General features: G+C 39.9%; 56 protein-coding genes and 1 pseudogene (1 of these 57 running past the window's edge). 16 read left to right on the top strand and 41 right to left on the bottom strand.

Annotated features, from left to right (window positions below):
• Positions 1-797, top strand: partial view of a D-erythronate dehydrogenase gene (gene denD / locus AAC155_RS05405; RefSeq protein ID WP_113041320.1) — the 3' portion only. It extends 169 nt beyond the left edge of the window; 797 of the gene's 966 nt are visible here — the last part of the coding sequence; the start codon falls outside the window, past its left edge; the stop codon is at positions 795-797.
• 2 nt (positions 798-799) lie between these two features.
• Positions 800-2,185: a GntP family permease gene (locus AAC155_RS05400; RefSeq protein ID WP_113041319.1), complete on the top strand. Its 1,386-nt coding sequence runs from the start codon at positions 800-802 to the stop codon at positions 2,183-2,185.
• Between the two features lie 136 nt (positions 2,186-2,321).
• Here the strand turns inward: AAC155_RS05400 and AAC155_RS05395 are convergent, their stop codons facing one another.
• From AAC155_RS05395 to AAC155_RS05295, 21 genes are all read right to left on the bottom strand, one after another.
• The gene (locus AAC155_RS05395; RefSeq protein WP_113041318.1) at positions 2,322-3,257 is read right to left on the bottom strand and encodes a YwqJ-related putative deaminase; all 936 of its coding nucleotides are present in this window, start codon (positions 3,255-3,257) and stop codon (positions 2,322-2,324) included.
• 82 nt (positions 3,258-3,339) lie between these two features.
• Entirely contained in the window at positions 3,340-4,311 is a 972-nt protein-coding gene (locus AAC155_RS05390) for a hypothetical protein (protein WP_113041317.1), read from the bottom strand.
• Positions 4,312-4,396: 85 nt separating this feature from the next.
• A complete protein-coding gene (locus AAC155_RS05385) occupies positions 4,397-4,678 on the bottom strand; it encodes a hypothetical protein (protein ID WP_229015656.1) in 282 nt (93 codons plus the stop codon).
• Positions 4,660-5,259, bottom strand: a complete 600-nt coding sequence (locus AAC155_RS05380) for a cycle-inhibiting factor (RefSeq protein ID WP_229015655.1) — start codon at positions 5,257-5,259, stop codon at positions 4,660-4,662. Before AAC155_RS05380 ends, AAC155_RS05385 begins: the two co-directional genes overlap by 19 nt.
• A gap of 156 nt (positions 5,260-5,415) precedes the next feature.
• Positions 5,416-6,333, bottom strand: a complete 918-nt coding sequence (locus AAC155_RS05375; RefSeq protein ID WP_113041315.1) for a DUF4255 domain-containing protein — start codon at positions 6,331-6,333, stop codon at positions 5,416-5,418.
• Positions 6,334-6,357: 24 nt separating this feature from the next.
• Positions 6,358-8,412: an ATP-binding protein gene (locus AAC155_RS05370; RefSeq protein ID WP_113041314.1), complete on the bottom strand. Its 2,055-nt coding sequence runs from the start codon at positions 8,410-8,412 to the stop codon at positions 6,358-6,360.
• A gap of 61 nt (positions 8,413-8,473) precedes the next feature.
• Positions 8,474-10,357, bottom strand: a complete 1,884-nt coding sequence (locus AAC155_RS05365; protein ID WP_113041313.1) for a contractile injection system tape measure protein — start codon at positions 10,355-10,357, stop codon at positions 8,474-8,476.
• 65 nt (positions 10,358-10,422) lie between these two features.
• The gene (locus AAC155_RS05360) at positions 10,423-11,649 is read right to left on the bottom strand and encodes a tail fiber protein (protein ID WP_113041312.1); all 1,227 of its coding nucleotides are present in this window, start codon (positions 11,647-11,649) and stop codon (positions 10,423-10,425) included.
• A 10-nt stretch (positions 11,650-11,659) separates the two neighbouring features.
• Positions 11,660-11,887: a hypothetical protein gene (locus AAC155_RS05355; protein WP_158536498.1), complete on the bottom strand. Its 228-nt coding sequence runs from the start codon at positions 11,885-11,887 to the stop codon at positions 11,660-11,662.
• A complete protein-coding gene (locus AAC155_RS05350) occupies positions 11,868-14,780 on the bottom strand; it encodes a hypothetical protein (RefSeq protein WP_113041311.1) in 2,913 nt (970 codons plus the stop codon). Before AAC155_RS05350 ends, AAC155_RS05355 begins: the two co-directional genes overlap by 20 nt.
• Positions 14,746-17,475 (bottom strand): hypothetical protein, encoded by a 2,730-nt coding sequence (locus tag AAC155_RS05345; protein ID WP_113041310.1) that lies wholly within the window; start codon positions 17,473-17,475, stop codon positions 14,746-14,748. The genes AAC155_RS05350 and AAC155_RS05345 overlap by 35 nt, the downstream gene beginning before the upstream one ends.
• A gap of 82 nt (positions 17,476-17,557) precedes the next feature.
• On the bottom strand, positions 17,558-17,974 hold the full coding sequence (locus AAC155_RS05340) for a hypothetical protein (protein WP_113041309.1): 417 nt from the start codon (positions 17,972-17,974) through the stop codon (positions 17,558-17,560).
• Positions 17,971-18,393, bottom strand: coding sequence for a GPW/gp25 family protein (locus AAC155_RS05335; RefSeq protein ID WP_113041308.1), 423 nt, complete (start codon positions 18,391-18,393; stop codon positions 17,971-17,973). Before AAC155_RS05335 ends, AAC155_RS05340 begins: the two co-directional genes overlap by 4 nt.
• 12 nt (positions 18,394-18,405) lie before the next feature.
• Positions 18,406-20,007: a phage baseplate assembly protein V gene (locus tag AAC155_RS05330; RefSeq protein WP_113041307.1), complete on the bottom strand. Its 1,602-nt coding sequence runs from the start codon at positions 20,005-20,007 to the stop codon at positions 18,406-18,408.
• Complete coding sequence (locus tag AAC155_RS05325) at positions 20,004-20,687, bottom strand: CIS tube protein (RefSeq protein ID WP_113041306.1); 684 nt, start codon at positions 20,685-20,687, stop codon at positions 20,004-20,006. Before AAC155_RS05325 ends, AAC155_RS05330 begins: the two co-directional genes overlap by 4 nt.
• On the bottom strand, positions 20,674-20,853 hold the full coding sequence (locus AAC155_RS05320) for a DUF5908 family protein (protein WP_113041305.1): 180 nt from the start codon (positions 20,851-20,853) through the stop codon (positions 20,674-20,676). Before AAC155_RS05320 ends, AAC155_RS05325 begins: the two co-directional genes overlap by 14 nt.
• Positions 20,850-21,308, bottom strand: a complete 459-nt coding sequence (locus tag AAC155_RS05315) for a phage tail protein (protein WP_113041304.1) — start codon at positions 21,306-21,308, stop codon at positions 20,850-20,852. Before AAC155_RS05315 ends, AAC155_RS05320 begins: the two co-directional genes overlap by 4 nt.
• Before the next feature lie 13 nt (positions 21,309-21,321).
• On the bottom strand, positions 21,322-22,497 hold the full coding sequence (locus AAC155_RS05310; RefSeq protein ID WP_113041303.1) for a phage tail sheath family protein: 1,176 nt from the start codon (positions 22,495-22,497) through the stop codon (positions 21,322-21,324).
• Positions 22,498-22,545: 48 nt separating this feature from the next.
• Complete coding sequence (locus tag AAC155_RS05305; protein WP_113041302.1) at positions 22,546-23,922, bottom strand: phage tail sheath family protein; 1,377 nt, start codon at positions 23,920-23,922, stop codon at positions 22,546-22,548.
• Between the two features lie 11 nt (positions 23,923-23,933).
• Positions 23,934-25,031 carry a phage tail sheath family protein gene (locus tag AAC155_RS05300; protein ID WP_191214764.1) on the bottom strand — a complete coding sequence of 366 codons (1,098 nt, stop codon included), beginning with the start codon at positions 25,029-25,031 and terminating at the stop codon, positions 23,934-23,936.
• A gap of 68 nt (positions 25,032-25,099) precedes the next feature.
• The gene (locus AAC155_RS05295; RefSeq protein WP_112875832.1) at positions 25,100-25,549 is read right to left on the bottom strand and encodes a phage tail protein; all 450 of its coding nucleotides are present in this window, start codon (positions 25,547-25,549) and stop codon (positions 25,100-25,102) included.
• A gap of 682 nt (positions 25,550-26,231) precedes the next feature.
• Between AAC155_RS05295 and AAC155_RS05290 the strand changes: the two genes are divergently transcribed.
• Complete coding sequence (locus AAC155_RS05290) at positions 26,232-26,714, top strand: winged helix-turn-helix domain-containing protein (protein WP_229015676.1); 483 nt, start codon at positions 26,232-26,234, stop codon at positions 26,712-26,714.
• A 566-nt stretch (positions 26,715-27,280) separates the two neighbouring features.
• Positions 27,281-27,589 (top strand): hypothetical protein, encoded by a 309-nt coding sequence (locus AAC155_RS05285; protein WP_109791599.1) that lies wholly within the window; start codon positions 27,281-27,283, stop codon positions 27,587-27,589.
• A 223-nt stretch (positions 27,590-27,812) separates the two neighbouring features.
• Here the strand turns inward: AAC155_RS05285 and AAC155_RS05280 are convergent, their stop codons facing one another.
• The 7 genes and pseudogenes from AAC155_RS05280 to AAC155_RS05250 form a co-directional block, all read right to left on the bottom strand.
• Positions 27,813-27,986 carry a hypothetical protein gene (locus AAC155_RS05280; RefSeq protein ID WP_158536497.1) on the bottom strand — a complete coding sequence of 58 codons (174 nt, stop codon included), beginning with the start codon at positions 27,984-27,986 and terminating at the stop codon, positions 27,813-27,815.
• Positions 27,952-28,722, bottom strand: a complete 771-nt coding sequence (locus AAC155_RS05275) for a Thoeris anti-defense Tad2 family protein (RefSeq protein ID WP_113041300.1) — start codon at positions 28,720-28,722, stop codon at positions 27,952-27,954. Before AAC155_RS05275 ends, AAC155_RS05280 begins: the two co-directional genes overlap by 35 nt.
• A 275-nt stretch (positions 28,723-28,997) precedes the next feature.
• The gene (locus AAC155_RS05270; protein ID WP_113041299.1) at positions 28,998-29,417 is read right to left on the bottom strand and encodes a type II toxin-antitoxin system YafO family toxin; all 420 of its coding nucleotides are present in this window, start codon (positions 29,415-29,417) and stop codon (positions 28,998-29,000) included.
• Positions 29,418-29,421: 4 nt separating this feature from the next.
• On the bottom strand, positions 29,422-30,006 hold the full coding sequence (locus tag AAC155_RS05265; protein WP_113041298.1) for a hypothetical protein: 585 nt from the start codon (positions 30,004-30,006) through the stop codon (positions 29,422-29,424).
• A gap of 691 nt (positions 30,007-30,697) precedes the next feature.
• On the bottom strand, positions 30,698-30,868 hold the full coding sequence (locus AAC155_RS05260; protein WP_113041297.1) for a type II toxin-antitoxin system HicA family toxin: 171 nt from the start codon (positions 30,866-30,868) through the stop codon (positions 30,698-30,700).
• Between the two features lie 153 nt (positions 30,869-31,021).
• Entirely contained in the window at positions 31,022-31,282 is a 261-nt protein-coding gene (locus AAC155_RS05255) for a DUF1902 domain-containing protein (RefSeq protein WP_113041296.1), read from the bottom strand.
• A gap of 93 nt (positions 31,283-31,375) precedes the next feature.
• Positions 31,376-31,687: pseudogene (locus AAC155_RS05250) on the bottom strand (phage tail tape measure protein); the annotation flags it as partial.
• A gap of 1,384 nt (positions 31,688-33,071) precedes the next feature.
• Here AAC155_RS05250 and AAC155_RS05245 point away from each other — a divergent pair.
• Entirely contained in the window at positions 33,072-33,518 is a 447-nt protein-coding gene (locus AAC155_RS05245; protein ID WP_315902000.1) for a hypothetical protein, read from the top strand.
• Here AAC155_RS05245 and AAC155_RS05240 read toward each other — a convergent pair.
• The gene (locus AAC155_RS05240) at positions 33,478-33,741 is read right to left on the bottom strand and encodes a hypothetical protein (protein ID WP_205068528.1); all 264 of its coding nucleotides are present in this window, start codon (positions 33,739-33,741) and stop codon (positions 33,478-33,480) included. The two genes, AAC155_RS05245 and AAC155_RS05240, sit on opposite strands and share 41 nt — an antisense overlap.
• 177 nt (positions 33,742-33,918) lie before the next feature.
• Positions 33,919-34,782, bottom strand: coding sequence for a helix-turn-helix domain-containing protein (locus tag AAC155_RS05235; protein WP_112875830.1), 864 nt, complete (start codon positions 34,780-34,782; stop codon positions 33,919-33,921).
• 502 nt (positions 34,783-35,284) lie between these two features.
• Here AAC155_RS05235 and xthA point away from each other — a divergent pair.
• Positions 35,285-36,091, top strand: coding sequence for an exodeoxyribonuclease III (gene xthA, locus AAC155_RS05230; RefSeq protein ID WP_113041295.1), 807 nt, complete (start codon positions 35,285-35,287; stop codon positions 36,089-36,091).
• A gap of 59 nt (positions 36,092-36,150) precedes the next feature.
• On the opposite strand, the gene AAC155_RS05225 is transcribed toward xthA, so the two are convergent.
• The 3 genes from AAC155_RS05225 to AAC155_RS05215 are packed head-to-tail and all read right to left on the bottom strand — an operon-like array spanning position 36,151 to position 39,692.
• Positions 36,151-38,079: a DNA topoisomerase III gene (locus tag AAC155_RS05225; RefSeq protein WP_113041294.1), complete on the bottom strand. Its 1,929-nt coding sequence runs from the start codon at positions 38,077-38,079 to the stop codon at positions 36,151-36,153.
• Positions 38,080-38,084: 5 nt separating this feature from the next.
• Entirely contained in the window at positions 38,085-39,128 is a 1,044-nt protein-coding gene (selD, locus tag AAC155_RS05220; protein ID WP_113041293.1) for a selenide, water dikinase SelD, read from the bottom strand.
• 12 nt (positions 39,129-39,140) lie between these two features.
• A complete protein-coding gene (locus tag AAC155_RS05215) occupies positions 39,141-39,692 on the bottom strand; it encodes an NAD(P)H nitroreductase (RefSeq protein ID WP_113041292.1) in 552 nt (183 codons plus the stop codon).
• A gap of 170 nt (positions 39,693-39,862) precedes the next feature.
• Between AAC155_RS05215 and sppA the strand changes: the two genes are divergently transcribed.
• The 3 genes from sppA to pncA all read left to right on the top strand — a co-directional run bounded on the left by sppA (position 39,863) and on the right by pncA (position 43,649).
• The gene (gene sppA / locus AAC155_RS05210; RefSeq protein WP_113041291.1) at positions 39,863-41,728 is read left to right on the top strand and encodes a signal peptide peptidase SppA; all 1,866 of its coding nucleotides are present in this window, start codon (positions 39,863-39,865) and stop codon (positions 41,726-41,728) included.
• A 250-nt stretch (positions 41,729-41,978) separates the two neighbouring features.
• Entirely contained in the window at positions 41,979-42,998 is a 1,020-nt protein-coding gene (gene ansA / locus AAC155_RS05205; protein ID WP_113041290.1) for an asparaginase, read from the top strand.
• 12 nt (positions 42,999-43,010) lie between these two features.
• A complete protein-coding gene (gene pncA / locus AAC155_RS05200) occupies positions 43,011-43,649 on the top strand; it encodes a bifunctional nicotinamidase/pyrazinamidase (protein ID WP_113041289.1) in 639 nt (212 codons plus the stop codon).
• A 63-nt stretch (positions 43,650-43,712) separates the two neighbouring features.
• On the opposite strand, the gene AAC155_RS05195 is transcribed toward pncA, so the two are convergent.
• Together AAC155_RS05195 and msrB are read right to left on the bottom strand one after the other, a co-directional pair.
• Positions 43,713-43,982 carry a YeaC family protein gene (locus AAC155_RS05195; RefSeq protein WP_112893898.1) on the bottom strand — a complete coding sequence of 90 codons (270 nt, stop codon included), beginning with the start codon at positions 43,980-43,982 and terminating at the stop codon, positions 43,713-43,715.
• Between the two features lie 82 nt (positions 43,983-44,064).
• The gene (msrB, locus tag AAC155_RS05190) at positions 44,065-44,475 is read right to left on the bottom strand and encodes a peptide-methionine (R)-S-oxide reductase MsrB (RefSeq protein WP_112875821.1); all 411 of its coding nucleotides are present in this window, start codon (positions 44,473-44,475) and stop codon (positions 44,065-44,067) included.
• A gap of 410 nt (positions 44,476-44,885) precedes the next feature.
• Between msrB and gapA the strand changes: the two genes are divergently transcribed.
• Positions 44,886-45,881, top strand: coding sequence for a glyceraldehyde-3-phosphate dehydrogenase (gene gapA / locus AAC155_RS05185; RefSeq protein WP_113041288.1), 996 nt, complete (start codon positions 44,886-44,888; stop codon positions 45,879-45,881).
• A gap of 85 nt (positions 45,882-45,966) precedes the next feature.
• On the opposite strand, the gene AAC155_RS05180 is transcribed toward gapA, so the two are convergent.
• The 4 genes from AAC155_RS05180 to fadR all read right to left on the bottom strand — a co-directional run bounded on the left by AAC155_RS05180 (position 45,967) and on the right by fadR (position 50,608).
• On the bottom strand, positions 45,967-46,719 hold the full coding sequence (locus AAC155_RS05180) for a MipA/OmpV family protein (protein ID WP_113041287.1): 753 nt from the start codon (positions 46,717-46,719) through the stop codon (positions 45,967-45,969).
• Between the two features lie 257 nt (positions 46,720-46,976).
• Positions 46,977-48,047, bottom strand: a complete 1,071-nt coding sequence (gene dadX / locus AAC155_RS05175) for a catabolic alanine racemase DadX (RefSeq protein WP_113041286.1) — start codon at positions 48,045-48,047, stop codon at positions 46,977-46,979.
• Between the two features lie 7 nt (positions 48,048-48,054).
• On the bottom strand, positions 48,055-49,365 hold the full coding sequence (locus AAC155_RS05170; RefSeq protein WP_113041285.1) for a D-amino acid dehydrogenase: 1,311 nt from the start codon (positions 49,363-49,365) through the stop codon (positions 48,055-48,057).
• 523 nt (positions 49,366-49,888) lie between these two features.
• Positions 49,889-50,608, bottom strand: a complete 720-nt coding sequence (gene fadR, locus AAC155_RS05165) for a fatty acid metabolism transcriptional regulator FadR (protein ID WP_113041284.1) — start codon at positions 50,606-50,608, stop codon at positions 49,889-49,891.
• Positions 50,609-50,956: 348 nt separating this feature from the next.
• Between fadR and nhaB the strand changes: the two genes are divergently transcribed.
• The 3 genes from nhaB (at position 50,957) to AAC155_RS05150 (ending at position 53,413) form a co-directional block, all read left to right on the top strand.
• Positions 50,957-52,504, top strand: coding sequence for a sodium/proton antiporter NhaB (gene nhaB / locus AAC155_RS05160; protein WP_113041283.1), 1,548 nt, complete (start codon positions 50,957-50,959; stop codon positions 52,502-52,504).
• A 153-nt stretch (positions 52,505-52,657) separates the two neighbouring features.
• A complete protein-coding gene (dsbB, locus tag AAC155_RS05155; RefSeq protein WP_113041282.1) occupies positions 52,658-53,167 on the top strand; it encodes a disulfide bond formation protein DsbB in 510 nt (169 codons plus the stop codon).
• Positions 53,168-53,281: 114 nt separating this feature from the next.
• Positions 53,282-53,413 carry a hypothetical protein gene (locus tag AAC155_RS05150; RefSeq protein ID WP_262405116.1) on the top strand — a complete coding sequence of 44 codons (132 nt, stop codon included), beginning with the start codon at positions 53,282-53,284 and terminating at the stop codon, positions 53,411-53,413.
• A gap of 8 nt (positions 53,414-53,421) precedes the next feature.
• Here the strand turns inward: AAC155_RS05150 and AAC155_RS05145 are convergent, their stop codons facing one another.
• The gene (locus AAC155_RS05145) at positions 53,422-53,739 is read right to left on the bottom strand and encodes a putative hemolysin (protein ID WP_113041281.1); all 318 of its coding nucleotides are present in this window, start codon (positions 53,737-53,739) and stop codon (positions 53,422-53,424) included.
• A 53-nt stretch (positions 53,740-53,792) separates the two neighbouring features.
• Complete coding sequence (locus AAC155_RS05140) at positions 53,793-54,125, bottom strand: DMT family transporter (RefSeq protein WP_049581354.1); 333 nt, start codon at positions 54,123-54,125, stop codon at positions 53,793-53,795.
• Positions 54,126-54,978: 853 nt separating this feature from the next.
• Here AAC155_RS05140 and AAC155_RS05135 point away from each other — a divergent pair.
• From AAC155_RS05135 to AAC155_RS05125, 3 genes are read left to right on the top strand one after another with little or no spacing between them, the layout of a single operon-like run.
• Positions 54,979-55,980: a hypothetical protein gene (locus tag AAC155_RS05135; RefSeq protein WP_113041280.1), complete on the top strand. Its 1,002-nt coding sequence runs from the start codon at positions 54,979-54,981 to the stop codon at positions 55,978-55,980.
• A 1-nt stretch (position 55,981) separates the two neighbouring features.
• On the top strand, positions 55,982-56,389 hold the full coding sequence (locus AAC155_RS05130; protein ID WP_113041279.1) for a hypothetical protein: 408 nt from the start codon (positions 55,982-55,984) through the stop codon (positions 56,387-56,389).
• 29 nt (positions 56,390-56,418) lie between these two features.
• Entirely contained in the window at positions 56,419-56,835 is a 417-nt protein-coding gene (locus tag AAC155_RS05125) for a hypothetical protein (RefSeq protein WP_113041278.1), read from the top strand.
• The last annotated feature ends 836 nt before the right edge of the window (positions 56,836-57,671 follow it).

Raw genomic sequence — 57,671 nt, 5'->3', positions numbered from 1 at the left:
CTCAATCAGAAGCCGCGGAAAAGCTGATCGATGAAAACAGTGCGGTATTATTCCATCTCGCCGCCATTGTCAGTAGTCACGCTGAAAGCGATTTTGATCTCGGTTTGCAAGTTAACTTTGATGTTACTCGCAACTTATTAAACGTTGCACGGGCTAAAAATCCAAAATTGAAATTTATTTTCACCAGTTCCCTGGCCGTATTTGGCGGAGAATTACCATCAACCATTACGGATCAGTGTGCGGTTAATCCTCAATCATCCTATGGCGCACAGAAAGCCATGTGTGAATTGATAATTAACGACTATTCCCGCAAAGGATATGTTGATGGCCGAGTACTTCGTCTACCGACAATCAGTATCCGCCCAGGTAAACCAAACAAAGCAGCATCCTCTTTTGCCAGTGGCATTATCCGTGAGCCTCTGCACGGAGAAAGCAGTATCTGTCCAGTTTCCCGCGATCTTACTTTATGGCTTTCCAGCCCTGAAACCGTGATCCGCAACTTTATACATGCAGCTCAAATTCCGGCGGAAAAATTTGGTCTTTCCCGCACAGTTAATTTACCGGGTATTAGCGTCACAGTTCAGGACATGATTGACGCACTGGCCGAGATTGCCGGGCAGAAAGCGGTGGATCTCATCCGCTTTGAACCAGACGAAAACATTAACCGTATTGTTGCCAGTTGGCCGGGTCACTTCGATATCAACCGTGGCTTATCACTGGGTTTTCATGTTGATAATACTTTCAGTGATGCAATCCGTGCTTTTATCTCCAATAACCTATCCCAAGCTGGAGGCTAATTATGGAACACTACATTCCGGTCATTGGTCTGGGTGTTGCCGTATTTACGTTGATCTTTCTGGTACTACGTACCCGTGTTCATGCTTTATTAGCAATGCTAATTGCCGCAGCGATTGCCGGGATTACTGGCGGCTTAACCGCAGCAAATACCATTGATGTTATGACTAAAGGTTTTGGCTCCACACTGGGCAGTATTGGGATTGTTATCGGTCTAGGGGTCATGATGGGACGGGTGCTAGAAGTTTCCGGTGCCGCGGAACAGATAGCCTACAGTTTTATCAAATGGTTAGGTAAAAAACGCGAAGAGTGGGCATTAGCGATTACCGGTTATATCGTCAGCATTCCGATTTTTGTCGATTCTGCTTTCGTTATCCTCTATCCACTGGCAAAGGCTCTCGCAAAAAAGGGAAAACGTCATCTGCTAACGCTTGGCGTGGCACTGGCCGGCGGATTGGTTGTTACCCACCACACTGTTCCGCCAACACCGGGGCCACTGGGAGTTGCTGGTATTTTCGGTGTAGATGTCGGCGCCATGATGTTAACCGGTATGGTTCTGGCGGTGCCTTGCGTTATTGGCATTGTATTTTATGCCAAATGGTTAGCAGTAAAATATCCTGAATTTCAACCCATTGATGAAGCCGAAGAAGCTCAAGATCTACAAGCAATCCACCAACGCTACATGGAAGAGAAGGCGAACAAACCACTACCGAGCCTATTTCTTTCCCTGTTGCCGATTATTATCCCTATTGTTTTGATCTTCATTAAAGCCATTAATGGCCTGTTATTAAACACTGAAACTTTTACTGGACAAGAAAACAACTTCTACTTTCAGACATTCGATTTCCTTGGCGCACCCATTATTGCCTTAGCCATTAGTGTATTATTGGCGGTTTATACCTTGATGCCAAAAGCCAATAAACATGAAGTCATTGACCGTCTGGAAGAAGGTTTACAGGCTGCCGGTATTATTTTATTAGTGACAGGAGCAGGCGGTGCGTTAGGCGCGGTATTGCGTGAAAGTGGTACCGGCACCATTCTGGCGCAATATATAGCCAATCTACCACTAACACCGGTGCTGATTCCATTTATCATCGCAACACTGGTTCGCTTAATTCAAGGTTCCGGCACTGTGGCAATGATCACTGCTGCTTCTATTTCTGCACCAATTATTAGTCAAATTCCGGGGATCAACATGTTGGTTGCCGCACAAGCAGCAACGATGGGTTCGTTATTCTTCGGTTATTTTAATGACAGCCTATTCTGGGTCGTTAACCGCATGATGGGAATTAAAGATGCCAAACAACAGATGATCGTTTGGTCAATACCAACCACTATTGCATGGGCGATTGGCTTGTGTGGTGTCATCATCTTGGATCTGGTGTTATAAATACCAAATCATTAGCAAAACTATCATTTAGCCTCTTTATAAATGGGAGCGAATCCCCGGGAGCATAGATAACTATGTGACCGGGGTGAGTGAGTGCAGCCAACAAAGAGACAACTTGAAAGATAACGGGTATATTTTATATTGGAGATTCTTGCGGTGTTTTATATCGAGATAATGTTGATGAAAAATCACTTCCCGCACTTGTTACCTTACCAGTAACGACATTGACGGGTGATGACAATATCCCCGAACAATTATGGCAAGCAGCAAAATTATCTCCAGCTTGTTTAGTTGTTAATCGCTGAGTGAAAATAGATGATTTCAGCATATCCCGTATATATTCGCTTATTTTCCGACTTCCAATAGCTTTCCCTGCCTTTTTATCTTCTGAAATCAATAAATTATTCAGTGCCTGTACCTCTGCATGCAAACCAGCAATACCCGCCATCGTCGGTAATATACGGTCGTTGTTGATAATATGATTTCTGATCAAAGATTCTATTACTGGATGCAAAGGTGTATTTACCCTACCATACATATCTCTTATCCCTGAAATAAAGGATTCAATGTCAATAATCTTATAAGCTTCGGCCTCATCACTTTGTTGTATTTCCCATTCTCCTTTACCTTTCACTATCGATAATTTTGGACGTTTAATCAGGTTAATACCCGGGAATAACTTTCCATCGGCTAAATTTCTATTATTATCCTTAAAGTTGACAAATTCATCGTCATAATGACCATTATACTCGTATCCAGCATGAGCAGCGAAATTCTCCAAGGATTTCTTTGCATAAAGAAATTTTCCATCAGAAACACCATTCGATTTTAAACCCGGTTTTGAGAAATTACGCTGCTTCGCTGGTTTCAATTTTCCAAATTCACTTGAAGAGCTAAGGATTAATTGCGTTTTTTTACTAAAACCATCAAATTCAGGAATCTGTTTTTGATAAGCCGACATAACTGCTTTTTCATCAGGAAGTTCCAAATGTAATGCATCCAATAACCTTTCATCCGCAGTTTTACCTTTGCCAAGTTTAACTGTTTTTTCACGTATATCATTTTTGAACATTTTTAAACTCTCTATAATAATTGAAATTGGATACCTGAAATTATCATTATGACAACTGGGTATTTAAATTATCAGGATTCAACTAAAAAATACGCTTAATAACTGGTGAAAACATTCGTCTCGGTAATGCTATTAATCTAGACATTGCTCCTCCATTTCTCTGAGTAGCTATATTTCGATTACTACCCTGAGGAATATAATTCTGCCATAACGTTGGATTTTCGTCCCACGGCGCAATAACTTCCTTACCATCCCGATAAAAATGAATTCTTCCCGCCAATCTCTCTCTATTGCGATAAGCATAACGCAATTCAGACGCGGTAACTGACTCGCCTGGCCCTGCCTCCAGAGGAGTAGAACCTTTTGTTTTATTAACAACCTGTTCGATATTCAGGCCATCAAGAACAAAGTGTATTTTTGTTCTCCCATTACGGGCTGCCATTTCTATACCAAGCTTGCTTCCTCTTTTCCAAAGTAATCTAGGTTCAAAGGTAAGCCATGTTTTGTTATAACAAACATGATAATAGTCAGAATTATACTTGCTAGTTATTTCTTTAAATATTTTATACATGTTAAATTTCTTATTTTCACCTCCTATTTTAAAATAATCATTCCATAAAGGATATCTCCCTTTTTGCTCTTTAATAATATTTTTCTGTAAGCTGTCTTTAACCTTAATATTTCTTGCATATTTTTTAGGATTTTTCACCAAATCTTCTGATTTTTTAGGTAATATCTTAGTGTCTTTAAAAATAACTCTAGATACTTCGTTATTATAAAAATCTATAATCATTGGCGTACTATCAGGATTATTTGAATCAAAATTAGGATTAACATCTCTTATATACTTTCCCCTTTTAGCGGCAAGGCCATAAAACAGATCGCCATTTTCTTCACTGTAATTATCTTTCGCTACCCTAGGAGTATTATTCATCATCTGATTTAGATCCAATCCTGATCCTAACGGATTATTATCTATTTCATGCTGATCAATAGAATTCCCCAACGGTATTGAAGTTTTTTTCTTTTCTTTTTCACTATATTCACGTCTCATATTATCACCTTATAAATGATTATTAAAACAATTTTATTACAATTATTAAAATAATAGATCTCATTCTGGCTTACCAAATGCGATATTATAAATCATCAAATTTAGATTTTAACTTTTCAATGTTTTCATAAAAGTCATTAATATTATACTCTGTTAAATAGATATCAATCCGTTTATCTTTCTTAATTTTATCTAATCCAACATTAGATATCTCTTTATGTATATCAAAAATTTCGGCAATAAGTTCCTGTTGTTCATTTGCAGATAATAGATTAAATTCATGACTTAATAATTTCTTTAATTTATTAAGAGTAACGGGATCTTTTCCTCTAGCACTTAACCAATCTGCTATTTTAAGAGGCGGCAATGCCCCCTCTCCCAAATCTGACTGATATACCCGTCATCTTTCAAGTTGCCTCTTTGTTGGCTGCACTCACTCACCCCGGTCACATAGTTATCTATGCTCCCGGGGATTCGCTCCCTTGCCGCCGCGATGCATCTTGAAATCCATAGGGTATAGATATATCCCACTGTTTCCTGATCATTGGATGGAATATCAATTAAAAACATATGCCCAAATCGATGATCATTAACCAATGCAACATAATTTTTTGCACTACTGAGTTGATCAACTCTTTCAGAAAATTCATTGCCATCTATTTTTCCTGCCTGAGCCACTTTTACTGGATCAATAGCATATTCCCCTTCAATCATTAATTTAAATATATTTTGGGCAGATAAACCACAAACTGGCTCAGTAGGATCATAAGGATTTACCCCAACGATTTCTTGATAGATTTCAATGCCACCTAACTCAGAAACAGTTTCATCAATCGCCTTAAATATAGCGACTAAATCTCTATCAACGATTTTATTTTGCCAATTATCATTCCAGAGTAATTTATTTCCTTTTAGATCATTATGTAATACAATAATATCATCTATCAATTCTACGGAACTCAGATTATGCTTTTTTAGTTTTAATATATCCTTGGACTCCGACAAGCAGATTGAAGGTGCTATTTCCAGATGATCATCCGTTGTTATATTTTCAGGTGTTTTATCTTTTTTGGCGCGAGTTTCTTGTCATTTTATTATGAGTAATTAATTAGATGATGGTTTTTTCACTCCAATTAATGCATCAGAATTTTCTTTAGCAACAATAATACCTATACCATTTACCTTAACGACCGCTTTATGACTTTTTACCCATGTTGAAAGAATCTCTTTTATCTTAGATAAATAAGTTAAACAAGTAATACCCGAAACCTCAAGAATAATTTTTTCATTTTCTTGATTATCATTATTGCCTGTGACAGATATGTCCAGTTTAATCGTTAACTTCACTTTAGCCAACGCAAAACGCACATCTTCTGTTCCCCCCAAATCAGTACATAATTTTTCTAATAACGCCTGACTTATTTGTGAGCTAACCGGATTCAATTTTTGATCCACAGAATGAGAAATTTCCATAACTGTCTCTATTGTATTAGTAATATCTTGAAGTTTTACCGGTGCGGTAATGGAATATAATAAGGAAAGACGTGGGCGATTGCCAAGCGCCTGCCAAAAATTACCTAAGCTATTTAAATTTTCCTGTGGTGGAATGACTTTGGTGTAAGCACCAGGAATTTTAGGTAATTGACGATGATTAATCAATGCATTCAAAACAGATGTCATTATTTTTGCCGCCTGATTATCAGGTTGGCTATCAGGACTGCTACCATCAACTGATGGTTTGTTCGAATGCCAGTAAGTAATTAAATAATTATAATTAATATTTACCCATCCCGGTAACAATAAATTAGTCACAGGATTATAACGCTTTGGTTCAGCAGAGCGTAATTGCAAATCTTCATGTACATCATAAAGAAATACACTGATTGTCGGTTTAGATGGAATTGAATCTATATCTGGCAAATCAAAACGAATATCAACATTATTTAAATATCGAGATAAAACATCTTTTAATGCGTTATTAACTTCGACAATAGCATTATTAGGCTCAATAATATCTTTCATATCGACTCCAAATTTGATCAGTATTTAAAAAATCAGTCTACCCGTCTTATTTAATTCGAGGGTAACGGCTCGTTCTATATGTTGATTATCAATTTTTTCACTATTATTGTCCGCGGCTAATATTGATGCCAATAAGGCAATATTTCTGATATTAGCCCCCGTCAAATCAGACCGTTTAGCCAAATGTGCAAAATCAATTTCGTCGGATAATTTCAGTTGTTCAGGCCAAATAGTTTGCCACATTCTTTTACGTAATAGTTCGTCAGGATAAGTAAAATGGGTAATAAAGGTAAAACGACGATTAAAAGCGCTATCCAAATGACTACGATTATTGGTGGCTAAAATTACCAATCCCGGATAATCCTCTAATCGTTGTAATAGATAAGAAACTTCAATATTGGCATGTCTATCTTGAGCATCTTTGGTTTCACTGCGCTTGCCAAATAGTGCGTCGGCTTCATCAAAAAACAGCACCCCAGAATCCGTCTCAGCCAAATCGAAAATGCGGGCGATATTTTTTTCCGTTTCACCAATGTATTTATTCACAACGGTAGAAAGATCAACTTTAATCAAATCAACACCAAGATGCCCGGCAATCACTTCTGCGGCCATTGTTTTGCCCGTACCCGATTCACCGTGAAATAGTGCACTAATACCAGTACCATAGCCTATTTTCTCCTGAAAACCAGCACTCAAAATCTGGTCACGATAATTAATTGCCGCGATAATTTCTTTTAATTGTTGAGCTAATTCATCAGAAATCACTAAATCATCAAAATTACGTGTTGGTGTTATTCGTTTAGCCAGCTTGCCTAAGTTCTGTTGAGCGCGAAAACTTAACGCCTTACGTAAATCTATTTCTTCTAACTGCTCCTCTGGTTGTCGGAGTATTTGGTATTGATAAGCTTCTTTAAGAATTAACGGCAATGTTTCTGCGGTAAATGAGAAACGCTGACACAATTGAATAATATTAATTCTTTGAGCGGTATTATCCGGTAAACATTCTTTTAACATAGATTCTTTATCCACCAGCGTAGCTACCGGCATCTCTATTTGCACCATTGGCAGATGTTTAATCCATACTAATGCGTCTCCCGGCTCTACTAAACAAACCACCCGTAATCTTGGTTGATTTAATAAAACGAATAATACGTTATTCAATATTTTCTTTTCCTCTGCGAGCAAAGAAAAATTGCGAATTAATAAACAAGCATTATGTAAACGTGTTTCTCTCACTGCATCTGCTAGCAAACTAGCTATTACAGTTGAGTTTTCTTCCTCTGGTAATCGAGCTAAATCCAAGGTTAAAGTGTTAATTCTGTGAAACGCCATAATATTGCCGACCGCTAATTCTCTGGCACTATGCTGTTTTCCTCTAAGTATCACCAGCGGGCGAATCTCATCAGTTTCATTCAATAATATCTTTTCAAGTGAATGACAAAGGGTTGGTGGATACCAAAGGTGCGAAACAGGAGAATGCCAATAAGCACAAGTTATTAGGGACGGCAAAATTACCCGTTGGCCTGATAAAAAATGCCAGACAGCGCTGTGAGTTAAAAATTGCGTTTGAAGCCAAATAGGCTCCTCGTAATTATTGAGTCGCAATAATTGATTACTAATTAACGGTGTTTGTGGCAAAAAACTGTTTCGCAGTAATTGCCTATCACTTTGGCATTGGCTAAATAATTCAATTACTAAAGCAAAACTAGGCCATTGCTTTTTACTGTTACCGTGCAGAGCAGCAAATAATGCATGATAACGGCTGTCAAAATGTGGCAATAAACCTAATAATAAGGCATCACGCTCAAATTCCGTCAGTTCAAAACGTTCAACCAATAAAGACAATTCATCAATGGATGGGTTTTCTTCAATTTCAGGCAGGTTAATAATATCATCCTGTTTAATTATCCAATGCGGAATACCTAATGGTGTTGCTAAATGTTGTCTTATTTCATCCTCAGTCAGTAAAAAACTCTCCGGTAAGGAGTCATATTTATCTCTATTCTGATAATAGTAATGTTGTAATTGCAGATCGATACGTTCCAGATGGGGATAAATCCAACGTAATTCAGCCATCATATATACCCTATTGATTTCAAGATGGATCGCGACGGCAAGGGAAAGAGTTCATATAAACCTTTTAAATGTTTTGCCAGTCAATTCGTAAAGGAAGATTTAGCCAGGGAAGTTTGGCGATATTTAACGGCCACGGCCAGTCGGCTAATAGCACATCAAATGGCTGATACTGTACCGTGATTTTAATTTCCAGTTCATTTATCAACAATTCACCCGGCCGCTGTAAAAATAGTTGACGGATATCATTACGACTCAGTTTTTTCCAGCCCGGAAGTTGAGTAATAATCACATCTAACCATTGTTCTATTATCAACTGTTTTTCTGGTTCAACAGGGATTGATTGTGTCTCTTCATCAATCATTAACCCACACAGAACGTTATTCAATATTTTTCTCTCTACTTGCATCTCTTCACTCCCCCAAATAAGATAATCCAGAGAATCAATCGCCCTAAATTGAGCTTGATGATGGATAAAATTTTTCTCTTCAAGTAGACCCAGATGATTAAATAATGCGGGTAACATCGGCCATAGAATCAATATTCCAGCATTACTGACTTGATATAGCGGTAATAAACCCGGCTCAGAACATGGTCTATTAATTACTCGACGTTGATTGTCTTTAACGCACACGTTATCTGGTGTTAATAATATTGGCTGATCTTGCAAAATTAATTTTTGATTTGCATTATTTGGAATAAAGCGTTGTGACAGATCGCGATATTCCTCAACAGGAAGATGTTTTTTACACATTTGCCAAACAGGAGCTAATTGCCACAGCGGTGCTAACCAAGCCAAACCTACATTGTTATATAACGCTGGATGTTGCAATAGCTGGAGAATATTTTCTGTTTTAATTTCCCCCTTCTGAATTGCTGCCGCTATTAATGAAAGCTGATGATGATTTAATGGCGGTAAAATTTTCTGAGTCTCCGTCGCTAATCTCTGTAATAACTCAGTCAACAAAGAATTAACTGCGACTGTTTGTTGTAAAGTGTGTTCTCTAATAATCTGATCTTCACAGCTAAAGCGATTAACTAAATCTTCATATTCCTGAATCGAGAGGTGTTTTTTGCACAGTTTTGGAATCCATTCTATTTGCCAAAGCAGCTTCAACCATGCATTTAATAAGGCACTTTCAGCGACTATATTTTGGCGAAATAATGTAATAATAGACACAATATCAAGCATACTGTTATCACGTTCAGCCATGATATATGACATCACTTTCATATCTGGTTTAGGTATTTCCTGCGTATTATGTCGCTGTATATATCCCAAGGCATTCAATACCAATTGCCAAGAAGAAATTATCTTTCCTTGATGCTGAGATTTATCTATATCCTCCAACAATTTGTGATTAATCGCAGTTAATAAAGCAGGTTGACTGATAGCTAAAAGTCGCTGTAAACCATGCTCAGATAAGCAACTTTTTGCCAAAAATAATGTTAATTTGCTCTCCATTCGCATTAATTGGTTAATTAAAACTTTAATATTAACGTCAATGTTTCTGTTATCTGCTATTACTTTTTCAGGATTTAATTTAACCTCTTTTTGATATAAATACTGGATAAATTCCTCAATATCAGATAAATCATTACTATGTAATAAAGAGGATTTACCGGTATTCTGGGGTATTATTGAATTTTCCGAAGTGGTTTTTTCCTTATTATTTTCCCGATATTGACCCAATGCTTTATTTAGCTCAGTATTAAGTCGAATAGGAAACAGAGAATTAAAATTATTTGAATTAATTTCACAAAGATTCAGCGTTAATTTATCTAAATAGATATCCTGATTAATAGAACGTTTATTAAGGTATAAATTAAGTAATTTATGCATACTGACTTGATTAAGCAGAGAACCATGTAATAATTTTTTAGCTACCTGTTGATTATTAGCTTCAATAGTAATAGTAATTCGATTTAATAAATTTTGTTCCGAAGTCATAAATAGCATTCTCTTTACGATTAATGGATAATTTAAATTTTTAATTTTTAATTTTTTCATAAATATTAAAGTTTCATAATAAAAGCAAGAATATAATAAGGAACTGTTATTTTATTACTATGGGAATGTCTACCTGTGTTTTTCACATCAATGTCATGATTATGTGTTTCTGGACTGTTTCCGTTTACAACACCTTTAGATGTGGTCATCCCTGTTGAATAATAGAGATATCTATTTCTAGTATTATTTGAAGAAGCTACCGCTCTCTTGTCTGAAGATATCTCATAAGCTCCATATTGAGCCATTATATTTGTATCAATAATTATTCCACTAAGATGATCGTGGTTAGGTATTTGACCAATAGATAACGATTTCTCATTTGTTTTGCCATTGATATTTAATGTAGCCTCATCAGAATTAAAACTAAATGATTTACCATCTTTAGGTCCTGAAACTTTAGTATTACTTTGCCCTTTAACACCAGAAAAATCCCCGCCTAAAATAAATCGATCGATCAAATTTGGTGTACCATTATTACCATCGCATAATGCCCATCCCTCAGGAGCATTACTGCCAGAAAACATCACAATCATTCCTCTGGGGAGTATTTTGTTAGGATCAATACTGACACCTTTATCATCAACCTTAATACCATTGCCAGCTTTAACTGAAACACCATTTTTATCAACATTAATACCATTACTAGCTTGGACATCTAATCCCTCATCTCCTATTCTTACTCCCCAACCAATTCCTACAGATATCCCAATAGATTCGACTTTGATGGTTGTATTTTTTGTCTTTACAGAGACACCATCAGCATCAACATTGATGCCATTATTAGATTTAACTGAAATACCTTTGCCATCAACAGTAATACCATTAGCAGCCTTGACAGCGACATCATCTGTATTTACAACAATACCATTACCTTGACCAACAGATATTCCATTCTCTTTATTAATCAAACCACTACCAAGGTCTACAGATAAAATATCTTTTTCTAGTATTAATGGAGAAAAGTCTTTACTGGAGATAGGACCCATCTTTAAATTAAGCGTACCATTATCATCCAGTTTCAATCCTGTTCCTGGCCCAGTTTGTTTCGGTACTTTCCCGACTGCTTTGCGACCAATATCAGCAATATCAATTAAATGTTCATAATCAGTTTGCAATGGAATGCTACCTGCTTTAAAACGTTTTTTTAAATCATCTGCTGAAAGATCTTCTACTTTATTATTAGTATTTTCTTGATTACTCTCTGAATTGGGAAAATCGTTCTTCTTTTCCATTTTTATCACCTTATATATTCGTCTCTAATAACATATACCCGTCATCTTTCAAGTTGCCTCTTTGTTGGCTGCACTCACTCACCCCGGTCACATCGTTATCTATGCGCCCGGGGATTCGCTCCCTTGCCGCCGCGATCCATCTTGAAATCCATAGGGTATAGTAATAATTAAAGATAATGAATTTAATAATACAACAAACATCTCTCTTTACGTATAAATCAACCTTTGTCTTTGTCACGATAAATATTATCTTTAACTTTAGGTACATACAGCAACTGATTACTCTCAATAAATTTAGCATTCCATTCTGTTTCAGACTCACCAATGACCTCAGTTCTCTGTTGTTCAGTGGCAATTCTCATATTCCCTATACCTGTTAATTCAGAAGGCAGACGACCTAATGTTAACATTTCTAAAATATGGTATGCTTCATCCCCTAAAGCAGAACCATTATTTTGCCAACGCTTATAGGTGCTGGCAAAATTCCTGAAATGGTCCGGTGATAACCAATGAATAATCATGGAAACATGAGCAGGAAATTCAGCTAAAATCTCAGTTTTTACCCACGATTCCAGTCCATGATGATCAACGTTGTTATTCTCAATTAACTGGCGATTAATGACTACGCTGACGACAAATGAAAAACGATCAGTATGCGCGTATTCTGCACTAGAGAAATACCAGCGGTAACGCCATGCATTTTCCTTTTCTGGAAAAGGTTTGGTATTTTTATCTCGTTTAATTAATATCTTACCCTTAATATGATCGAATTTTTTTACCCACGCTTTAAGCATATAGTCAGATGGAGAATTCATATCAGCGGATATTTTTTTGGCTGGTTCATAAGGGGTAATTTTATATTTTAGTGTGATTTCATCCCCTTCTTTGATCATAGCAGGAAAAGGGCTTTGGGGACTAGATGTGATCCAGAGTTCATCGTCTTCTTTATTTTTTTGATGTATTTCATCGGCATAAACCAGTTGATAATCCATATCTTCCAACCACACCAGGCTATTTTGCCAGACTAGTTTTTTGTCAGTAAATGCCTGTTGCACTCTGTTCAAATTGTGTTCCAAAGCAACACTGTTATGGGTGTCAAGATAAAATGATTTTTCTGTAATCTCAGTGATCACCTGGCCCCGTAATGTGAATCCGTTCTCGCCTTTAATAATCAAGTCAATCATTTGACCATGTAATAACTGCCCTGCTGTACTTTGCTGAATAATAATTAAATGATGGCTTTTAGAATCAGGATGATTTTTAATTTCCAGATTATCAGGTATTTGTTCACTGTTGAATGCCTCATCAGGTTTCACGGGTAACAGCCGGCGATGCTCAATTAAATAGAAAGGAAGATCAGCTAAATCAGGCGGTTCACTAAAACATTTTCTTCCCAAGCCTAACCGAGCTGCAATTCGTTTTTGCAGCGCCGATACTTTATCAATGCGAATATTATTACGATGGTAGGCCAACTCTGGTTGTTGAGCCAAGTAACCGCGCTGAGTGGATAAAAAATCCTGTCGATTGAGAATAAGTGGTCTGGCGGCTCGCTGTGTACCAAAATAGCCTAACAGATATTCAAGAATAGCCAGCTCTTTTGCATAGTTTCGCTCATGGATGCCATCATCATTACCAATTTGTACATCATTATTCAGTTTCTTAATTAAGTCGGGCATTATCTCCTGATGAACGTTCTGACTGACGGTATTAACCTTGAAAGGCCATTGTGCACCGTATACCGTATTTCCTCGTTGTTTAAACGCCAATAGTTTTGGCAATAAGGCAAGTTCTGCGCAACCGTTAGCTAATATTTGTTCAAAAGGCAGAATAAATTGATGTAACTGTCGTTGTTGTAAGGTATGTTTATTAGTCTGCAATCCATAACAAGCCGGTAATTTATTACTTACCGGATAATAATCCAACACTTTACGGTGCTTACCCCAGTTTAATAATTCTGGTTGTGTATTAATCAGTGGTTCTGTAATGATCTTCTTCTTTATCTCTTCGCTAGAAACTACAACTTTCACACCACCTTTGGCAATAAGAGTCAATGGGCTGTCTGATGAGGTAATCAATCCCAAGGGATCATCACCCCATAATCTGGGATAATATCCTTTCGCAATTTGCCAAGACCAATTATCTTGCAGTAGCGGAGAAATAATTTTCTTATTATCTTTATTTTCATCTAATTCCAGCCTAATAATACTTTGAACTCCCTTGATAGCCAATAATCGGTTAACCAAATGGCTTAGATTTAATATCGTCGCACCACTGTAATCTTTGATCGGGGGTAATTCAGGTATCCAACCGTGATGTAAATAAGGCCCGTCAAAAATTTCTTCATTATTGTAACCCATTTCTTTCATTATCTGGGTGGTATAACGTAGCGGCTTTTCCTGCACCGTTTGTTCCGCTGTCATATAAATTTGAGCAAATACGTCAGCGATATCTTTAACATCATTATCAAGCTGAATATCCATCTTCAATGGCAAATCAATAGGTTCTAACCAGATAACCCGACTCACCCATTCTCCTAAATTACGATTATCTTTCAGGAAAACGTTAAGTTTCTCCTGTGCCAACTTATTATCGATCTGAGTTTCCCGGCCTGGGAGCAAATAAAGCCAATAATTTCCTCTTAATGTTAACTGTTCACTATCTGAATCTGCGATTTGAATAAATCTGTATTCACGTTTCTTTTTGCTATACCAGTATGTATAGCGTTGATCGTTAGGTTCACATACCAGTAGTACATCATTAAATAAAAAGTAACCATCAACCGTGTTGTCACTATGCAAGTCCAGCAACGCCCGGCGATAATCCGCCAACGTAATTGGACCACAAGTCAGCATCTGTTGCGGGCCAAACTCTTGGGGGAAAATACCGTCGCCGGGTGTCTGTTCCTCCTTTCTGGGCGTCAGAAGATCTAAAAGCGGCAGCGAATGACGGTAAGCTAAATCTGATGCACCATAACAACAGGCTTCTAATAAGGTGATACCGGGATCACTTTCACTGATATCACGCCAAAATTGACCAGACTGTTGTTCAATAACAGCCTTAGCCTGAGCAAGTAAGGTATCAAAGGCAATATCGTCTTTAACAACGGGAAACAGAGCATCCTGATGACTCATTGATTAACTCCTTATTTGAGGAATGTTTATCTGACCAGACTAAAATCAACACTTCATTATCATTAGCTTCGATATTTGTACCCACGGCACCCGTAACTCGATTAACTATTGTTATGCTTAAATTGGTGACGCGTTCTACCAAAGGGGATTGTTGGATGGTGGCTAATAACTGGTAGTAGTCAATGTGATTACCCATCGTCACACCGATAGCAGGATTCTCTCCCCACGGCATATACGTTCTGCTTAATTGCTGTTGTAGCTGGTGATAGCCGTAGTCAGAATTAATGCCTGAGATAAAGGTCACTTGGTAATCCACATTAACGTCAACATAAGTAGGATTGTTGATTTCAATGGTTACCCAAGGGCTACTTAATCGATTTAACCATTCGACCATCTCGGCCAATCGCGCCGGGTTCAGTGCTGGGCGTAATGCATCGTCGTTATCCTTGTAACGGCTGTCTGGGATGACTATCAATTGTTGCTTTTCCGGCGCCGGGAGGGTGGTTAATTTACTGCCTGAATGGTGTCTGACATCAAGTAGGCTAACAAAATGATCTTTTAGTAAGGTGACCATGTTCCCCCAACTCAACACTCGGTTACGATGGGACAGCCGGACAGGAATTCGCTTTAAGAAGGCTTGCTCAGTTTCTTGCGGGCGACCGTTCCAGGAAGCCCAAGGTTGCGTAACACCGCTGATTGCCGGAATAGTGTTTGCCGGCTGTTTTATGCTGCCAACGGCCAATCCATTAATAAAATGTTCCTGCTCAACAGCTTCTGCGTTAGCTAAGGTGACAGTGGTAGCGTTATACAGCAAACCTTTAATACGTGGGTAATCTTGGGGATCAGTCTTATCCGTTATCTCGGCTTTCAGCCAGTACCGCCCTGACGGCATCAGAGCGGCCTGATTTGAGGCATCTTGTGGCAATAAAGTGCGCCAGATACCCCGGTCGAACAGGTTATCAGTTTGATCGTCAACGAATTTATCCAATTTACTCCAGGTATTGCACTTGTCGAGATAAAACCAAGATAAAGCCTGTTTTTTTACCCCTTCTAATTGCCAATAAAGAGATAAAGTTTGACCCGGTAGTACTCCGGTAAAGCCCAAATAGAATGCATCATGAGTAAATGTCAGTGTTTCTGCTGCTTCACCCCGGCCAAAAGGCGTCAGAGGGTAAACAGTAAATTGCTTAGATTTAACTTCAACGTTGAATTGAATCTGCAACGCACTGATTTGTGGGATATAGGGTAAATTTTTATCTTTGGGATCTTTCCAGTATTGGGTATGCATAAAATCCTGCTCGGCGAGTTCTATACGCACGGATGCAGGCCAATCATTGGGATTCGAGCTGTCTGTAAGGGGAAAATTCATTGCTGGCAAGGTAAATTTTAAGCTTTGTCCTTGTGGTTTCTCCTTTCCATTGAATAATGATTGCGCTTCATTAAGCTTTTCTCTCTTTTGAGGCGTGACTAAGTAACCCTGTACTTTAAATGCACTATTATCGAGCTGGGTCTCATATCCTCCATACCATGTTGAAAAGTTTTGTTGAGGCAATCCTACCCATTGAGGGGTAATCGTCAAGGTCGCGTTTTCGAAGTTATACCATTCAGGAGCAACCAGATTAAAACCAGAGCCTAATAACGGTGATTGACCAAAAGGAAAACTAGTCGCATTCGTTTGTTCAATACCGCTATCAGACGCATAGTACACACTACGGTTGCCGTTAATGTTGATGTTGATCTCGATGTCTTTGATCTTCGGCAACCTCGGTCCCTGTTTGGTGCTCAGTTTTAGTACCGGTACATCAAACGTCATATTATCTAAAGCATCAGGTGGGCTAATGGGGTCATCGTTAGCTGATAAGCTGAGTTTGAGGTTAGCCTTTTCTTTTTCTACTAATAATGAAAGCCAGTGATCTCCCGAGCTAATCTGAGCGGTGACTTGATTAGAATCCCCCGCCCACTCGCTGTCTAATGTCACTTTAATCGTGCGCTCTCCCGCTGACATCGTCAATAAAGGCGAAGTAATTAAGTAGCCAGACAGAACCGGAACATCATTAGGCGTTGGGCTAAAAAGTCGAATACCGTTTTCAGGCAATGCAATGTTATCTGCAAGATTTAGTGGTATTGCCGATTTCCAGCCATCCCCCTCTTTTCGATACCAACGCAGGTCGGTTAATTCTCCTTGATTTGCTAATATATTCGATTCAGACACATACTGTAATGGATTGCCAGCGCTATCATGTCCAGCATCAAAGCGGGTGCCTTTCGGAATAAGATATTCAACGCTACTCGAATTCAGCGTGATACCAATTGCAACCTGATCTGCTTGAGCATTTCTCGGTTTTAAGCCTAACAATTGTCGGTAATAAAGATCACGATGACGTGCCGGAAAGGTATTGAATAATATTTTAGTGGTTTCTAATAGTTTTAAAAAAGCCAGTAAAAAAGCCTGATGCGCTGGTAAAAGGCCATTGGCTTTATTCGCATCTTGGTAAATATCCGCTAATTGCTGAGGGTTGTTTTCCTGAATAAAGTAGAAGCTACTCCAAAGTTTTTCTTTCTCTTGTTCAAAAGGGATTTTTTCCGTATATTCCTGAAGCCAATTTAATATATCCAGCGTACTTCTTTCATCAAGTTTAAAAGTAGTATCCGATACCATAGCAGTAAGTTTATTTTCTAATTCTGTCTGCCCCATATTTATTCCACCTGTTATTTGAATATAACTTTAAGATATTTTCAGGAGATGATCATTATTTAAAAATAAATTAAAAGGTTATTTATCCGGCACTGACAGCATATTGACTGGCAATAAATCGGCCTTTACCCATACTGGGTGCTGTTATATCCGGGCCACTCTGTGGATTATTTGCCGGCTGTGATGGAGTAAAACGAGCAATAAATTGTTGCCCAACAACAATCACCGTGGCAAGGCTACGGCAAAAGTTTATTGTCTGGCTAGCATCCAATTGAGCAATGGTGACCATCCCCATGCCAGGTACCGGGTGGATAGGAGTAATATATTGCGCTTGAAGCTGTATCTTTTTTTCATCACCCACGATGACAATCTTTTTGCCTTGGATTTTGGCGTGCCCGCTGCCCCTGATAATTGCTGGCCCCACAAGAGTGACCTGTCGGTTACCGAACAAGGGTTCGAATAGCAAGGTGTCGCCATCAACCACCAGTTGTTTGCTCATAAGATCACCTCTATCAGCCCTTCACCCATCTCAAGAATACCTTCAATTTGCTGGCTAATTTCGCTGCCTCTCAAGGCATAATTCACCTGAACTTGTAAGGTATTCGATAAATCGGTTTTCTGACTCACTTTAATTTCAGTCATTTCTGCACGGGGTTCATAGCGCAATACTCGCTCTTCAATACGCGTTTGAATGCTAGCTATCAATTCATCACTAATATTTTCAAACAGATAATCATTGAGACCACAACCGTAATCTTCACGCATAATCCGTTCACCGGGTTCAGTCAGAAAAAGAATTTTCATACTCTGGCGAACATGTTCTGCCCCTTCCGCCATGATGATTCCAGTCTGAGAAGAAAATTGAGGCGGAAATGCCCAACCCCGACCATAAATATCGGCTAATATTTTGTCTGCCATTTCACTACCCTATTATTGTGTTAAATTAATTTTCGCACCTTTAATATCGACGCCAGATTTTCCAGCGGCTGACAGGGATTTTTCAGCCCGGATATTAATTTCCTGTGCATTCGCTATTATATTTTTAGCAGAATTAAACGTGATATCTTTATCCTGTTGCAGAGATAAAATATTTTTTCCACTATTAAATGCGAGCGTCTGCTCTTTATTATCGAAGATTAACGCCTGCTGATTTTCCCCCTGTTTAATCACTAATGTTTTTATTTGATTTTTTTCACTCGGTTCTAACGGGGATTTGTTTTTGGGATTATGCATAGCGCCTAATATCACCGGAAAACGGGGATCACATTCAAAGAAACCGATTATCACCTCATCCCCCGCTTCTGGGTAAAAACAGAATCCGCTTTCATGACTGGCATAAGGTTTACCTAAGCGGGCAAAAAGTGTGCCGCCGGTTAAGCTTAAGGCGGGTACTTTGACTGGAATACGATCCAGCGACTGGCTGTCTGGTTGGCATTTTTCCACGATACCAACATGTAACTCTTTAACCGGCGGTACAGCCTGTTCTACATCTGATTGCACGCCTAACGTTAACCGGGTACGCCAACCTTGTCGCTGGTTGATGGTCTGGCTAACACCGGTGATAATCGCCTGTCCATCCATCCCTTGCCCGAAGCCAGTCAACGCCAAAACATCACCCGGACAATAACGATTATCCCCTTCGACTTCAAAACTGCCGGATACATTATGGCTTCGCCGATTACCCATGATGCTTTGAGTAAATTGTTTGGTTTGTTCATTATCCAATGGATAGCTGAAAATCCATTGCCACTCTTGATCGGTCAGCGATTTCAAACTGTCCGTAGCAAGTTGACCGCGACCAAAGCCACTATTTTTTGCCTGAATCGCCTGAGACAATTTTTGTTGGCTAATGTCCCAAGACTGCACACTTACTGTTTTAGGGCTGCGCTGATTATCCCATTGCAGATTGGCTTCAAACAGCACAACACTCTGGTGGTCACCGCGCTGGCGAATGGTGTGTACGGTTGACTGATTAAGTGATTCCGGTGTTACCAACGTAACGGTATCATGGCCGGGGAGCAGCCAAGTATTCGTAGCAGTAAGTCGGCTTTTTAAGAATGTCCAATCATTGCAACGAAACTGCACCATTTGCTCATGTACCGTTTTAAGTTGAGGCGCCTGTTTTATCGTGACAGGCACACCGGCCTGGCTGAATAGCTTCTTGATAATCGCCTCATCACTCTGTTTACTGAATAGCTGCGAGCGGAAACTATGGGTTAATTTTTGCAATGGATGTTTTGCCGTCAGAATCACTAGACTGTCCTGACCTTTAAGCTTCAGTGTCTGCCGGACGATGATCCCTTTAAACAACACATTTTTTTGTATCTGCACAATAAGTTCATGATTCGGGCGGCAACCTGCCAACTCAGCTTGCACCTTAGCATCAAAAATATGGTTGGTATCACCGATGATAGCCAAAGTGACGTTAGCCGAAGGAATGCCATTGATAGGGTAATTTACTGACAGGCCGATAACCGTAAACTGATTGAGTGTTTTACCGCCTACTTTAACCGCAATCGGAGGTATTTTCATGCTTCCCTCCGTGCTTGTAGCGTCTGTCCCGGAGTAAAATCATCAAGATTATCCAGACCGTTTTGCCAAGCCAAAGAGAGATAATCGATACCACCCGCTAAAGCAGCACCAGCGCCCAGCGCGATTAATGGCAGGGAGAGCATATCAGTTACACTAACCGCAGTGGCTGGCGGCGATTTTAACTGTTGTTCAGTGGTCTGAATAACAAAGCTCTCATCCGCCACCAGCGATAAAGTGGCAATTGCCCGCAACGGCGTGGCATCCCGATCAAATAAGGTGTAATGAATACTAAGACCACTGGCCCGGCAGGCAAAATAGCCTTTGTTTTCCCAACGCATTTTGCCCCATTTGATTTTAAGAAAGTGTGGAACTTTGGTACCGGCATCAACGGCACAGAGGGTTTTCAAGGTCGTCAGCTGGGTTTCTATCGGAATATTATTGCCGGGCATGGAGGCATCAAATAACAGATCTAATGACAGGCCAGCGGGCTGAGACGACATATAGTGGTTGCTTTGGTGGATATGGGTAATGCTTTCATCGTTTTTATAATTGGCTTGATAATTGAACTGGATTGCATCGGGGTTATATATAACCGGTAAACTACCCACCAATATTTTACTTTCCCGATCTTTAAAAGCCGTCAGCGTGAGTTTGGATAGGCTACGTTCAATTAAGCTCATAATGGCCTCCTGTTTCACATAATGCCTCTAGCACCTCCCGTTTCACCTTCTCAATCAGGCGAGCCTCATCCAACGCTTCTTGGGCTAATGTTCGCGGAGATGATAAATCATCCGCAGAATCGGTAACTTTAGCCTGAATAATCAGTTCTTTAATTTCTACAGTCATGCTTTCACTCCTAACCAGCGCATATCCTGGTAACGTAACTCCAGAGAATTGACCAAAACGGCATTGCTATTGGCATCAAAATCACCGGTAGACCAACGAACCGGTAACGCGTTACTTACGGTCCAACTTGCCACAGGTAAAAAATTTTCATTCAGCAACATAATGACCACATCAGCATAAACCGCTTTTTCTCCACGCAAGACACGATCAAATATCAGAGTCAGCGGTGTAATCGTCATAACACCACGTTCCAGTACCAAACTGCCGTGCTGGATCTTCTCGGCCAGCCAAACATTTCTGGCATTTTCCCCGCCCTGGCTGTGTTGGGTGGTTTGCAGTTCACGGCTGAGCCCCGATATGCGCTGAAAAGCAATATCAAGTGGACTGGGAATATTGTTAAACAGAAAACTGGCGATAAAACGGTGTGATACTGATGGGGTATATAGATTGTACATATTTTGCCCCTGTTTAATTTAGTCCTGTTGTCCCGGTACGCGTATCAAACGTCAGACTGAGTTCAATAAATTCCGCCGGAACTAGCAGAGCCAGTTTGATTTTCATAATCATTTTCCCGGCCCGCAAATCCGCTTCACTCATTGATTCGTCAACACCAAGTAATATGTCAAATGCCTGTTCTTCCTCAGTACCCCGTAGCCCACCTCTCAACCACAACTGATGCAGCCAGTTGTAAGTTTGGCCTTTAAGTTTCATCCAAGTGATAGCGTTATTAGGTTCAAACACAAAGGCTCGGCCTAATCGGGTGATATGCGCTTCAATATAGGAGACCAGACGACGGATTTGGATATAGCGCCAAGGGGAGTCGAAAATGTTATCCAGAGTTCGGCATCCCCAAACTTTAATTCCTTTGCCGGGGAAGCTGCGAACCAGATTCAACGAAGCGCCATGCTGATTAAAGAGCGCATCAGATTCAATAAAAGAGCGTACCGGGCTGACTACCTTAGCTAGCACTACGTTGGCTGGCGCGGTCCAGATATCTTGCTGATTATCATTACGCTGGATAACAGCCGCCACCGCAGCAGTAGGCGAAAGGATGATATGTTTACCACTTTCTTGGTATGTGGTTTTCAGTCCCGGCCAATATACCGCGCCCCATTGCCGATCACTTGAGGAAAACTGCGCCAAACATTTAGCGGCCAGTACCGGATCATCCGGGGCATCCAGCAATCCCATGATGCCGCGCCGACTCTTGCAAAGGTTGAGTACTGATTGCCAAAACTGTAGCCAAAGATCTCTGTTGGCACCGGATTCACTCATCTGACTAAAGCGGATAACATCAGGGACGACAATCAGCGTGATAGCACTCTCTGCGGCAATCGCCTGTTTAAGCCAATCCTGTTGCAGTGCGGTGATCAATGATTGAAAATCGTTCAGTGGCGAGTCTAGCGACAATACATAGGTTTGTTGGCCGCCATTTTCAAAAAAGTGACGTACAGAGTAGTACATTAATCCTGACTCTCGAAATGTTAGGGTAAAATCGGTCAGGCTGTTCAATTTAACCGCGGTTTTATTGCCCGCACTTCTTGGAATGTAACCAATAAAAACCGGCATACCAACAAATGCATCATCTGGCTTCTGGGATATTAGGTTCTCCGTTACTGTGACGCCAGGCTGTTTTATTTCCATTATCGTTTCCTCTACAGGACAGGCGCGGCAAACCGCGCCCCAGTATGGTTACTGTGCTACTTTTTGCGAAAATTGCAGGATAATAAATTCAGCCGGACGGACCGCCGCCATCCCAACCTTGACGATCATTCTTCCTTGCCTAATATCGCTCTCGGACATGGTGATACCTTGGCCAATTTGCACAAAATAGGCTTCCTGTGGGCTATTGCCAACCAGCGCCCCTTGTTGCCAGAGTTGATGGAGATAGTTGTCAATGGCTGACCTTACTCGTTCCCAAGTCGGTTGACTATTGGGTTCAAAGACGGCAAATCGCATGGCCTGTTTGATATCCCGTTCCGCCGCATTAAAGAGACGCCGTACCGGAATATAGCGCCAGTTGTCATCATCTTTCAGGGTACGTGAGCCCCACACGACAAACCCTCGATTATTGAAATAGCGGATAGCATTGATACCTTTTTGATTCATGGTACCTTGCTCATCTTCGGTGAGCCGTTCTTCTACATCACTAATGCCACTCAGAACAATATTAGCCGGTGCTTTCCAGACACCACGACTGGCATCAGTAGCACAATAGACGCCGGCCATCACTGCACTGGCGGGAATAGTTTTGTTTACATTCTTTATTGCAGTAATAGCCTCCTTATAGACATTCGGGTTTTTCTCTTTGAGTTCCGTCAAATTGGTAACATTGTTTGCTTTTGCATCCTTATAACCTAAAACATCTATAAGACTCTCTTCCGTTTGCATAAGTTGTGAGACTTTCACCGCGGGATAATACGTTGCGGTTTGTGAGGATACGTTAGTGCTGATAGCGAATGCTTTATCCTGATTATCAGCAATAAGGAAATAGCCCTCATTTAATAATGAAGATGTCAGGCTGTTATATATCTGACTCTGATAACCAGAATCCTGTTCAGAACAGACGATTAAGGTAATTTCTAAAGCCTGCTTAATTAATTCTGGGATTAATGCCAGAGTCGTATTATTGGTATCAGCTATTGGTAGGATATAACAAGGCCCACCGCCATTTTGAAAATAAAGCTTTAAAGCATCACTGCTTGTCGTGTGGTTAACTGTCACCTCGTAAGTGTAATCAGATTTTTTTTCTTCTTCTGGATCATTATTAACCTCTCCATTTTCGTTTTCGGTTGATATATCACCTTCAACTTTTTCAACTTTCTTAGATTTTTTAGCGGCAGGTGGAGGTGTTGATTTAATCGTTATTGACGTAACACAACCCACATGAAACTGATTAGTGAAATCCAGCCAGCTACTAATACGTGTTATTTTTGGCGTCGTACTGGTTTCTTTCGGTAAAAAACGCCCAATAAAAACAGGGATTGCGGTGCTTCCTTGACTAACAGAGAGCGCCGGTGAGGCATCTTCTTCAATATAGACGCCAGGATAAGTTGGTGCTATTGGCATACTGCCTCCAATTATTGTCCGATGTTCTGCGTAAACTGCAAAATAATAAATTCGGCTGGACGAACAGCGGCCATACCAATTTTAACGATCATTTTGCCTTGTTTAATATCGACATCAGTCATGGTGATGCCTTTACCAATTTGAACAAAATAAGCTTGTTCAGCTTTATTGCCCACCAATCCGCCTTGTTGCCAGAGAGAATAGAGATAATTATCAATCGCTCGGCGTACAACTTCCCAAGTTGGTTGGCTATTAGGTTCAAAGACCGCAAAGCTCATGGCATTTTTAATATCTCGTTCCGCGCTGTTAAACAGACGGCGAACAGGGATGTAACGCCAATTATCACTGTCCTCAAGTGTTCTGGCTCCCCAAACCAATGGGCTACTTTTAGGAAAAGTACGGATCATATTCAACGCTTTATCTTTGTTATATTGTCCTTGCAGATCATCAGTCACCGGATATTTAGGTTGTAATCCTCCTTGAATAGCAACGTTAGCGGGTGCTTGCCAGACACCTCGATTGTTATCGACACTGGCATAAATACCGGCCATCACTGCACTGGGTGGAATATCAACGCTAGCTCTTTTCCCTTCTTCATTTTTTTCTCCCCACTCAGCGGTCAGCCAAGGATAATAAACTGCGCCATAGGCGGTAGCGGTATAAATCTTAAGTACTTCATCGGGTTTTTGGTTCAAATCTATTTGAGTGACTGGGCCATCAAAAATGGCAAATAAGCCTTTGCCCGGTAGGCAAAGTGTACCTACAGCAGTAGTAATATCCTCTCCGGCAGCAACCAGCAATGTGACATCATCCAACTTTGGAACTTGGTTTACTAAATATTTAGTTTTAACGAGATAACAATATCCACCGCCGTTAATAAAATAGGCACGCAGTGAAATATCAAGCTTATCACTAGGATTAAATTGTCTACCTCTTAGAGCCAGATATTCTAGCCAACTATTAACACGATGATAGTCATCTCCTGACCTAAAAAGATTTTCATCTCCGACAGCAAAAACAGGGACCGCCGTTGCACTTGTACGAACAGAAAGCGCCAATGAAGCATCTTCTTCAATATAGACACCCGGATAGGTTGTACTCATTGTCATAATATTCGCCTTTAAACAGTACTGCATTGAATTGATATGTCAGACTATTCCTGACACCAAACAGTATATTAATGGAATTCAACAGTCACCCGATCGGCTTTCAAACTCATTTCCTGCACCGCAACTTCATTACTGGTCGCATCAAAACTGGGTGCCGTCAGTTTTTCTGGGAAAGCATTAGCAATATTCCAAGTAATTAGCAAATTTGAACCTGTTTCATCGGTGAGACTAATAGAAATATCTTTCTTCTCTATCTGATTAAGCGAAATAGAATTAATCCAATCGTACAATTTAGATTGCCCTTTAAAAATACCGCGCTTCAAGGTAATTGTTGGCCTCTGACGCTGACCGGGCATTTGTAACCAATTACCAATTCCATCACGATATTCAATGGTGTCATAGCTAATATCCAATCCCGATACACTTTGGAAAGACATTTGCTCATCACCAACGGTCACGACAAAACGGTGAGTTGGAATGGGGTATTGAACAGCAATTTGATCGGCAGTTGTAGACATTGTTATTTCCTTAAGAGTTAAATTCATAACCGGGTTAGAATACACATCATTTTAGGTACGCTACCGCCCTTAGGTATCATGCCTAATGCCTTACTTGTGTATTCACCGTGCTTTAATATCCAACCCCTCATTCAAGAATGAGGCGATCTGACTACTGGTTAACGTAAGTTAATACGTGATAAACATCACACTGTTGGAGCTTTAAACTATTCATCGAAACAGTAATACCCCCATACCGCCAAATAAAAGTTAAAAATAAAAAATAATTATTTTTATCTCTATTTTTACTTACAATTCAATATGATAAAATAATATCATTCAACTCATAGGGTTATTATTTGTAGACATCTATATTATCAATTTTCACAAAACGAGTTTATAAACCACAAATAATACCTAAAAATATTTTATCTATATTTCTAAATCTTCCTTACTTCATGGACAATAGAGTTAGAATCACTGCAAGTATAAATAAAACTAACAATTAATTATCATTAGTTTTATTTCTTAATAAAAAACAGAAAAATAACCCATATGAAAAAATAAAATAAAAATTTTTAAATTATTTATTTTCTTGCATTACTCATGCAGAAGCTATATAAATTCTAACAGGCATAAGCCTAATTGAGCCCTCCTGGCTATAGAGAATAGACAAACACTAAACAGAGGCAGAGAATGCGTTATGTTGAAAATAACTAGAGATGTTTATTTAGACTGTGACTCAAACAAAATAATTCATGGTAAAAATATATTTATCATTACAGAAAAAGAGAAACGCCTGCTACTCGCACTGTGGGAACATGCCTCACAAGGGAATACATTAAACCGGGAACAACTTATCCCTCTGGTTTGGCCTGAACGCAAAAATGGAGTAGCAGAAACCAATTTATTGCAATTAATCTGTAAGTTACGCCGCACATTACGCTATTGTGATCTAGGTGAAGCCATACACACGGTGTACCGACAAGGTTATCGTTTTATCCTGCCACTTCAAGATGACGAACAAGATAATCGTCAGCTCCAAAATACTCAATTACCTATTCCCATCGCTACACCGCCAAAGCCATTTTATTGGCGTTTCACCAGGATGATTGTTATGTTTATCACCGCAATCATTTGGATATCAACTATCCTATATACAGCTCCTTTTCTGGCTAAGAGATAATGATGATTTTTATTTAAAAAATGATTAAATCCCCATCAATGGATGGTCCATTAAATTAAACAGCATACAAGCGGGTTTCATCCACTTCTTTACGGCTCATTTCAGCAAGTTATGGGCCGCTTTAATAAGAAAAGATCATGATTCATGATATTAAGTTATCTATTTTTTATCGGTGTAACTCCTTCGTCATTAATTACGACTACCGCTATCGGCAATAAATCCGTCAGGAATACATGTCCCCGCCACTGTCGGGATTTTCGTATCTCTTTGACTGATAACAGCCATAATCATAGCTACATCCAGATGTCAATCGGCTTGTCCATGAATTTCATATTTCCACCCCAACCAGAAATTAAGATCCCGTTAAACGTGTGTGAAAAAAGAAAAGGCCACGCAATGCGTAGCATGGAATGTGTATTAACCGCTTTTACGTTTACCTTATTCCTTTTACGTCACTGATAAATTTCAATATTTAACTGCTCATAGAAAGTGTTAAGTTAAATGTCACAGGTGAAATCACCTGATTATATATGCCAACAAATAACAGCAATAATAAGGAAACCAATATGATATCAACAAATTTCAAAATATTCCTAAACCCTAACCAAGCTATCGAAGCTTATAAAAATGGGAATATAGCCATTCCTATTCGATGGAGAAGTATAGCAATAAAAAACAACGGCCAAGCAGCAATGAGGGTTTTAAATTTCTGGGCATCCCCATTTGGGGAGTATGAATTCTATAATTCTATTGATGTCTGGCCTGGAGAAACTAAAATACTCAACGCGCCTCCTAACGCTGTTTATTACTATAGAATTACAGCCGTCAATTTAGACGCAACTCTAACCACAGAAGCTGAGTTTAATTGGATATAAAGATTCTTAAGAGTTAGCTATATATCTCTCGTATATAAGAAGATTTAGTTCAATATAGCTCAAACTTCACTACGCAGAAAGTAACATCTTCATTCTCTGCTAAATACTTATCAACTACCGAGGATTACTCGGTAGTTGAAATTGAATGCCACATCAGACATTATCTGAGAACGTGGAAGTGGACTTTATATATGAAAAACTCCGCAAGTAAGAGGCTTGGAATTCAACATAATATATACCCGTCATCTTTCAAGTTGCCTCTTTGTTGGCTGCACTCGCTCACCCCGGTCGCATAGTTTGCTATGCTCCCGGGGATTCGCTCCCTTGCCGTCGCGATCCATCTTGAAATCCATTGGGTATAGTTAACGCCAGTTACAGTAAAAACGCTTGGTTTCACCTGTCTGCTTTAATATGGCACCTAGTTTTTCTACGGTTGGGTTTTCCGATTCATAATAGTAGACATCGTATTCATAATTATCGTTATCTGCATCATGATCATGCAAGAAAGTTCCAAAATCATAAGTTACATTATCAACTGAGACATAAAAATTCTTCTTGAGTACTTCTTTAACTTTCTGATAATTAGCTTTATCAAAATATACTCTCAAATACAATCCGCTGCTATTATAGTAGAACATTAAAATGCTTTTAATATCTATTTTATTTTGGGTTATATTTAAAGTACCGAAAGTAGATTCTCCCTTACCAAAGGCTCCCTTGCCACTCATATATCCCCAGTCCTGCCCAGTATCATACTTACTAGTCCCCAAGGTAACATCAAAAACCATCATATTGTTATCTGGCTCTAACAATGACCAATCACTACCCATTATATCTTCCGGCGTTGGTTGCCAAGGTAACCAATGCCCATGCTTATCGCACTTCTCAATATAAATCAGATTATTGCCTTCACTGTTAGCGTTCGATTCAGGAATAAGGCGTATGCATTCATTAGGAGAATCCCAATCACCACGACGTGCTTGATTTCCTAGATACACTTGAATAATCGCCCACGGACAAGAATTTTCTGGGGCAACAACATGATTACATTTGTATTGATCAGGGTTTAATGATTTATGCTCAGGGAGTTTATTTTCTATTTCAGTAACTTCTGGCTTATTAATTTCAGACATAAACACCTCACTTAATTATTTATTAATAAAGGTAATTTCATCTTACTGCCAAATAGCCATAAGATATTATTCAAATTAGATTCTTACTTCAATAGAATATTCTTAAGTTTACTACTGCATAGACGGTAAAGCACCGCGAGTGCTAAGCCTAAACTATTAATAAGAGTAGTTAGTGATTACGATATTTCCTGATTTATTTCCAATAGATTGATATTGTAAAATTCCATAAAAAAACCTGCCGGAGCAGGTCTATATGCTTTTCTTAGTAAATGGGTTCATGCGCTTACATGATTAAGCAGCCTTAATTCCCGCTCATTTAGACACTGGAAAGAATCTTCTACGATATGAACTAGCTTATCCAAGAGCCTATCAATACGCGAATGTGCATCTGGCATCACCACGGCCATGACCTGATAATGATTTTCATAATACCAATGTTGAGCATAAACCAGATAATTGTCACTTTTCCTGTTGTGTAGCATCACATTTGTCGGCCACGGTTTTTCATTCAGGGGAAGAATATGTAACTTCCATATTCCTGATTCCATAGCCTGCATGTTGCGCTCAAAACGCCCTTGGCATCCAAGCCAACCAGACACCTCTTCTGCACCACTCAAATATTTAACCAACATGGTTGCGTAATCATGAGCAGCCGCATTGAAAAGTAGCTCTTCCGCCACGCTGACGTAAACCATATACCTAACCCCACACAGGCAATGAAATACCGAGCTTTTTATGCGAGAGATTCACCAACTCTTTGTAACTTTCCGCGTCGGCTTTCGGTGTATATTCACCTGCATTAACTGGCAAGTACTGCTTTAACATTGTTGCAATACGCAATAAAACGTTTCTATTATTTGCAAAAATCCTCAACGCTCTCTGAGAATGCGTTTGGAATAGCTTGACATGCGGTCCCCATGCAGGCGAAGACTCCGCAAGAATATAACTTAATTTCAAGAGATGGAGTTGACTCGTGGCGATTTTTGCAGCGGATTCGTAACGTTCGACTACATCACGAATATCTATATCTGGTTCGATCCCGTCACGGTCAATGGTTTCAAGTAATTCAATACCAATTTGGGTATTTTCTTTCAGGTAGGCAAGCGCCATTTTAGATTCAGAGAAATATGACATTACCTCTTGAGCAGTCAGCATTTTTTGCCCTGCTCTGTCTTGCACCAATTGCGTAATCGGAGCAGAAAGATACTCTGGCAATTTTGCTAACTGATTAACGTCTGGAAGTGGAGTTAGCAACGTTACTAACGTTGTCATTCCTACTGTCATGTGACCCCCTTTGATCTGTCTGTGGGATAGATATACCCGTTATCTTTCATGTTGGCTGCACTCTCACCCCCCGGTCACATAGTCCGCTATGCTCCCGGGGATTCGCTCCTTTGCCGTCGCGATCCATCTTGAAATCCGTAGGGTATATATAGGAATACAGTATACATATCGCCTTCCGCACTACCTTACACTATTCTGCATGCTTGCTTATCAAAGCACAATCAGATTTATAAGAAGCATTCTTTGCCATCCCATTTGCAACACCAAGCTTAGAATTTACCAACCAGACCGGGACATTATCTTCCGATTTTAGATTACTCCCCATCACTCCTTTTTAAATTTCAATCACCCATCACTATAAAGAAGAATAATTCTCACTCGTACCATGCGAATAATAAGATGGTCAATAGCATCAAGAAAACCCTATAGCAATATTCCTTCTTCACTGAGAAAAGTATCATCTGGTTTTTCACCCATATAGCCAAATATCTTCATCGGAATATCTGTAGTAATATTTATCCTAACAGCTATTCAGTTAACGAAAACAGTTAACAGTTACGCTATTTCCTGATTTATTTCCAATAGATTGATATTGTAAAAATTCCATAAAAAAACCTCGCGATTTCAGCGAGGTTGATTAAATAAAAAACCGTAGTTAAGCGGCGTGTGTGTATAAAAAATCCCGTAAGGGCTATATTTTTAGGTTAATTCCGGCCTGCCTAAGAATAGCGTTAGCTGTATGTTTTGAAACTATTGTGTATGGAACACTGAAATTTTTGTTTGTGATATCGCTACGCCAGATTTCATGACTGCCTTTACCTTGCCTAATAAAATAACAGCCATGAACTAATATATCCGTCATCTTTCAAGCTGCCTCTTTGTTGGCTGCACTCACTCACCCCGGTCACATAGTTATCTATGCTCCCAGGGATTCGTTCCCTTGCCGTCGCGATGCAACTTGAAATCCATAGGGTATAGAATTTCTTTAAGTTGTGGATATAAGCCAGATCCCATGTCAGAGCGCCATCCTTGAATCATAAGCTTGTTCCTGAACGAAACTAATTTTCATTCCATCAGGGTTACTACCAAATTCATTCAGCTCGTATAGTTCGGGAGCTATCTCCCACACTCGCTCTGTTAATTCATCGTATGACTTAGCTTCCGTAACAAGGCCAAGCTCATCACATTCCGCAATCCATACGTCATCATGTGTGATTTTTACAACAAAACTAGTTTGTCGATCACCGAAATGTGCTTTGTAAACTGTGTTGCTCATGATGCCCCCTTAATGCTCGCTATTGGTTAATAATAACCCACATAATAATGTAAGAAAAGGTGATTATTTAAGCCATCACTAACGCATCGTTAAAATTGCTGCGGCTGTATCTGTAATTTCAGATGAACCGTATTTTGCGCCGACTGCAAGAACGTTGATATAACAATCTGCCTCGGCTGCTGATACACCGAACTGATTCAATCACAGAGCTAACGTTCAGGTGGTATCCGGCAAAGTCGTGCCACCAGCTTGTACCAGAATCAATGCGCGGTTTGTTACCTTAATCAGCCCGTCGTTGATTTTCATCAGTTCGGGTTTTGCACTAGCCATTAGCTTTAATGCTGTTGCGGTCTGACTTGCGCTGTATTCTGTCGTGCGCCCCATGTGCTGAGCCGCATCATCAAATTGCTTCAATTGCGCACCTATCAGGTGTGAAAAGAAAAAACCACGCAATGCGTAGCCTGGAATTCAATGTAATACAGCATAATTTGCTGTTTGCCATTGCTGTACAGCCAGACTAACACTCTGCCCGCCAAACTTTTAGTCTGTAGCGATTGTGATCGAAGATAATCACCGGTGTTGGATTCGTCATATTTTCTCCTAAATTTTCTGCGGTCATTAGTCAACAATAAGAACTTAATATAAGGCCATGCCATTATTGTCATATCGGGAAATAAGCCGCATCGGTATTTCCTAGCCAGTAGTTAACTAAGCTGTAAATATTTACATAGGCCATTCAGGTTTTCGCAACACACCAACACATGAACAAAATAAGCGATTGCCTAATTCCCCTATCCTCTTAATTGGTGTATATAAAGATCAACTCTTTTTTTCAAAAAAATACGATTTTTAATGCCCAGACTCTATCGCCATCGATATAACAACGTATCGGGCAGGATATTTAATCCCCATAACAATAACATGACATTTATTGAAAAAAAATAATCTTACATTGGTTGCCATAAAATGAAATGGAGTTGAATATCTGGTTATAATTAGATAATCACTCCATGTGAGAAATATTCTATTCTCATTATTATTCAATATGTTATATTAATTTCAATCTCATTATTCCTTTTTAAATATCCTGCGTCAATTCACTGTAAAAAAGAGTAATTCTCATTCATGCTATGCGAATAACAAGCTCTCAGGGATTCATTCCTTTGCCGTCGCGATGCATCTTGAAACCCATACATAGGGTATAAATTATATTTTACACTGATATGCCCACCATTTATTCCTTATCTTCCACAGCAAGATAAATTATTTATAGATGGGACAATCCCCTTAATTATCTGATAACAAAGTCAAGACTTTATTATCACAAAATGCCGTTCGTTTAATTTTTATTGAACTTCAACAATAAACAACTAAATAATTCCAAAAAAAACAGTCAACAATCCTAATAAAATTATATTAATTAATAATATTCTTATTTGTTTTTAATGAGAACTTATTTACAAAGATAGGGATAAATGAGTACTAAGATGCGGAAAATAATTACCAATTAATCAATAAAGTAACTTTGTGGTGTTAAATAAATTCGTAAAGTCATGGAACTATCTGTCTTGTTAAACTGTCATAAGCCGGTTACTCATTCCCTTACAATTAAGGAGGGAAATAATCATGGTGCTAAAACAACTCATCTTAGCCACTCTGATTTTTAGTTTATTGTCAACTGATGCACTCGCAGGAAAACCACAAAACTATCTCTACACTTCATCCGATGAGCTCGATCAATTACGTCCTCTGTTAGAACGTCAAAATATTGACGGTGTACAAGTTGTTTATGCCATTTTATCTCCAGCAAGGCACAAAATATCAAGGCGGTTTAGTTGCTCAAGTTGATAATCCCGGTGAAGGCAAAGCACAAGGTTATGGTTGGGTTGCTATTCAATGGAATACAGCGTTGCGCAAACGCTATCAGGATCTGCTTTCCGAGCATCAGTATATGTCTCGCTTTTTTAATTTCGCGTCGAAAAATAAGATCGGTCTCGGTGGCCCCGATATCGTGCCATATCAATCTGCTCAGATGAAAAACGCTTATCCCTTTTTCAATCGTTACAAAGGCAAGCTGGATTTGGTGACAATGGCAGTCCAAGAACCCACACTGACCTACACCAACCCAAAAACTAAAAAACCCTTCACTGAGGAGGAGTTTACTAATTTTGCTGAAAACTATTTGGGGGCTAACATTATTTTTTGGAGTACCACAACACCATGGCTAAAGCAGTAAAGCAAAAGCCATGCAGATTTGTGCATGCACAATGGGCCGTGCCAAACACCAGACGCGGATGAATATACCCGTCATCTTTCAAGTTGCCTCTTTGTTGGCTGCACTCGCTCACCCCGGTCACATCGTTATCTATGCTCCCGGGGATTCGCTCCCTTGCCGTCGCGAAGCATCTTGAAATCCATAGGGTATGATAATGTCGAGCTTGTAGTACAAGTTGCGCCAAAAGGCGAGGAACGGTCCATTTTTCCTCACCACGACCAAACATTCACTCGGAATATTCAAATAAGAATTATAAATATAAATTTAAATTTATCATTTAGGTACAGTGAAAAATCTTTATGATTATCTCCGCATAATAACAACGCGGAGCTTACAATAATCCTCTCCGCGTAGATAAATTTTAACTCATGTCATTAACTGAATCGATAAAACGATTAAGAACACTTGAGTGTGATTTAGACTTATAAATATAACATTGATTTGCTGCACCAGGTTTTTCAATGGGAACAAAACTCAAAGCATCTCCTCCTTCCAATTCATCAGGATGAGAATCTGTAATAAATATATAATCTCTGGAATAAATGAAATTCATGCAGCATCCCATATTATCCATCTGACGCATATTTACTTTTCCACCACTTTGAATAACTTCTTCTTCCAAGTTTTTAATGAAGCTACTTTTATAAAGTACAGGATCGCATAGCCAAGTATTACTCTTTAGTAATTGCATCACATCGCCATTAGCAATATCTAATAACTCTTTTCGGCAGCAAATTCCCAATTCAGGCCCTTTTATTTTGCGAATGAGAAGAAAACGGTCACTTAGTATCTTTTCTGAGCTCAGAATGAGAGTATTCCCGTCATAATCCACTATTTCTTCAATGTTATCATAACTAAACCGGAATATATTTACCTGTGAGCTATTTCTGTCAGCTGCCTTATATAAATAAATAAGATGTTTGTTTTTCCCCCAATCGTAATAAATATTAACTATGTTACATATACTACCACTGATATGTTTTTTAGTTATTTCTTTTTCTTGTAAATAAAGATCTTTAAGATCATTATATAATTCTAAACCATCTTTAGTCAGACTCATCCCAAATTTCTCCCTTTTGAAAAGGCGCTTCCCTAATGTTGCTTCGAAGTCTTTGATTGATTTAGCTACTGGAGGAGTTGTACGGTTCATCACTCTTGCCGCTTTACTTAAAGAACCATTTTCCACCACTGCCATGAATGCTTCTAATTTACGAGAAAAAAACATAATTCACCGTTCCTATATAACTTGTGGCTAAAATAATTTCTTTGAAATAGCCTTCACCAAATGACAGCTAAATCAAGTTTGATACTGTGAAGGCATAAATTTTGTACAAAAAAACAAATACTTCTCAAACATATACCACATAAAAAAAGCGTATGTTCAATACATAGGTGGCTCAATAAACTCTATTATTCATGTTTATCATGGTTCAAAAATTAATCTCAACCAATCAACCATTAGAAAATATAAACATTACTAACGAGCTCAATTTTCTATCAAAGATTAGGATAGGGTTCTACATTTTTCAGTAATCAATTTTTGTAACACTAGAGATAAAAACGGTCTAACAGGGGCTCTTTCTCACCACAAATTATTATATTTTTCACAGCAAATTATAATATTAGGGGTTCCGTTACTATTTCGTGCTGACCATTGTCAATAGTTACTTTTTAAAATCCATCTGTTACTATTGTTCCTGTGTCTTTTTACTGGATGGCTGTAAAAGATGAAATTTATCTCTTTTAATATTAATGGATTACGTGCCCGCCCCCATCAGTTAGCTGCGATCATCGAGCAACATCAACCCGATGTTATCGGTCTACAGGAAACAAAAGTTCATGATGAAGCGTTCCCTTTAGGAGAGGTTGGGGAGCTTGGCTATCATGTATTTTATTACGGCCAGAAAGCCCATTACGGCGTTGCACTGTTAACGCGCCAGATGCCTCTTGCGGTGTATCGTGGTTTTCCAGGGGATGATGAAGATGCTCAACGCCGTGTTATCATGGCAGAAATAGAAACCCCACACGGGTTATTAACCGTTATTAATGGCTATTTCCCACAGGGAGAAAATCGTGAACATCCAGTGAAATTTCCGGCAAAAGAGAAATTTTATCAGGATCTGCAAAACTACCTGGAGCAAAACTTAACCCCTCAATCACAAGTGATTATCATGGGTGATATGAATATCAGCCCGACAGATATGGATATCGGAATTGGTGAGAACAACCAAAAACGCTGGTTAAAAACAGGTAAATGTTCTTTTCTGCCAGAAGAGAGAGATTGGATGGATCGCCTGAAAAATTGGGGCCTGGTTGATACATTCCGGCATCTCAATCCTGAATGTAATGACCAATTTTCCTGGTTTGATTATCGATCCAAAGGGTTTGATGATAACCGCGGATTGCGGATTGATTTACTGCTTGCAAGTAAACCCTTGGCGGAGCGCTGTATCGCAACAGGCATTGATTACAAAATCCGTGAGATGGAAAAACCGTCAGATCATGCCCCAGTTTGGGCAGAATTTGAAATTTGATATTCCGTTAACACCGAATATCAATCGTTTTTTTTAAATAATGCAATAATTGCTGCGCTCTATGGCGCAGCTGTTTTGGCATTTTTCGTTGCTTTTATTTTTTTCCCCTTTTTATCTTTCACTGGGAGTGGTGGTAAGTCACGAAAAGCGGTTAAATTACGGTTCTGTTTGGCCTGCAAAATTAATTGCTGCAATGTCTCCTCAAGTGGCCCCATGAAATCTTGATAGCGGAACTGTTTTTCACTGATTTGCGTTAACCGAGACTCCCAATGAGCGGTCATATCCGGTAAAGCGGCCATATCAGGCAATACATGGATCAACGCCCTACCCGCAGGTGTTGCATGAATATGACGCCCTTTTTTATAAAGAAACTCCCGTTTAAACAACAGTTCGATAATGCCAGCCCGCGTGGCTTCCGTTCCCAACCCATCTGTTGCACGAAGGACTTTTTTCAGCTCTTTATCCTGTACAAAACGGGCAATTCCGGTCATAGCAGAAAGGATAGTCGCATCAGTAAATGGCTTTGGCGGTTGAGTTTGGCGCTCTACCACCTCTCCTCTTTCACACAATAATTCATCACCTTTAGCAACAACGGGTAATGGCGTTCCGTCATTCTCTTCATCACGCTCTTTATTACCAAGTAACGTTCTCCAGCCTGCCTCAGCAAGAAAACGGGCTTTAGCAATAAATTTTCCACCCGCAATTTCCAATTCAATAACACATTTACGGAATATGGCATCTGGGAAAAATTGCATCAAATATTGTCGGGCGATCAAACCATAAATATTAGACTCGTTATCCGTCAGATTTATATGGCTACTTCGAGCTGTAGGAATAATTGCATGGTGAGCATCAACCTTTTTATCGTCCCAACAACGATTCTTTCTATCTATTTCCAGTAACTCTTGTGGCAACAGATTTGTTGCGTGAATAGATATCGCATTAAGCACTGCATGACGACCGGCAAAGTGTTCATCCGGCAAATAACGGCAATCAGAACGGGGATAAGTAATTAGCTTATGTGTTTCATACAATCGCTGACAAATATCCAACACTTGTTGCGCATTTAGGCCAAAACGTTTAGCGGCTTCAATTTGCAAAGAAGATAATGAAAATGGCAAAGGAGCAACTTCAGATTCCCGTTTATCCTGATAAGAGATCACATAGGCTGGTTGACCGGTTATTCTGGCAACAACATGTTCAGCCAGAGGCCGGTGTATCAATCGCCCTTCTTCATCTAAAAAATCGATACAAGATTCACTTGGTTGCCAGATAGCGATAAAACGTTCATCTTTCGGCGTAACAATATGCGCTTTCACCTCAAAAAAATCTTTGGGTACGAAATGCTCAATCTCTTCATCCCGACGAACGACTAAACCTAAAATAGGGGTCTGAACCCGCCCGACAGATAATACCCCCTGATACCCCGCATTGCGGCCAAGCAAGGTATAAGCACGGGTCATATTAATGCCATAAAGCCAATCAGCCCTAGCTCTAGCAAGAGCTGAAACACATAGCGGAATAAAATCCCGGTTATCTCTTAACCGATCAACAGCTCTGATTACCGCTTGTGGATTTAGATCACTTATCAAGCAGCGGCGAACATTTTTCCGCCTCACAGCATCCAGTTTCAAAAAATCCAAAACCTCATCCACCAACAGTTGCCCTTCCCGATCTGGGTCACCGGCATGCACTATTTCATCGGCTTTTTCCAACAATGTCTGGATAATGTTGAGCTGTTTCTCAACAGAAGGTCGCGGTTTTAACTGCCATTTTTCAGGAATGATTGGAAGATCAACCAATGACCAACGAGCAAAACGACTGTCATAGGCATCAGGTTCCGCCTGTTCCAGTAAGTGCCCAATACACCAGGTAACAAACTGGTTATCTCCACAAGCGATAAAGCCATCACCACGGCGATGCGGTTTTGGTAAAACATCGGCAATCGCCCTGGCTAGACTTGGTTTTTCTGCAATAAAAAGCCGCATGGATATTATTCATTAACCTCAATGAGTACTCTGCCTGACTGTTGCTCAGACAATTCACCAATCGCGGTCAGTTCGATGCCATGACATCGTGCAATCGCTTTCACTTCGTCCATAGCTTCTGGTAGAACAGCCAACAGCAGGCCACCGGATGTTTGCGGATCACATAACAGTTTGCGCTGAAGTTCTGTCATTTCACCAATAAGATGACCGTAACTATCAAAGTTACGCCCGGTTCCCCCCGGAACACAACCCTTTTCAATATAGGATTCCACTTCCGGCAGTTTAGGCACTTTTGCAAAATGGAGAGTAGCCTGAACCCCCGATCCGACACAAATTTCACTTAAATGCCCTAAGAGGCCAAACCCGGTTACATCGGTCATTGCTGTAACGCCAGCCACCTCAGCAAAATCTATCCCCAATTTATTTAAGCGGCACATGGTTTCTATCGCAATTCCCTGATGTTCAGGTAACAGCAAGCCTTTTTTCTCCGCCGTGGTCAATACACCAATGCCAAGTGGCTTTGTCAGAAATAGCTGGCTTCCCGCTTTCGCGGCACTGTTCTGTTTCACTCGGCCAATATTAACGATACCGGTTACAGCCAAACCAAAAATAGGTTCAGGTGCATCAATAGAGTGCCCTCCCGCCAGTACAATCCCAGCCTCTTTACACGCAGCCCGGCCACCTTCAATCACCTGACGGGCAATTTCCGGCGCCAATTTATCAATAGGCCATCCCAAAATAGCTATCGCCATAATAGGTTTACCGCCCATCGCATAAATATCGCTGATAGCATTTGTTGCAGCAATGCGCCCAAAATCAAATGGATCATCGACAATCGGCATGAAGAAATCTGTCGTACTGATAATGCCGGTACCATTGCCAATATCATAAACCGCAGCATCATCACGGGTTTCATTACCAACCAGTAAGTGAGGATCAAGAAATTTTTCCTGCTCACTATGCAGAATGGTTTCCAAAATTTTTGGTGAAATTTTACAACCGCATCCAGCACCGTGGCTGTATTGGGTAAGACGAACTTCTGTTGACATAACAGACCCCGGTTACAAGTAGCTGACAAAATTGGTCATATCAGGCGCAGTAACCTTATTTGGTGCTTTTAGTGCAGGCGTTCCAAGGTAGAGAAAACCCACTATTTTGTCATGTTCATGACAACCCAAACCAGCACGCACGGTATTATCATCAGTCCATGAACCCGTACGCCAGATACCACCAAACCCTTGAGCCACAGCCGCCATTTGCATCGCATGTACAGCACAACCCGCTGAAACCACCTGCTCCCATTCAGGTATTTTGGAATTCTCAGCCACTTTTGCAATAACAGCGATGATTAATGGCGCGCGATAAGGCGCATTTCTCGCTTTTTCTTCCGCCTCAGCGCCAAGCTGACTATCAATGGCTGCTTGATGGAGTAATCGACTGAATCGCTCAATACCTTCATCCTGCATGACAATAAAGTGCCACGGACGTAATGCACCATGATCAGGTGCTCTCATTGCCGCCGCCAGAATATGCTGTAATACTTCACCTTGAGGCGCGGGGGTTGTTAAACGTGATACTGAGCGTCTGTTCAACAAAAGTTCTAGTGCATCCATTTTTTCTCTCCTAAGTAATGTATTTTGGTATAAGCTAACATTTTCTGTTTATTTGTTAACAAATAAAAGCCCTAAAGCCGTCTTTTCAGGCAATATGCCACTATTTGAAGCTGACATTTACCTGCCTGATCATTAGGATAGCTTCACTTGATCCTATTTTTGGAGATGATATGCGTATTTTATGGAAGTTGATCGCAAGATTATTTAAATGGAGTTGGCGACTATTAAATTTTATTCGGGAAGTCATTTCAAACCTGATTTTTATCATGCTAATTCTGATTGTGGTTGGTGGTTTTCTGATTTACCAACAGACAAACAAAACGGCAGATAGTTATCAAGGAGCATTATATGTCAATCTCACCGGTATCATTGTGGATCAGGTCTCCAGCCGTACTCCATTGACTCAATTAGGCCGTGAGTTGTTTGGTACATCCAGCAATAAATTCCAGGAAAACTCCCTGTTTGATATTGTTGATAGCATTCGCCAAGCAAAAACCGATAACAAAATCACCGGTCTGGTGCTGAAACTTGATGATTTCATCGGCACCGACCAGCCATCTATGCAGTATATCGGTAAGGCAATTAATGAGTTTAAAGCTTCCGGTAAACCGGTTTATGCTATCAGTGATAGTTATAATCAGTCACAATATTATCTGGCTACCTTTGCCGATAAAATCTACCTATCGCCACAAGGAACGGTTGGCCTTTATGGCTATTCAACCAATAACCTGTATTACAAATCCCTGTTGGATTCACTGAAAGTCACCGCGCATATTTTCCGGGTCGGGACGTATAAATCAGCCGTTGAACCAATTATGCGTGATGATATGTCCCCCGCTGCCCGCGAAGCTGATAACCGCTGGGTCAACGGTCTGTGGCACAACTACCTCAACACTGTCGCTACCAACCGCAAGCTTTCTGTTCATCAAGTATTCCCAGGTGCTGATGAGATGATTGCTAACTTACGTGCTGTTGGCGGAGACAATGCACAATATGCACTTAAATACAAACTGGTCGATTATGTTGCGCCACGCAATGTCATTGAAAATGACCTGATAAAAGCCTTTGGTTGGGACGAGAAAAACCGTCACTTCAATGCTATCAGCATTTATGATTATGCACCGCAATTGATAGAAGGCAGGTTATCATCTAAAGGCAATATCGCCGTTATTGTCGCACAAGGTGCAATCATCGATGGGCAGCAGACTCAAGGCATGGTTGGCGGTGACACAACCGCTGCTCAAATCCGTCAAGCTCGTCTGGATGATAATATCAAAGCCGTTATTCTGCGGGTAAACAGCCCTGGTGGCAGTGTAAGTGCTTCTGATGTTATCCGCACTGAACTGGCTGCGCTACGTGCAACGAATAAACCTGTGGTGGTTTCTATGGGGGGAATGGCGGCCTCTGGTGGCTACTGGATCGCGACCCCGGCTAATTACATCATCGCAAACCAAAGTACGTTGACGGGTTCTATCGGTATCTTCGGTGTCATTACCACTTATGAAAACAGTCTGGAACATATTGGTATCCATACTGATGGCGTTTCTACCACACCACTCGCGGGTATTTCTGTTACTAAAGGACTCAGCAAAGAGTTCTCAGCACTGATGCAACTTAATATTGAGAACGGCTATAACAACTTTATTGGCCTTGTTGCTACTTCACGCCATAAAACACGTGAAGAAATCGATAAAATTGCTCAGGGGCATGTGTGGACGGGTAATGATGCGAAAACCAATGGATTGGTCGACCAATTAGGGGATTTCGATGATGCGGTCACCAAAGCGGCTGAATTGGCGAAATTGGATAACCCTGATCTTGACTGGATGCAACCTGAAATGTCATTCAGTGAGTTGCTGATGAACCAGTTAACAACAACCGCACAGGCTATCGTGCCGGAAGCAGTTCAAGCCTGGCTACCCGCTCCATTGGTGCAGGTAGCTCAGGAAGTGAAACAACAGAGTGAGTTCTATCGCCATCTGAATGATCCACAAAATCGTTATGCATTCTGTTTAAATTGCGGAGATGTTCGCTAAACAACCTATACCCGTTATCTTTCAAGTTGCCTCTTTGTTGGCTGCACTCGCTCACCCCGGTCACATCGTTATCTATGCGCCCGGGGATTCGCTCCCTTGCCGTCGCGATGCATCTTGAAATCCATAGGGTATATAACAATGCATGATTCTAGTAATAACTCGATTAATTTAGCCTGACAGATGCCCTGTCAGGCTTTTTTTATTCTGCAATACTCCTATAATCCTGCTGATCTTTTTATGAGGTACAGTCATGCAGAAGAAATCTATTTATGTCGTCTATACTGGTGGAACTATTGGGATGCAACGCTCATCTCAGGGATACATCCCCGTTTCCGGGCATTTACAACGCCAATTAACAAAGATGCCTGAATTTCATCGACCGGAGATGCCGACATTCACCATCCGTGAACATCAACCATTGATCGATTCTTCGGATATGACCCCAGAAGACTGGCAATTTATCGCTGATGATATCCGAGAAAATTACCATGATTATGATGGGTTCGTGATCCTGCATGGTACGGATACAATGGCATTTACGGCATCTGCCCTCTCCTTTATGTTTGAGAATCTAGGTAAGCCAATCATTGTCACCGGGTCACAAATCCCACTGGAAGCACTGCGCTCTGATGGGCAGACAAACTTGTTGAATGCGCTTTATCTTGCCGCTAATTACCCGGTTAACGAGGTCAGCCTGTTTTTCAATAATAAACTGTTTCGTGGGAACCGGACCGTCAAAGCGCATGCCGACGGTTTCGATGCTTTTGCTTCACCAAACTGTTCTCCATTAATGGAAGCCGGTATTAATATTAAAACCTTCAATACAGATTCCACCTTTGCTAGTCACGGTAAATTTATTACCCATCAGATTACCCCTCAGCCCATTGGCGTAATCACCATTTATCCCGGCCTTTCCAGTCAGATTGTGAATAATATTTTGATGCAACCGGTTAAGGCTCTCATCCTGCGCTCATATGGCGTCGGAAACGCACCTCAACACCCTGAATTATTAAAAGAGCTAAAACAGGCAACAGAGAGAGGGATCGTGGTCGTTAATTTGACTCAATGCATTTCTGGCCGAGTAAATATGGAAGGATATGCAACGGGCCATGCTCTGGCTGAAGCGGGGGTGATAAGCGGCTACGATATGACTTTTGAAGCAACTTTAACCAAGTTGCACTATTTACTCAGTCAACCCTATGACAATGAAAAAATTCGTTATTTAATGCAACAAAATTTACGCGGTGAATTAAGTTATGCTGATAAATAATCAAGGAAAGAGATGAAAACGGCCCTATTACTTATTGATCTACAGAACGACTTCTGTACCGGCGGTGCTTTAGCCGTAGAAGAGAGTGAACAAGTCATTGTTGCGGCAAATCAGGCAATGGCTATTTGTCTGAAACACAATATCAGCATTATTGCCAGCCAAGACTGGCATCCTGCTGAACATATGAGCTTTGCCGTAAATTCCGGCCAGAAGATCGGCGATATCGGTCTATTAAACGGTATTCCGCAAGTATGGTGGCCGGTACACTGCGTTCAAAATCAGCATGGCGCTGATTTCCATCCACAGCTAAACAAGCAGGCAATTGTTGAAATTTTCTACAAAGGAGAAAATCCACAGATCGATAGTTACAGTGCTTTCTTTGACAACGGCCGTCAGAATAAAACCCGGCTTGATGACTGGTTGCAAACACAGCAAATTGAACGTCTGTTTATTATTGGGATCGCCACTGACTATTGTGTGAAATTTACCGCGCTAGATGCGCTGGCATTAGGTTATGAAACCTGGGTCATTACGGATGGCTGTCGAGGGGTTAACCTTAGTCCAAATGATAGCCAATCAGCCTTCAAAGAGCTAAACGAGCGAGGCGCTATATTGATAGAACTTGATCAACTAGAAGATACTCTTCTCTGATATCAATCCAAGGTCAGGCTGAGTTTTACACACTCAGCCTTTTCACACCTAATTTGCCAAAGATTATGGCTTGAATGTTGCCACCATTTTAGACTGAAAGATCGCTTTCAGTTCTTGTTTACTCTTCATCACCAACTGGCCGTCAGTACCAATCGTCATATGTTGCGGATCATGGTTATGCCTTGATTGCCATAGCATAATCATTTGCAAACTATGCTCTTTCTGCTCTACCGTTAGAGGCTCACCATCCTGCCATTTACCCAGTTCTACTGCCTGAACCAGGCGTTGATATATTTCTGGTGTCATTACAGATAACAGATCATCCAGTTCCATTGATATTTCCTCATTATTTTCCAGAATTAGCTGAAACGATTTTTTACGTAAACTAAGATTATGCTCGCAATAATAAAAACGATTAACCTACTGTTTTTTCGCCTGTATTTTCATCAGTAAAGCTTAATGCAACCGAGTTGATACAAAAACGCTCTCCTGTCGGCTGCGGTCCATCAGGGAACACATGCCCCAAATGAGCGTTACAATGACCGCAACGAACCTCAATACGATGCATATTGTGACTATCATCATCAAGATACTGCACTGCATCATGAGTGGCAGGCTGGTAAAAACTCGGCCAGCCACAACCAGAATCAAATTTAGTGTCAGACATAAATAACGGCTGCTCGCAGCACAAACAATGATACACGCCACTTTTCTTATTATGTAGCAATTTCCCTGAGAATGGCGGCTCTGTCCCGGCATTCTGGGTTACGTGACGCTGAATATCGGTTAGTTCTTTATAAAGGGAAACATCAGGATTCTTAGTCATAACGACCACCTTAATAATAAGACTCATGCTCTCAATAATAATTGATTAATAATAACAAAAAATTAACATTACATCAGTGGAATTTATTTTAAGTGGTTAACTGAATCTGTCTATACCCTATGTGACCGGGGTAAGTGAGTGCAGCCAACAAAGAGGCAACTTGAAAGATGACGGGTATATCCTACTATTTGTGATGTGACTCGCATATCTAACCAATTAACTTTCAATATCTGTCTGTGCCTTGATAATGATGGGCGGCTCGATTGCCAGTACCCTATAGCAAGCGTCTAAATGATGAACTCAAAGCTAATGTTTTTCAGCTATTGACACGATTCCGCTTGACGGCTGGCAAGGTTTTGGTAACTTTAGTAATAATTTTTAATTCACTAAAAAATAGCTGGTGGAACACTATGACTATCAAAGTAGGTATCAACGGTTTTGGTCGTATTGGCCGTATTGTTTTCCGTGCTGCACAAGAACGTTCAGACATCGAAATCGTTGCAATCAACGATTTGCTCGACGCCGAATACATGGCTTACATGCTGAAATACGATTCAACTCACGGTCGCTTCAACGGCACTGTTGAAGTAAAAGACGGCCACCTGATTGTTAACGGCAAAGCTATCCGCGTTACAGCAGAAAGAGATCCAGCTAACCTGAAATGGAATGAAGTAGGTGTTGATGTTGTTGCAGAAGCAACAGGTATTTTCCTGACTGACGAAACTGCACGTAAGCACATTGCCGCTGGTGCGAAAAAAGTTGTTCTGACCGGCCCATCCAAAGATGACACGCCTATGTTTGTTATGGGGGTTAATCACAAAACTTATGCAGGTCAGGAGATCGTTTCCAATGCTTCCTGTACCACTAACTGTCTGGCACCGCTGGCTAAAGTTATCAATGATAAATTCGTCATTGTTGAAGGTCTGATGACCACAGTTCACGCAACAACGGCAACTCAGAAAACCGTTGACGGTCCTTCTGCGAAAGATTGGCGTGGTGGTCGTGGCGCTGCTCAGAATATTATCCCATCATCTACCGGCGCAGCTAAAGCTGTGGGTAAAGTTATCCCTGAACTAAATGGTAAGCTGACTGGCATGGCTTTCCGCGTTCCTACGCCTAACGTATCTGTTGTTGATCTGACTGTACGTCTGGAAAAACCAGCCACTTATCAACAAATCTGCGATGCAATCAAAGATGCGGCTGAAGGTGAACTGAAAGGCGTGCTGGGTTACACCGAAGATGATGTCGTATCTAACGATTTCAATGGCGAAAAACTGACTTCTGTATTTGACGCAAAAGCAGGTATCGCTCTGAACGACAACTTTGTAAAACTGGTTTCCTGGTACGACAACGAAACCGGTTACTCTAACAAAGTTCTGGATCTGATTGCTCATATCTCCAAATAACTGTGAAAAGAGCTGCCTTTCCCCGGCAGCTCTTTTATACCCTATGGATTTCAAGATGCATTGGGTATATTATCGCCGTGAGTAATTAAAAACTATATGTAACACCTGTCCAAACAATACTTGAATATGACTTATTAACCATTGGGCTATCTTTAATTTCACTCGGTAAACGCTCAACGCGCCCCATCATAAATACAGACCATTCCTGGTTAAATTTATAATTAGCAGATAATTCCAGATAGGGAGTCCAACTATCATCTGGAGTATATTTTTCTAGTCCGCTATGGCGTGATTCACTATCTTTAATACCATATTCATAACGATTTTGTTTTTTACTATTCCAAACCACACCTAATCCTGGTTGTAATGACCAATCATCACTTTTAAATTCATATAAATAACCTAGGTCAATCGTTATGCCTTTACTTTTACCCAAAGTATCCGCAGCAAAAGAGCTACGCAACGTTCCCCAATCTTCAATATGACGATAGCTAAAGCCGCCCATCATAGTATCATGGCGACGATCCAACTTTTTCATCTGCTTATCTTCATTATCTTTTGGGCGAAAATTTTGAGGATAGTAATAGACATCTAAAGATAGCTGATCTTTTGGTTGATTCCACAAATAATATCCGGCGGCTAAAGTACGAAAATAGAAATTGTCACTTTCATAATTAACCATTGGAACAAACAACACTTTATCTTTATTCTTTACCCCCTTATAAGGTGATGCCTCAGCTAAAACAGAGGCGCCAATTGACCACTGTCCCGCATAAGCTAAAGATGAAGAAAGACAAAAAGTGACGACTGTGGCTAAAATTTTAGCTTTGTTGATCATGATTAACTATTTCCTTTAAAACAATTATGCGATTAGCTATATCAAGTGTAAAAGATCATTTCCCTCATTTCCAAGTAATAACGTCCTATTTTGCCTTAAAAAGCACAATATGTTTAGTGCCCGCCTAATTATTCTGACAAAAATAGACAGATTAGAGAAAACAAAGATATATTAATTTAGCCAAAACGGTAACTTATTTACTGCAATAATACCAAACGGTGACGACTATTTGACACGCTACCTAGTATTTAACGACATCATATAGATACCGGGACCCGATTTGCCAATGCGCACAATAATTCATAGCCAATCGTTCCAGAGCTCTCCGCCACATCATCCACCGGCAAATTTTGCCCCCACAATTCAACACGACTGCCAATTTGGGCCTGCGGACAAGGCGTTAAATCCACCGACAACATGTCCATTGATACTGTACCTAATACTTGGGTCCTAACGCCATCGACAATAATCGGTGTTCCCGTCATTGCACAACGGGGATAACCATCAGCATAGCCACAGGCGACGATACCGACGCGCATAGGGCCTGACACTGTATATTTACTGCCATAACCTATTTTGTCTCCTGCCTTGAGATTCTGAATAGCAATAATCTCACTTTGCAGACTCATCACCGCTTTCAACCCAATATCGGCAATATCTTTCCACTTTCCACTCGGTGAGGCACCATAAAGCACGATACCGGGACGTACCCAATCTCTATGAGTTTGTGGATACCACAAAGAAGCAGCTGAATTAGCCAAACATTGAGAAATATCCAACCCCTGACTCACCGAATTAATAACGTTAAGTTGTTCAGTAACACCGATCTCCTTATTATCCGCATTCGCAAAATGTGACATTAACGTTATTTGCCCAATTTGCCGGATACCTCTTGCTAATGATAAAACCGCGCTATATTGATCCACAGGAAATCCCAATCGATTCATACCGCTATTGAGTTTGAGGTAAATATTGATGGGTTTACTCAAATTGGCTGCTTCTATTGCTTCAAGTTGCCAATGGCTATGCACTACCGTTGTCAACTGATATTCATCAATTATTGGCAAATCTTCCGGTTTGAAAAACCCTTCCAATAGTAAGATTGCCCCCTGCCACCCCTGCTCCCGCAATAAAATCGCTTCATGAAAATCAAGTAAAGCAAATCCATCAGCCTGATCAAGATACCGCCATATACAATGCAGACCATGCCCATAAGCATTTGCTTTAACAACAGCCCAGATTTTACTATTACCGACCTTATTACGAATAATCGCCAGATTATTTTCCAATGCATCAAGATGGATCGTTGCCGAAATCGGACGTGGCATATTCTATTTAGCCTCTCAGTTCAGTGTGTAATTGATGGCTAAATGGCACCAATTTTGTATTAAAACCATTAAAATAACGAAATACTGATAAATCATCAGATGCAATGGCAGGCTTTTTACCCGAAATAATATCAGCCAGCAATTGACTGGAACCGCATGCCATTGTCCATCCCAATGTACCATGCCCTGTATTTAGGTAGAGATTGTGATATTCAGTCGGCCCAACAATTGGCGTACCATCTGGTGTCATTGGACGTAATCCTGTCCAAAAATGAGTCTGAGTAATATCGCCACCGCCTGGATAAAGGTCTTGCACCACCATTTTCAATGTTTCATAACGTGCTTTAAGCAGATTCAAATTGAAACCGACAACTTCTGCCATTCCACCCACACGAATACGGTTATCAAACCGGGTAATCGCAATTTTGTAGGTTTCATCCAATGCAGTAGATACCGGAGCCCGTTGTGCATCGACAATAGGCATAGTTAATGAATAACCTTTCAGTGGATATACTGGAATTTTGACAAGACCTTTCAGTAATTCAGTGGAATAAGCTCCCATTGCAACAACATAGTTATCTGCTGTCATAACACCATCTTCGCACTGGACGCCGGTAATCCGATGCCCTTCCACCAATAACTGTTTGACCTGTTTATTAAACAGAAACGTTACGCCTGCCGCTTCTGCCATTTTTGCCAACTCTTTAGTAAAAAGCTGACAATCACCCGTTTCGTCGTTCGGTAATTGTAAGCCCCCCGTCAGTTTGTCAGCGACATGTGCCAATGCCGGCTCTACTGTCGCTAGCTTATCTGCCGTTAATAAATTGTAAGGAACACCTTCCTGTTCAAGAACGGCGATGTCATTCACGGCATTATCAAACTGCTTATTGGTGCGGAATAATTGAAGCGTGCCCCCCTGCCGCCCTTCGTATTGAATACCCGTATCGGCCCTCAATTGTTTGATACAGTCACGGCTGTACTCTGCCAGTCGTACCATCCGGCTCTTATTTATCGCATAGTGACTTGCATCACAATTACGCAGCATCTGCCACATCCAGCGTAACTGAAACAACGATCCATCTGGACGAATAGCCAATGGAGCATGACGTTGAAACATCCATTTAACCGCTTTCAATGGAATACCCGGCGCTCCCCATGGGGTCGCGTATCCCGGCGAGATCTGCCCGGCATTAGCCGCACTGGTTTCCTCAGCAGCACTTCCCTGGCGATCAATGACAGTGACTTCATGACCTTGCTGTACCAAATACCAGGCACTGGTTACACCAATAACACCACTACCTAAAATAAGGATTTTCATCATGGCCCCCGGACGATTTAAAATTTTAGGCAAGCATAATATGCTGGTTATAAAAAACCAATATAGAACAATCATCGGTCACGTCAATAATCTACATTTATGATTTAGGTCACAATTAGATTACATTTATGCAACAGGCTTATTTGTGATTTATACATACCCAACTTATGAAAATTAATATTAAAATCATAAAATTAAGATAATAATTACGATATGAAACACATGCTAATTATTTCATATCAAGTTATTATTCTGAGTTTTTCGGTGAAAAAAATGAATCAATTAAACAACCACAAGATACCAACAACCATCAATTAATCAAAATAAAAACCCAATAAAAAACCAAAAAATCAGAATAATATTCTGAAATAGAGACATTAACAATTGGCTTGAGATTGAATGAGAAAAAAGAAACAAAACGCCCGGTACAGAGTATTCTGCACCGGGTCAATTTAAAATAATTTTGATTTGAAACGACTAGATCGGATAAGGCCTGGGATTAAGTAAAAATACTAACGAGATATCAGCGACGCACTTCAGACAAATCACTTGGCATCGTACTTTGCATACTGTGCCAAATGATACCGCTCTCTTTACCATAGTTACGTACACATTCCATAACGTTATCGTAAGATTTATCACGACATAATATCACCAGTTGCTGATAAAAATTCAGCGCCAATTTACGCGCCTCAGGATTAGAGAAGTAATAACGTCCTATACGGGTATATAGCCCTTTCAACCCATTGATAATAAGGCCATAAATTGGATTACCTGAAGCAAAAGCCAAACCACGGAAAATATCATAATCTAGCATACTAAACGACTCTGAATTATCTTCCACATGCTCTTTTTCTGCCAATACTTCCAATGATTTCCCCGGATTGTGCTTAAAAGCCGTGCGAATAAATATCGCCGCAATATTCGTTCTCACCGCCAGTAGGTTATCAATCAACTCAGGAACGCGATCGTGATCAAGACGGGCCAGAGTCTCTAAAATATTAAGACCCGATGTTTCCCAAAAGTTATTCACTTTTGTTGGTTTGCCATGCTGAATAGTTAACCATCCATCACGAGCCAAACGCTGCAATACTTCACGCAGGGTGGTCCTTGTCACACCAATTAACTCAGATAATTCACGTTCTGCCGGAAGAATGGAGCCTGGAGGAAAACGGCCGTTCCATATACTCTCAATAATATACTCTTCCGCAAAACCTGCGGGACTTTGAGCCTTAATGACCATATTTTTATTATTCCAACGTGATTTTTTCAACTAATAATAGACGAAATTATATCAGAATACGCAACTTCAATATAGCTATGTAGTCTAGAAAGCGTAAAGGCGGCCATGAAAAAAAAGCGTACTAATGCTTAGTTATATACCCTATGGATTTCAAGATGCATCGCGACGGCAAGGGAGCGAATCCCCGGGAGCATAGATAACTATGTGACCGGGGTGAGTGAGTGCAGCCAACAAAGAGGCAACTTGAAAGATAACGGGTATACCTCATTTCCCTTAAAACATTCTGTATAAAAGCGTACTATTGTTTAAAGAACACAATTTTACGAATTTAGAGGAACTTTAATTGCAATGGAAACCAGTATCCTAAAAACAGCGGTAAAAAACTTTCTCGGCAACTCGCCAGATTGGTATAAGCTAGCTATCACCATCTTTCTCATCACCAACCCATTGATATTCTTCTTTATTAATCCATTTGTCGCAGGCTGGCTGCTTGTTATCGAATTTATCTTTACTTTAGCAATGGCACTTAAATGTTACCCGCTACAACCAGGTGGCCTGTTGGCAATTGAAGCGGTCATTATCGGCATGACCTCACCTCAACAAGTTGGTCATGAAATTGCTAATAACTTGGAAGTTATACTGTTGCTGATATTTATGGTCGCAGGAATTTACTTTATGAAGCAATTACTCTTATTTGCTTTCACCAAACTCCTGCTCTCCATAAAATCTAAGCGTATGCTTGCCTTAGCATTCTGCCTAGCCAGCGCATTCCTGTCAGCATTTCTTGATGCCCTAACCGTGATCGCGGTAGTTATTAGTGTTTCCCTTGGTTTTTATTCTATCTACAACAACTTCATTACTGAGCAGCATGATGTAATTAATACTAAATATGACAATGGTACTGATATAGCAAAAAAGAAACAAACTCTTGAACAGTTTCGCGCTTTTTTGCGCAGTCTGATGATGCATGCAGGTATAGGTACTGCACTCGGTGGTGTAATGACGATGGTAGGAGAACCCCAAAATCTGATTATCGCCAAAAACGTTAATTGGGATTTTGTCACCTTCTTTATTCGCATGGCTCCAATTACCCTACCTGTCTTTATCTGCGGGCTGCTAGTCTGTTTTCTGGTCGAACACTTTAAATTGTTCGGTTATGGTACAGAATTGCCAGAACGCGTCCGACAGGTATTGGAAGATTACGATAAAAAAACCAGCGCAAAACGAACACGTAAAGAAAAAGCACAGCTTATTGCTCAAGCGCTAATCGGTATATGGCTCATTGTCGCACTGGCATTTCATCTGGCAGAAGTTGGTCTAATTGGCCTTTCAGTCATCATTCTAACTACGTCGTTCTGTGGTATTACCGAAGAACATGCACTGGGTAAAGCATTTGAAGAAGCACTACCCTTCACGGCATTACTAACCGTTTTCTTTTCTATCGTTGCAGTCATTGTTGATCAGCAACTGTTTACGCCATTTATTCAGTTCGTATTACAGGTTTCTGAAACTTCCCAACTTTCCCTGTTCTATCTGTTCAATGGCTTACTCTCATCAGTATCAGATAACGTGTTTGTCGGTACGGTTTATATCAATGAAGCAAGAGCGGCTATGCAAGAGGGCCTGATTTCACATAAACAATTTGAATATCTGGCTGTTGCGATTAATACCGGCACAAACCTGCCTTCCGTTGCCACACCTAACGGACAAGCCGCATTTCTGTTCTTGTTGACGTCGACATTATCACCATTGATTCGTTTATCTTATGGCCGCATGGTGATAATGGCATTACCTTATACTATTGTCATGACACTGGTCGGTTTGCTGTGTGTAGAATTTCTGCTAATTCCAGTCACTGACATGATGGTTCATTGGGGATTAATTGCTTTGCCATAACCAACCCATGCCGTATTGAGCAATGATTACGCTCAATACGGTTTTATTTTTCCCCGGAAAAGCCAGATTTACCTTAATTGACTTTTTTTGTTACCTGTAAATCGGCAAAATAGGCGCTCAATTGTTTATCTTAATCTGCATGGAAAAACGGAAATGATGCGATTTTTGAACCACTGTTCTCAAGGACGAAGCGCATGGCTGTTAATGATTTTGACTGCCCTGATACTAGAAAGCTCGGCATTATATTTTCAACATGCGATGAAATTACAACCCTGCGTGATGTGTATTTATGAACGGGTTGCTCTGTTTGGTGTGTTGGGCGCTGGGATATTAGGTGTAATCGCACCAAAAACGCCGTTACGCTGGCTGGCTATTATTTTGTGGGCCTACAGTGCCTGGAGTGGCCTGCAACTCGCATGGGAACATACTATGATGCAGTTGCACCCTTCTCCATTTAATACCTGTGATTTCTTCGTAAACTTCCCTTCATGGTTGGCGTTAAACCAATGGCTTCCTTCTGTATTCGAAGCTACAGGTGATTGTTCAGTAAGACAATGGCAATTCCTGACCTTAGAGATGCCACAATGGCTAGTCGGTATTTTTGCTGCTTATTTAGTTACTGCTGTACTCGTATTAATCAGCCAATTTTTTATTCGTAAATAATTACCAACTCAGACAGGTGAAAATGATTGTCTGATGAATCAAATATATACCCTATGGATTTCAAGATGCATCGCGACGGCAAGGGAGTGAATCCCCGGGAGCATAGGTAACTATGTGACCGGGGTGAGCGAGTGCAGCCAACAAAGAAGCAACTTGAAAGATGACGGGTATACTCGCAGAATTATGCCCAAGGCTCCTATAACCGGAAATCCGAACGGCATGTTCTGCACATATCAAGTTGGTTAATTTCTACCTCAAATTGATGCACAAGAACCTTGCAACAATGCCCTTTCATCACAACGCTTACCATTTACCAACTGGCAAACAGGTATTTGCGCACCATTTAATTGTATTGCGAATGCAGGCATACCACCCACATCAGAACAAATTGCTCTGGCATTGTCCCTAAGAGCAACTTCTGGTTGAAAATTTTTTGGTTGAAAGTATTGTATCCCCTGATATTGGGTGGATGTTTTCCCTGTCTGGCGACTACAACCAGCTAATACAGCAAGACTAAAGAGTACTCCTAATAAGACTGTTTGGCATCCTTTCTTATTACTGGCGTTTAACATATCTCTTCTCCAGAAAACGATTCAGGGAAAACAGGAACACTATTAATTGTTAATTAATGTGCACTGCTGTTAGAAAGCAGGTTTATTACCATTACACCAGCAACAATAAGAGCCATACCTAAAATAGCCGCCCAATCCAGCTTCTGCTGATATAAAAATATCGCGGCAACAGAAACCAACACAATACCCAAGCCAGACCATATGGCGTAAGCGATTCCTAATGGCACAACTTTGACTACCTGAGATAACCCCCAGAAAGCGATACCGTATCCAACAATGACCAGTATAGAAGGGAATAATTTACTAAACCCATCAGAGGCTTTTAATGAAGCCGTTGCTATAACTTCAGCAACAATTGCCATTGCTAAATATACAAATCCATTCATATCTTTACTCTCGCTATAGTAGAAAAAATAAATCGACCAACATTAATAGACAAAAACGGATTGAATCTATCACAAACGCTTTAAGGTGTAACGTAACAAAATTGATATATTTCGTTCCTTAAATCCAATTCAAACCTTATTTGCTACCTGTTCAACAGAAGTACTGTACAGGCAGGAAAATCGTTGGAGATATTTTACAAGGAATATAGAAAAGCGCTAATGATAGGTTATCGCTTTGAGATTTAGATCAGACTCATTCGTACGATACCCTTTAGGATTTCTAAGAAAACATAGCGCGGTAGAATTAAAAACCGGTAAAAATATAAGTTAAAAATAATCCTATACCTTATGGATTTCAAGATGGATCGCGACGGCAAGGGAGTGAATCCCCGGGAGCATAGATAACGATGTGAGCGAGTGCAGCCAACAAAGAGGCAACTTGAAAGATGACGGGTATAAATCATATTTGCCATAAATTACACCTAGTTAATTTACCTTATGTTCAAGTTCTCATTCTGGGTTGTTTTCCTTTGATTTCAATAAAAGAATTGTAATGAATCGTTAATTGCCTTATATAAATGTAAATATTGTCGGCTTGTCGTCAGACTAAATATATAACAAATTCCTCTCACTATTTCTATCCTTTATCACAGAAAAAACCGTATATTAATCAATATAAACAGACAAAGTCAGATTGAATCTATACATCACCTAAACTCCTATGAATTCTCACTCTGTAGGGATTAGCAACCCATTTATCATATATTGAAGATAATCCGATTATCTGATTAAGTTATGTTACCTAACGTTGAACCAACATGTTAAAAGCTACCACAGGAACAAATAGAGTATTATGAAAAGAAACATTCAACCCGGTTTCTGTGTCGTACAGCAACCTGGAGGATTGAGTTTTCAAGCAAGTCTGTTATTCAGCCATTCAAATAGCGAAGCGGCCCGCTATTTTATGGAATTAAATTCAAATTACCGATTCCTAAAACCGGGACAAATCCTGCTGGTGGCAGATCCAGACGCTTATAATCCGCCGCATATCATACAGCTATTGAAACAATCTCAGTATGAAGTCAACCAATCCGTTTCAGCTCTGCCTAATGAATATGCTGTGTTTTTGCATCGTCATTTTGGCCTGTTTCACTATGTACTTGATCAAGGAGGAACCTTGGTTGGTACCGCATCATCACTGGGTAACACTTATTTCTCCCAAATCAAAAAAAATCTGTCAAAGTTACAGAAGCTTTATCAAAGAGAATATCGGTTAAATGGGCTAAACCGAAAATTTGCCAGTCCCGAGTTTTATGTAGAAAGACAACTGATTATGGGCAACTTAAAGGGATTATTAAATAAAGTTGGCCGACTCTCTTTGAAAATCGACCAACATCCTAATTTAAAACATGCGCTAAAATTATCAACCAAAGCCATTGCTCACCAATGGGATAAAGCAGGGATTGGCGCAATAAAGGGATATAGTCAAACAATTATACAAAGTGAAAAAATGGTTAAATGGATGAAATATGGTGGCCGGGTTGCCATTGGTCTGGATTTTGTTGATACCACCGGACAGGTTATTGATGCCTGCAACTATGGGCAAACAAGACAATGTGAAAAAGTGGCCGTCAAGGAATATAGTAAATTTTCAGGTAGAACAATCGGAGGAGCAGTCTTTGGTTATGCTGGTGGAATTGCCGCAGACGCAGCATGTGTTGCTCTTGGTGCTACAACTGGGGGATTAGTTGCTGGAATTTGCATGATGGGTGGTGGTCTTGCAGGTGGTTATGCCGGTAGTAAAGGTGGAGAATGGTTCCTTGAACTTATTGTTGAATCTTCAATGGGACTTTAATATGAATAGAATCACTTTCATCATCTTGGTTATTTCTTGCGCTTCTTTTATTGGTTTTTTCATTATATCAGCAGCTATTTACAAAATAAATCAAAAAAAGATGGATAAAATTATTGAATTATATATGGAAAAAGGTTTTTGTTTATCATCAGGAGCATACATGGGGCATTTTATGGGTATTCACGGTCAATTTTATACTGCCGCATTTTTCTATAAATTATTAACAGGAAAAAGAATAAGAATAAATAGACCTAATAGTAAATATATGCCACAAGAGTCTTACGATTTCATTCAAAATTTACCCCCCAATTTAACTCACTGGATAAAAATATGTTTCATTACCATCAATATAAGTGTTGCATTTTTTATTATATCAATGGCAATATGCCTATTTCAAAAATACGCTTAATCATACTAAAAATTCAATGGAACTTTAATGTGAACATAATCACTCTTATTATTTTAATTATATTTTACATCTCTTCAACAATTATCCTTCTTATATCAATAGCCATTTACAAAATAAACCAAAAAAAGATGGATAAAATTATTGAATTATATATAGAAGAAGGATTTTATTTACCAACAGGCATAACAATACAACGCTTCGGAAGGATGCGTGATCAGTTTCAAGTCGTTATGTTCTTCTACAGGCTGTTAACTGGAAAAAAAATGAAAAAAAATCATCCTGATAGCAAATATATGCACCAAGAATCTTATGATTTTATTCAAAATCTACCCTCCAGCTTAACTCATTGGATAAAAATATATATCATTACCACTTATATAGGTGGAGCATTATTTTTTACATCAACAATAATAGTCTTAATTCAAAAACATTATTCATTGTGCTAAATGGATATGTGTGGCTGTCGGTAGTGTAGTAGGTGGAGTTGCCGGAAGCAAAGCAAGAGATTTCTTAATCGATAAAATAGTAAGTGAATAACATGAATATCTTAATTAATACAGTTAACTTTATCATGCTTTCTTTATTTTTAGTTAGTATGTTTTTGTTACTATCTTTATTCGTTTTTTATGGAATAAATAAAAAATCCTTCACAGAAATTATAGACGAATATATACAAAATGGGTTTTTTATCCCACAAATTATATATGTAATATCGTTTTCCGGTTTCTATGGGAGTTATTATCTATCATGTTTTTTCTACCAGATAATAACTATAAGAAAGACTATAATATCTCGTGCTTTTATAGGCAATTCCATCCCGCAAGAAGCATATGAGTTCGCAAAGAGTATACCTAAAAAACTTGCATCAATAATGATTATCTATTATCATTTATTTTCTGCCTCTATATTCTTATTCATTTTAAGCTGTCTACTTCTCTTGTTATACAAGTATTTAACGAATACATAAAACACACCCTATTAATTAAAATACCAATGGGAAATTAACATAAACAGTTCAACTCTTATCATTATGACTATCCTTTACATTTCATTTTTTGTTTTTTTAGTTGTCTCAATCATTATTTACAAAATAAATCAGAGCAAGATGTATAAAATTATTGAATCATATATAGAAAAAGGGATTTATTTATCAGTAGCTGTAAAGCTGGGCCGTTTTTTGGGTGTTTATGGTCAGTTTCAAGTTGCTATTTATTTATCAATTACTAATCGAAAAAATGAGAATAAATAAACCTGATAGTAAATACATGCATCAATAATATTA

It is taken from the genome of Photorhabdus sp. HUG-39 (assembly GCF_963878365.1).
In the GTDB taxonomy this organism is placed as follows: domain Bacteria; phylum Pseudomonadota; class Gammaproteobacteria; order Enterobacterales; family Enterobacteriaceae; genus Photorhabdus; species Photorhabdus kayaii.
This window is presented reverse-complemented; position numbering and strand designations above follow the sequence as displayed.

Bases quoted from the DNA above. Each gene is read 5' to 3' on its own strand.
- AAC155_RS05400 (WP_113041319.1), top strand. From the start codon at position 800: ATGGAACACTACATTCCGGTCATTGGTCTGGGTGTTGCCGTATTTACG.
- AAC155_RS05395 (WP_113041318.1), bottom strand. From the start codon at position 3,257: ATGTTCAAAAATGATATACGTGAAAAAACAGTTAAACTTGGCAAAGGT.
- AAC155_RS05390 (WP_113041317.1), bottom strand. From the start codon at position 4,311: ATGAGACGTGAATATAGTGAAAAAGAAAAGAAAAAAACTTCAATACCG.
- AAC155_RS05375 (WP_113041315.1), bottom strand. From the start codon at position 6,333: ATGAAAGATATTATTGAGCCTAATAATGCTATTGTCGAAGTTAATAAC.
- AAC155_RS05370 (WP_113041314.1), bottom strand. From the start codon at position 8,412: ATGATGGCTGAATTACGTTGGATTTATCCCCATCTGGAACGTATCGAT.
- AAC155_RS05365 (WP_113041313.1), bottom strand. From the start codon at position 10,357: ATGACTTCGGAACAAAATTTATTAAATCGAATTACTATTACTATTGAA.
- AAC155_RS05360 (WP_113041312.1), bottom strand. From the start codon at position 11,649: ATGGAAAAGAAGAACGATTTTCCCAATTCAGAGAGTAATCAAGAAAAT.
- AAC155_RS05350 (WP_113041311.1), bottom strand. From the start codon at position 14,780: ATGAGTCATCAGGATGCTCTGTTTCCCGTTGTTAAAGACGATATTGCC.
- AAC155_RS05345 (WP_113041310.1), bottom strand. From the start codon at position 17,475: ATGGGGCAGACAGAATTAGAAAATAAACTTACTGCTATGGTATCGGAT.
- AAC155_RS05340 (WP_113041309.1), bottom strand. From the start codon at position 17,974: ATGAGCAAACAACTGGTGGTTGATGGCGACACCTTGCTATTCGAACCC.
- AAC155_RS05335 (WP_113041308.1), bottom strand. From the start codon at position 18,393: ATGGCAGACAAAATATTAGCCGATATTTATGGTCGGGGTTGGGCATTT.
- AAC155_RS05330 (WP_113041307.1), bottom strand. From the start codon at position 20,007: ATGAAAATACCTCCGATTGCGGTTAAAGTAGGCGGTAAAACACTCAAT.
- AAC155_RS05325 (WP_113041306.1), bottom strand. From the start codon at position 20,687: ATGAGCTTAATTGAACGTAGCCTATCCAAACTCACGCTGACGGCTTTT.
- AAC155_RS05320 (WP_113041305.1), bottom strand. From the start codon at position 20,853: ATGACTGTAGAAATTAAAGAACTGATTATTCAGGCTAAAGTTACCGAT.
- AAC155_RS05315 (WP_113041304.1), bottom strand. From the start codon at position 21,308: ATGTACAATCTATATACCCCATCAGTATCACACCGTTTTATCGCCAGT.
- AAC155_RS05310 (WP_113041303.1), bottom strand. From the start codon at position 22,497: ATGGAAATAAAACAGCCTGGCGTCACAGTAACGGAGAACCTAATATCC.
- AAC155_RS05305 (WP_113041302.1), bottom strand. From the start codon at position 23,922: ATGCCAATAGCACCAACTTATCCTGGCGTCTATATTGAAGAAGATGCC.
- AAC155_RS05300 (WP_191214764.1), bottom strand. From the start codon at position 25,031: ATGACAATGAGTACAACCTATCCGGGTGTCTATATTGAAGAAGATGCT.
- AAC155_RS05295 (WP_112875832.1), bottom strand. From the start codon at position 25,549: ATGTCTACAACTGCCGATCAAATTGCTGTTCAATACCCCATTCCAACT.
- AAC155_RS05290 (WP_229015676.1), top strand. From the start codon at position 26,232: ATGTTGAAAATAACTAGAGATGTTTATTTAGACTGTGACTCAAACAAA.
- AAC155_RS05285 (WP_109791599.1), top strand. From the start codon at position 27,281: ATGATATCAACAAATTTCAAAATATTCCTAAACCCTAACCAAGCTATC.
- AAC155_RS05275 (WP_113041300.1), bottom strand. From the start codon at position 28,722: ATGTCTGAAATTAATAAGCCAGAAGTTACTGAAATAGAAAATAAACTC.
- AAC155_RS05270 (WP_113041299.1), bottom strand. From the start codon at position 29,417: ATGGTTTACGTCAGCGTGGCGGAAGAGCTACTTTTCAATGCGGCTGCT.
- AAC155_RS05265 (WP_113041298.1), bottom strand. From the start codon at position 30,006: ATGACAGTAGGAATGACAACGTTAGTAACGTTGCTAACTCCACTTCCA.
- AAC155_RS05260 (WP_113041297.1), bottom strand. From the start codon at position 30,868: ATGACGGATATATTAGTTCATGGCTGTTATTTTATTAGGCAAGGTAAA.
- AAC155_RS05255 (WP_113041296.1), bottom strand. From the start codon at position 31,282: ATGAGCAACACAGTTTACAAAGCACATTTCGGTGATCGACAAACTAGT.
- AAC155_RS05245 (WP_315902000.1), top strand. From the start codon at position 33,072: ATGCCATTTTATCTCCAGCAAGGCACAAAATATCAAGGCGGTTTAGTT.
- AAC155_RS05235 (WP_112875830.1), bottom strand. From the start codon at position 34,782: ATGTTTTTTTCTCGTAAATTAGAAGCATTCATGGCAGTGGTGGAAAAT.
- xthA (WP_113041295.1), top strand. From the start codon at position 35,285: ATGAAATTTATCTCTTTTAATATTAATGGATTACGTGCCCGCCCCCAT.
- AAC155_RS05225 (WP_113041294.1), bottom strand. From the start codon at position 38,079: ATGCGGCTTTTTATTGCAGAAAAACCAAGTCTAGCCAGGGCGATTGCC.
- selD (WP_113041293.1), bottom strand. From the start codon at position 39,128: ATGTCAACAGAAGTTCGTCTTACCCAATACAGCCACGGTGCTGGATGC.
- AAC155_RS05215 (WP_113041292.1), bottom strand. From the start codon at position 39,692: ATGGATGCACTAGAACTTTTGTTGAACAGACGCTCAGTATCACGTTTA.
- sppA (WP_113041291.1), top strand. From the start codon at position 39,863: ATGCGTATTTTATGGAAGTTGATCGCAAGATTATTTAAATGGAGTTGG.
- ansA (WP_113041290.1), top strand. From the start codon at position 41,979: ATGCAGAAGAAATCTATTTATGTCGTCTATACTGGTGGAACTATTGGG.
- pncA (WP_113041289.1), top strand. From the start codon at position 43,011: ATGAAAACGGCCCTATTACTTATTGATCTACAGAACGACTTCTGTACC.
- AAC155_RS05195 (WP_112893898.1), bottom strand. From the start codon at position 43,982: ATGGAACTGGATGATCTGTTATCTGTAATGACACCAGAAATATATCAA.
- msrB (WP_112875821.1), bottom strand. From the start codon at position 44,475: ATGACTAAGAATCCTGATGTTTCCCTTTATAAAGAACTAACCGATATT.
- gapA (WP_113041288.1), top strand. From the start codon at position 44,886: ATGACTATCAAAGTAGGTATCAACGGTTTTGGTCGTATTGGCCGTATT.
- AAC155_RS05180 (WP_113041287.1), bottom strand. From the start codon at position 46,719: ATGATCAACAAAGCTAAAATTTTAGCCACAGTCGTCACTTTTTGTCTT.
- dadX (WP_113041286.1), bottom strand. From the start codon at position 48,047: ATGCCACGTCCGATTTCGGCAACGATCCATCTTGATGCATTGGAAAAT.
- AAC155_RS05170 (WP_113041285.1), bottom strand. From the start codon at position 49,365: ATGAAAATCCTTATTTTAGGTAGTGGTGTTATTGGTGTAACCAGTGCC.
- fadR (WP_113041284.1), bottom strand. From the start codon at position 50,608: ATGGTCATTAAGGCTCAAAGTCCCGCAGGTTTTGCGGAAGAGTATATT.
- nhaB (WP_113041283.1), top strand. From the start codon at position 50,957: ATGGAAACCAGTATCCTAAAAACAGCGGTAAAAAACTTTCTCGGCAAC.
- dsbB (WP_113041282.1), top strand. From the start codon at position 52,658: ATGATGCGATTTTTGAACCACTGTTCTCAAGGACGAAGCGCATGGCTG.
- AAC155_RS05145 (WP_113041281.1), bottom strand. From the start codon at position 53,739: ATGTTAAACGCCAGTAATAAGAAAGGATGCCAAACAGTCTTATTAGGA.
- AAC155_RS05140 (WP_049581354.1), bottom strand. From the start codon at position 54,125: ATGAATGGATTTGTATATTTAGCAATGGCAATTGTTGCTGAAGTTATA.
- AAC155_RS05135 (WP_113041280.1), top strand. From the start codon at position 54,979: ATGAAAAGAAACATTCAACCCGGTTTCTGTGTCGTACAGCAACCTGGA.
- AAC155_RS05130 (WP_113041279.1), top strand. From the start codon at position 55,982: ATGAATAGAATCACTTTCATCATCTTGGTTATTTCTTGCGCTTCTTTT.